The organism is Bradyrhizobium sp. 172, assembly GCF_023101065.1.
Classification (GTDB): domain Bacteria; phylum Pseudomonadota; class Alphaproteobacteria; order Rhizobiales; family Xanthobacteraceae; genus Bradyrhizobium; species Bradyrhizobium canariense_D.
On sequence record NZ_CP064701.1, the window covers coordinates 1813613 to 1870588 of the forward strand.

The 56976-nt window shown below is 64.3% G+C and carries 50 protein-coding genes and 2 pseudogenes (2 of these 52 only partly in view); 39 read left to right on the forward strand and 13 right to left on the reverse strand.

Features of this window, described 5'->3' with window-relative positions; all coding sequences use genetic code 11:
- The 5 genes from IVB07_RS08660 to IVB07_RS08680 all read left to right on the forward strand — a co-directional run.
- Positions 1-546 carry the 3' portion of a TRAP transporter small permease gene (locus IVB07_RS08660; RefSeq protein ID WP_247767606.1) on the forward strand. Its footprint begins 33 nt before the window's first position, so the window shows 546 of its 579 coding nt (coding positions 34-579); the start codon falls outside the window, past its left edge; it ends in the stop codon at positions 544-546.
- A gap of 4 nt (positions 547-550) precedes the next feature.
- On the forward strand, positions 551-1957 hold the full coding sequence (locus IVB07_RS08665; RefSeq protein ID WP_018454001.1) for a TRAP transporter large permease: 1407 nt from the start codon (positions 551-553) through the stop codon (positions 1955-1957).
- Positions 1954-3003: an L-idonate 5-dehydrogenase gene (locus IVB07_RS08670; RefSeq protein ID WP_085351940.1), complete on the forward strand. Its 1050-nt coding sequence runs from the start codon at positions 1954-1956 to the stop codon at positions 3001-3003. Before IVB07_RS08665 ends, IVB07_RS08670 begins: the two co-directional genes overlap by 4 nt.
- Before the next feature lie 15 nt (positions 3004-3018).
- Positions 3019-4209, forward strand: a complete 1191-nt coding sequence (gene uxuA / locus IVB07_RS08675) for a mannonate dehydratase (protein WP_247767607.1) — start codon at positions 3019-3021, stop codon at positions 4207-4209.
- A 263-nt stretch (positions 4210-4472) separates the two neighbouring features.
- Entirely contained in the window at positions 4473-5384 is a 912-nt protein-coding gene (locus IVB07_RS08680; protein WP_247370125.1) for a lipase family protein, read from the forward strand.
- Between the two features lie 57 nt (positions 5385-5441).
- Here the strand turns inward: IVB07_RS08680 and IVB07_RS08685 are convergent, their stop codons facing one another.
- The gene (locus IVB07_RS08685) at positions 5442-6380 is read right to left on the reverse strand and encodes a LysR family transcriptional regulator (protein ID WP_247767608.1); all 939 of its coding nucleotides are present in this window, start codon (positions 6378-6380) and stop codon (positions 5442-5444) included.
- 210 nt (positions 6381-6590) lie between these two features.
- Here IVB07_RS08685 and IVB07_RS08690 point away from each other — a divergent pair, with 210 nt between their 5' ends.
- From IVB07_RS08690 to IVB07_RS08715, 6 genes are read left to right on the forward strand one after another with little or no spacing between them, the layout of a single operon-like run.
- Entirely contained in the window at positions 6591-7673 is a 1083-nt protein-coding gene (locus IVB07_RS08690; RefSeq protein ID WP_018454006.1) for an ABC transporter ATP-binding protein, read from the forward strand.
- Between the two features lie 36 nt (positions 7674-7709).
- Complete coding sequence (locus tag IVB07_RS08695; protein WP_018454007.1) at positions 7710-8426, forward strand: HAD family hydrolase; 717 nt, start codon at positions 7710-7712, stop codon at positions 8424-8426.
- Positions 8427-8441: 15 nt separating this feature from the next.
- Positions 8442-9749, forward strand: coding sequence for an FAD-binding oxidoreductase (locus IVB07_RS08700; protein ID WP_085385419.1), 1308 nt, complete (start codon positions 8442-8444; stop codon positions 9747-9749).
- A 28-nt stretch (positions 9750-9777) separates the two neighbouring features.
- Positions 9778-10836 (forward strand): ABC transporter substrate-binding protein, encoded by a 1059-nt coding sequence (locus tag IVB07_RS08705; protein ID WP_247767609.1) that lies wholly within the window; start codon positions 9778-9780, stop codon positions 10834-10836.
- A 19-nt stretch (positions 10837-10855) separates the two neighbouring features.
- Positions 10856-11722, forward strand: coding sequence for an ABC transporter permease (locus IVB07_RS08710; RefSeq protein ID WP_026232651.1), 867 nt, complete (start codon positions 10856-10858; stop codon positions 11720-11722).
- Positions 11719-12504: an ABC transporter permease gene (locus tag IVB07_RS08715; protein ID WP_018454011.1), complete on the forward strand. Its 786-nt coding sequence runs from the start codon at positions 11719-11721 to the stop codon at positions 12502-12504. The genes IVB07_RS08710 and IVB07_RS08715 overlap by 4 nt, the downstream gene beginning before the upstream one ends.
- 83 nt (positions 12505-12587) lie before the next feature.
- Here the strand turns inward: IVB07_RS08715 and IVB07_RS40405 are convergent, their stop codons facing one another.
- Positions 12588-12713 carry a hypothetical protein gene (locus IVB07_RS40405; RefSeq protein WP_256464935.1) on the reverse strand — a complete coding sequence of 42 codons (126 nt, stop codon included), beginning with the start codon at positions 12711-12713 and terminating at the stop codon, positions 12588-12590.
- 204 nt (positions 12714-12917) lie between these two features.
- On the opposite strand from IVB07_RS40405, the gene IVB07_RS08720 reads away from it, so the two are divergent.
- From IVB07_RS08720 to IVB07_RS08745, 6 genes are all read left to right on the forward strand, one after another.
- A complete protein-coding gene (locus IVB07_RS08720; protein ID WP_247295055.1) occupies positions 12918-14579 on the forward strand; it encodes a thiamine pyrophosphate-binding protein in 1662 nt (553 codons plus the stop codon).
- A 3-nt stretch (positions 14580-14582) separates the two neighbouring features.
- On the forward strand, positions 14583-15848 hold the full coding sequence (locus tag IVB07_RS08725; protein WP_085351932.1) for an FAD-binding oxidoreductase: 1266 nt from the start codon (positions 14583-14585) through the stop codon (positions 15846-15848).
- Positions 15849-15857: 9 nt separating this feature from the next.
- A complete protein-coding gene (locus IVB07_RS08730) occupies positions 15858-16601 on the forward strand; it encodes an aspartate/glutamate racemase family protein (RefSeq protein WP_085351931.1) in 744 nt (247 codons plus the stop codon).
- 324 nt (positions 16602-16925) lie between these two features.
- Complete coding sequence (locus tag IVB07_RS08735) at positions 16926-17465, forward strand: thiamine pyrophosphate-binding protein (protein ID WP_085351930.1); 540 nt, start codon at positions 16926-16928, stop codon at positions 17463-17465.
- Positions 17465-18049, forward strand: a complete 585-nt coding sequence (locus tag IVB07_RS08740; RefSeq protein ID WP_026232652.1) for a thiamine pyrophosphate-dependent enzyme — start codon at positions 17465-17467, stop codon at positions 18047-18049. Before IVB07_RS08735 ends, IVB07_RS08740 begins: the two co-directional genes overlap by 1 nt.
- Positions 18050-18113: 64 nt before the next feature.
- Positions 18114-18887: an SDR family oxidoreductase gene (locus IVB07_RS08745; protein WP_018454017.1), complete on the forward strand. Its 774-nt coding sequence runs from the start codon at positions 18114-18116 to the stop codon at positions 18885-18887.
- A 1-nt stretch (position 18888) separates the two neighbouring features.
- On the opposite strand, the gene IVB07_RS08750 is transcribed toward IVB07_RS08745, so the two are convergent.
- Genes IVB07_RS08750 through IVB07_RS08760 form a run of 3 tightly spaced genes read right to left on the reverse strand, consistent with a single transcriptional unit; the run spans position 18889 to position 22650 of the window.
- Positions 18889-19683, reverse strand: a complete 795-nt coding sequence (locus tag IVB07_RS08750; protein WP_247767610.1) for an IclR family transcriptional regulator — start codon at positions 19681-19683, stop codon at positions 18889-18891.
- A 17-nt stretch (positions 19684-19700) separates the two neighbouring features.
- The gene (locus tag IVB07_RS08755) at positions 19701-21428 is read right to left on the reverse strand and encodes an FAD-dependent oxidoreductase (protein ID WP_247767611.1); all 1728 of its coding nucleotides are present in this window, start codon (positions 21426-21428) and stop codon (positions 19701-19703) included.
- Positions 21429-21435: 7 nt separating this feature from the next.
- Positions 21436-22650, reverse strand: a complete 1215-nt coding sequence (locus IVB07_RS08760) for an ABC transporter substrate-binding protein (protein ID WP_085351926.1) — start codon at positions 22648-22650, stop codon at positions 21436-21438.
- Between the two features lie 352 nt (positions 22651-23002).
- Here IVB07_RS08760 and IVB07_RS08765 point away from each other — a divergent pair, with 352 nt between their 5' ends.
- The 13 genes from IVB07_RS08765 (at position 23003) to IVB07_RS08820 (ending at position 36492) form a co-directional block, all read left to right on the forward strand.
- On the forward strand, positions 23003-24304 hold the full coding sequence (locus tag IVB07_RS08765) for an MFS transporter (RefSeq protein WP_247767612.1): 1302 nt from the start codon (positions 23003-23005) through the stop codon (positions 24302-24304).
- Between the two features lie 195 nt (positions 24305-24499).
- Positions 24500-25849: an extracellular solute-binding protein gene (locus IVB07_RS08770; protein WP_018454023.1), complete on the forward strand. Its 1350-nt coding sequence runs from the start codon at positions 24500-24502 to the stop codon at positions 25847-25849.
- 55 nt (positions 25850-25904) lie between these two features.
- A complete protein-coding gene (locus tag IVB07_RS08775; protein ID WP_018454024.1) occupies positions 25905-26822 on the forward strand; it encodes an ABC transporter permease in 918 nt (305 codons plus the stop codon).
- Positions 26819-27721: an ABC transporter permease gene (locus tag IVB07_RS08780; RefSeq protein ID WP_018454025.1), complete on the forward strand. Its 903-nt coding sequence runs from the start codon at positions 26819-26821 to the stop codon at positions 27719-27721. The genes IVB07_RS08775 and IVB07_RS08780 overlap by 4 nt, the downstream gene beginning before the upstream one ends.
- A gap of 8 nt (positions 27722-27729) precedes the next feature.
- Positions 27730-28836, forward strand: a complete 1107-nt coding sequence (locus IVB07_RS08785) for an ABC transporter ATP-binding protein (RefSeq protein ID WP_247371827.1) — start codon at positions 27730-27732, stop codon at positions 28834-28836.
- 21 nt (positions 28837-28857) lie between these two features.
- Entirely contained in the window at positions 28858-29349 is a 492-nt protein-coding gene (locus IVB07_RS08790) for a (2Fe-2S)-binding protein (protein WP_018454027.1), read from the forward strand.
- A 2-nt stretch (positions 29350-29351) separates the two neighbouring features.
- A complete protein-coding gene (locus tag IVB07_RS08795) occupies positions 29352-31739 on the forward strand; it encodes a xanthine dehydrogenase family protein molybdopterin-binding subunit (RefSeq protein ID WP_018454028.1) in 2388 nt (795 codons plus the stop codon).
- 11 nt (positions 31740-31750) lie between these two features.
- Complete coding sequence (locus IVB07_RS08800) at positions 31751-32548, forward strand: xanthine dehydrogenase family protein subunit M (RefSeq protein ID WP_085351922.1); 798 nt, start codon at positions 31751-31753, stop codon at positions 32546-32548.
- Positions 32549-32565: 17 nt separating this feature from the next.
- The gene (locus tag IVB07_RS08805; RefSeq protein ID WP_026232654.1) at positions 32566-34056 is read left to right on the forward strand and encodes an amidase family protein; all 1491 of its coding nucleotides are present in this window, start codon (positions 32566-32568) and stop codon (positions 34054-34056) included.
- 240 nt (positions 34057-34296) lie between these two features.
- Positions 34297-34758 (forward strand): Hsp20 family protein, encoded by a 462-nt coding sequence (locus IVB07_RS08810; RefSeq protein WP_018454031.1) that lies wholly within the window; start codon positions 34297-34299, stop codon positions 34756-34758.
- A gap of 133 nt (positions 34759-34891) precedes the next feature.
- Positions 34892-35227, forward strand: a complete 336-nt coding sequence (locus IVB07_RS08815) for a hypothetical protein (RefSeq protein WP_018454032.1) — start codon at positions 34892-34894, stop codon at positions 35225-35227.
- Positions 35227-35352 carry a hypothetical protein gene (locus tag IVB07_RS40410; RefSeq protein ID WP_018454033.1) on the forward strand — a complete coding sequence of 42 codons (126 nt, stop codon included), beginning with the start codon at positions 35227-35229 and terminating at the stop codon, positions 35350-35352. Before IVB07_RS08815 ends, IVB07_RS40410 begins: the two co-directional genes overlap by 1 nt.
- Positions 35353-35379: 27 nt before the next feature.
- Positions 35380-36492, forward strand: coding sequence for a trypsin-like peptidase domain-containing protein (locus IVB07_RS08820; RefSeq protein WP_018454034.1), 1113 nt, complete (start codon positions 35380-35382; stop codon positions 36490-36492).
- A gap of 105 nt (positions 36493-36597) precedes the next feature.
- Here the strand turns inward: IVB07_RS08820 and IVB07_RS08825 are convergent, their stop codons facing one another.
- Complete coding sequence (locus tag IVB07_RS08825) at positions 36598-37497, reverse strand: LysR substrate-binding domain-containing protein (protein ID WP_018454035.1); 900 nt, start codon at positions 37495-37497, stop codon at positions 36598-36600.
- A gap of 198 nt (positions 37498-37695) precedes the next feature.
- On the opposite strand from IVB07_RS08825, the pseudogene IVB07_RS08830 reads away from it, so the two are divergent.
- A pseudogene (locus IVB07_RS08830) lies at positions 37696-38494 on the forward strand (fumarylacetoacetate hydrolase family protein).
- 188 nt (positions 38495-38682) lie between these two features.
- On the opposite strand, the gene IVB07_RS08835 reads toward IVB07_RS08830, so the two are convergent.
- Complete coding sequence (locus tag IVB07_RS08835) at positions 38683-39534, reverse strand: CoA ester lyase (RefSeq protein ID WP_026232655.1); 852 nt, start codon at positions 39532-39534, stop codon at positions 38683-38685.
- Positions 39534-40037: a MaoC/PaaZ C-terminal domain-containing protein gene (locus tag IVB07_RS08840; RefSeq protein WP_018454038.1), complete on the reverse strand. Its 504-nt coding sequence runs from the start codon at positions 40035-40037 to the stop codon at positions 39534-39536. Before IVB07_RS08840 ends, IVB07_RS08835 begins: the two co-directional genes overlap by 1 nt.
- Before the next feature lie 179 nt (positions 40038-40216).
- Here IVB07_RS08840 and IVB07_RS08845 point away from each other — a divergent pair, with 179 nt between their 5' ends.
- Positions 40217-41383 carry an acyl-CoA dehydrogenase family protein gene (locus IVB07_RS08845; RefSeq protein WP_007613843.1) on the forward strand — a complete coding sequence of 389 codons (1167 nt, stop codon included), beginning with the start codon at positions 40217-40219 and terminating at the stop codon, positions 41381-41383.
- Between the two features lie 69 nt (positions 41384-41452).
- Here the strand turns inward: IVB07_RS08845 and IVB07_RS08850 are convergent, their stop codons facing one another.
- The 3 genes and pseudogenes from IVB07_RS08850 to IVB07_RS08860 all read right to left on the reverse strand — a co-directional run bounded on the left by IVB07_RS08850 (position 41453) and on the right by IVB07_RS08860 (position 44384).
- Positions 41453-43036: an AMP-binding protein gene (locus IVB07_RS08850; protein ID WP_247767613.1), complete on the reverse strand. Its 1584-nt coding sequence runs from the start codon at positions 43034-43036 to the stop codon at positions 41453-41455.
- Positions 43037-43069: 33 nt separating this feature from the next.
- Positions 43070-43705, reverse strand: a complete 636-nt coding sequence (gene upp, locus IVB07_RS08855; protein ID WP_018454040.1) for a uracil phosphoribosyltransferase — start codon at positions 43703-43705, stop codon at positions 43070-43072.
- A gap of 214 nt (positions 43706-43919) precedes the next feature.
- Positions 43920-44384: pseudogene (locus IVB07_RS08860) on the reverse strand (hypothetical protein).
- A 488-nt stretch (positions 44385-44872) separates the two neighbouring features.
- Between IVB07_RS08860 and IVB07_RS08865 the strand changes: the two are divergent.
- The 6 genes from IVB07_RS08865 to IVB07_RS08890 all read left to right on the forward strand — a co-directional run bounded on the left by IVB07_RS08865 (position 44873) and on the right by IVB07_RS08890 (position 53021).
- Positions 44873-44962 carry a K(+)-transporting ATPase subunit F gene (locus tag IVB07_RS08865; RefSeq protein ID WP_018454042.1) on the forward strand — a complete coding sequence of 30 codons (90 nt, stop codon included), beginning with the start codon at positions 44873-44875 and terminating at the stop codon, positions 44960-44962.
- Between the two features lie 31 nt (positions 44963-44993).
- Positions 44994-46697, forward strand: coding sequence for a potassium-transporting ATPase subunit KdpA (gene kdpA / locus IVB07_RS08870; protein ID WP_026232658.1), 1704 nt, complete (start codon positions 44994-44996; stop codon positions 46695-46697).
- A 49-nt stretch (positions 46698-46746) separates the two neighbouring features.
- On the forward strand, positions 46747-48861 hold the full coding sequence (gene kdpB / locus IVB07_RS08875; protein WP_247767614.1) for a potassium-transporting ATPase subunit KdpB: 2115 nt from the start codon (positions 46747-46749) through the stop codon (positions 48859-48861).
- Between the two features lie 110 nt (positions 48862-48971).
- Entirely contained in the window at positions 48972-49574 is a 603-nt protein-coding gene (locus tag IVB07_RS08880) for a K(+)-transporting ATPase subunit C (protein ID WP_018454045.1), read from the forward strand.
- A 37-nt stretch (positions 49575-49611) separates the two neighbouring features.
- A complete protein-coding gene (locus IVB07_RS08885; protein ID WP_247767615.1) occupies positions 49612-52335 on the forward strand; it encodes a sensor histidine kinase KdpD in 2724 nt (907 codons plus the stop codon).
- Positions 52332-53021, forward strand: coding sequence for a response regulator transcription factor (locus tag IVB07_RS08890; RefSeq protein WP_018454047.1), 690 nt, complete (start codon positions 52332-52334; stop codon positions 53019-53021). The genes IVB07_RS08885 and IVB07_RS08890 overlap by 4 nt, the downstream gene beginning before the upstream one ends.
- Before the next feature lie 144 nt (positions 53022-53165).
- On the opposite strand, the gene IVB07_RS08895 is transcribed toward IVB07_RS08890, so the two are convergent.
- Entirely contained in the window at positions 53166-54050 is an 885-nt protein-coding gene (locus tag IVB07_RS08895; protein WP_018454048.1) for a Ku protein, read from the reverse strand.
- A 116-nt stretch (positions 54051-54166) separates the two neighbouring features.
- Here IVB07_RS08895 and ligD point away from each other — a divergent pair, with 116 nt between their 5' ends.
- The gene (gene ligD / locus IVB07_RS08900) at positions 54167-56854 is read left to right on the forward strand and encodes a DNA ligase D (RefSeq protein ID WP_018454049.1); all 2688 of its coding nucleotides are present in this window, start codon (positions 54167-54169) and stop codon (positions 56852-56854) included.
- Positions 56855-56957: 103 nt separating this feature from the next.
- On the opposite strand, the gene IVB07_RS08905 is transcribed toward ligD, so the two are convergent.
- On the reverse strand, positions 56958-56976 hold the 3' end of the coding sequence (locus tag IVB07_RS08905) for a DUF3309 family protein (protein WP_018454050.1). Its footprint extends 146 nt past the window's final position; only the last 19 of its 165 coding nucleotides appear in the window; the start codon falls outside the window, past its right edge — the gene reads right to left on this strand; its stop codon occupies positions 56958-56960.

Sequence of the window (56976 nt, forward strand, 5' to 3'; positions counted from 1 at the left end):
GCGGACGAGATCGCCCACACCTTCGAGGAAGAGGCGACGCCCAAGGTCGATCTCGGCATCTACGCTTTTGAGGACTGGGTCGCGCTGGCGATCTTCTGGGTGATGGCGCTCGCCGTCTTCCTCCAGTTCTTCACCCGTTACGTCCTCAACGACAGCTACGCCTGGACCGAGGAGATCGCGACCTACTGCCTGATCGGCGTGGTCTTCATCGGCTCCTCGATGTGCGTGCGGCTGTCGCGGCACATCCAGGTCGACCTGCTCTATCGCTATCTTCCGCACCTTGTGGCGCGCGCATTCTCGACAGTGATCGATCTGATCCGGATCGTCTTCTTCGGTTACGCCATCAAGCTGGTCTGGGTCTACATCCAGATCATCGGCGACGAATCCATGACCACCATCAATCTTCCCAAGGACTACGTCTATTACGCCGTGCTGGCGGGCTTCGTGCTGATGTTCGTCCGCTCGGTGCAAGTGGCCATACAACATTTGCGGCAGGGCTACTCGATCCTCGAACGTCCCGGCGCCTACGACGGCTTTGAAGGGTAATTCCATGTTGCTGTTGCTTGGAGGCTTCCTCATCCTCATGCTGCTCGGCGTTCCCGTGGCCATCGCCATGGCGGCGTCGTCGCTGCTCTACATCCTGGTCAGCGGCGTGACGCCCGACGTCACGCTGGCGCAGCGCATGATCGCCGGTATCGAGAGCTTTCCGCTGCTCGCCGTGCCGTTCTTCATCCTGGCCGGCAATCTGATGAACATCGCCGGCGTCACCGGGCGCATCTATAAATTCGCCGTCGCGCTGGTCGGCTGGATGCGCGGCGGCCTCGGCCACGTCAATATCATTGGCTCGGTGATCTTCTCCGGCATGTCTGGCACCGCGATCGCGGATGCCGCCGGTCTCGGTACCATCGAGATCAAGGCGATGAAGGACCACGGCTACTCCACGGAATTCTCCGTGGGCGTCACCGCGGCCTCCGCCACGCTCGGGCCGATCATCCCGCCGTCGCTGCCTTTCGTGATCTACGGCATGATGGCCAACGTCTCGATCGGCGCGCTGTTTCTGGGGGGCGTCATTCCAGGCGTCGTGCTGACGCTCCTGATGATGGCCACCGTCACCTACTTCGCGCACAAGAACAAATGGGGCAGCGATACGCCGTTCTCCTGGCCGCAATTGGGATCGGCGGGGCTCGAGATCCTCGTCGTATTGAGCTTCCCGATGGCTGTCTGGCTTCTGACGGTCGCCGGTCTCTCCACCAATTGGGCAGTTGGTCTCGGCCTGTTCGCGCTGCTCGCGATCGACTGGTACTTCGACTTCTCCGCGGTGATGGCGCTGATGGCGCCGGTGATCCTGATCGGCGGCATGACGCTCGGCTGGTTCACCCCAACGGAAGCCGCGGTCGCCGCCGTGATCTGGTCGCTGTTCCTCGGCCTGGTACGCTACCGCACCATGACGATGAAAACGGTCGCGAAAGCGACTTTCGACACCATCGAGACCACGGCTTCGGTGCTGTTCATCGTCACGGCAGCCTCGATCTTCGCCTGGCTGCTGACGGTGTCGCAGGCAGCCCAGATGCTGTCGGACTGGATGCTCAGCATCACCCACAACAAATGGGTGTTCCTGGCGCTCGCCAACGTCCTGATCCTGTTCGTCGGCTGCTTCATCGACACCACGGCGGCGATCACCATTCTGGTGCCGATCCTGTTGCCGATCGTGCTCAAGCTCGGCATCGACCCGATCCATTTCGGTCTGATCATGACGCTGAACCTGATGATCGGTCTGCTGCATCCGCCGCTCGGCATGGTGTTGTTCGTGCTCGCGCGCGTCGCAAAGCTCTCGGTCGAGCGCACGACGGTGGCGATCCTGCCGTGGCTGGTGCCGCTGATGGTTGCGCTGATCGCAATCACCTACATCCCCGAACTGACCCTCTGGCTGCCGAAATACATGGGACTTTCCAAATGACTTCAACTGCTCTCGCCGCAACCCTGTTTGGCCCCGAAGATCTGCGCATGGTCGAGCATCCGCTCGACAAGCTCGCTGAAGGCATGGTGCGCCTCCGTTTCGGCGCCGGCGGCATTTGCGGCTCGGACATGCATTATTTCCGCCATGCCCGCACCGGCGATTTCGTCGTGAAATCGCCGCTGGTGCTCGGTCACGAGATCTCCGGCGAGGTCGTGGAGATCGCGGGCTCCGCGGCGAACCTGAAGCTCGGCGACCGTGTCGCCGTCAACCCGTCGCGCTGGTGCGGCCATTGCGTCGCTTGCCGCGAAGGCCGGCAAAACCTCTGCGAGAATATCTACTTCATGGGCTCGGCCTCGAAGACACCGCACATGCAGGGCGGCTTTGCCAACTATTTCGACGCGATCCCGGCACAGTGCGTGAAGATTCCCGATCATGTGTCCTATCAGGCCGCGGCGCTCGCCGAACCGCTCGCGGTCTGCCTGCACGCCGTCGCGCGTGCCGGCAACATCGATGGCAAGCGCGGCATCATCTTCGGCGCCGGTCCAATCGGGCTTCTGACCATGCTCGCCGCGCGCCGCGCCGGCATGACCGACATCACGGTGGCCGACATCGCGCCGGCGCCGCTGGCCTTTGCGACCCGGCTCGGCGCCTCTCACGTCGAGAATGTCGCAGCCGGCGAGGAAGGCCTGAAGGCGCAGGCCGCCTCGCGCCCCTACGATGTCGCTTTCGAAGTCTCGGGCACGGCTGCAGGCCTTGCCAGTGCGATCGGTATCGTCAGGCGCGGCGGCGTTGTGGTGCAGATCGGCAATTTGCCGGGTGGCCAGATTCCGGTGCCGGCCAATGCGGTGATGGCCAAGGAGATCGACCTGCGCGGCTCGTTCCGCTTCGGGCTCGAGTTCATGACGGCGGTGGAGCTGATCGCGGACGGCAGCGTCGACGTGCTGTCGCTGGTCACCGCCGAGCGGCCGCTGTCCACCGCGCCGGACGCGCTGCGGCTGGCGCTCGACCGCTCGCAGAGCGTGAAGGTCGTGCTGACCGCGAACTGATCCGGGAGAATTCCTATGATGCTCGAGGGATGGCGCTGGTATGGGCCGGACGATCCGGTCTCGCTGGATGATGTCAGGCAGGCCGGCGCGAGCGACATCGTCTCGGCGCTGCATCAGGTGCCGATCGGCGAAGCCTGGACACGCAAGGTGGTCGAGGAGCGCAAGAACTTCATCGAGAGCGGCCAACCCGGGCGCTCGCGGCTGACCTGGTCGGTGGTGGAATCGATTCCGATCCCCGACGACGTCAAGCGTCTCGGGGCTAAAGCGACGCGCTCGATCGAGACATGGATCGCCAGCCTGGAGGCGGTTGCCGCGGCCGGCATCAAGATCATCTGCTACAACTTCATGCCCGTCGTGGATTGGTGCCGCACCGATCTCGAATGGGAGCTGCCGAACGGCGCCCGCGCCATGCGCTTCGATCAAGACCGTTTCGCGGCCTTCGAGCTGCACATCCTGAAGCGTCCCGCCGCCGTCCAGGAATACTCGCCCGAGCAGCAGGCCCGCGCGAAAAAACTGTTCGAGCAGATGAGCCAGGCAGATATCGACTATCTCGTCATGGTCATCGCCAGCGCGCTGCCGGGCTCGACCACCGAGCCGATGACCATCCCGCAATTCCGCGATCGGCTCGAAACATATCGCGACGTCACGCCAAAAATCCTGCGGCAGCATCTCGCCGAGTTTTTGGGCCGCGTCACCCCCGTCGCCGAGCAGCTCGGGGTCTCATTGACGCTGCATCCGGACGACCCGCCGCGCCCGCTGTTCGGTCTGCCGCGCGTCGCGTCCAGCGCCGATGACTATCAGGCGTTGTTCGATGCGGTGCCGTCAAAGGCGAATGGTATCTGCCTGTGCACGGGGTCGCTTGGCGTGCGCGCCGAGAACAATCTTCCCGCGATGGCCGAACGCTTCGGCTCGCGCATTGCCTTTGCGCATCTGCGCGCGACCAAGCGCGAGGCGGATGGCCTGTCCTTCTACGAGTCCGATCATCTCGACGGTGACGTCGACATGGTCTCGGTGCTGAAGGCGCTGCTGAAGGAGAACGCGCGGCGTTCGCCCGGCCAGAAAATTGTGTTCCGGCCCGACCACGGCCATCGCATGCTCGACGATCTCGCGGCCACCAAGCGCACCAATCCGGGCTACACCGCGATTGGCCGCCTCCGCGGCCTGGCCGAGCTCCGCGGCGCGATCCGCGCGATCGAGCATCGATAGAGGCCAAAACTTTATCCATACCGTCATTGCGAGCGTAGCGAACCAAACCAGAATTCCTCCGCGGAAGGACTCTGGATTGCTTCGCGACGCTCGCAATGACGCGGAGGGAGAGGTGCCTCGTCTCAACCTTGTCCCCTTAGGCGCAAAGGCAGAATACGTCACGGGCACGCGCACAGATTGTCAAAATTCCAGCCATATGCGAAGGTAGCGTCATTCCGATTTCGATCGACGCATTGCAGCAATAAGCCATTTAGGAGCTTGATGTGAGCATTCTGGTCGAACTTCCTCCCGATCAATATGACCGACGGGCATTTGCAAAATTCAACGAGACATCAACCGGCTTTGATCTCGACATCGCTCGCGCGATGATGTGGATGTCGCAACTCGCCTACGAGACCCATGTGCCGGACACGATCAACAGGGTCTCTCCTTTCTGGGATCTGTCCGGCGTCAAGTTGCTGAGCCAGCCGGCGCATTCGACGCTGCCGCTGACCGACACGCGCGGGATCATCGCGAGCAAGGGCGACGCAACCATTGTCGCATTCGCCGGCACCGACCCGCTTCATCTCCTGAACTGGGTCAGCGATTTCACGCTTGGCCGACCGAAGGCGCCCGTGCACCAGGGGTTCGTCGATGCGGCGGCGGCCGTGTGGGACGACGTGAAGAGCGCACTGGCGGCAGCGCTGGCGCGCAAATCACCGATCTTCATCACTGGGCACAGCCTCGGCGCCGCGATCGCGGTGGCAACGGCGGACTTGGCGCGGGAGCAGCTCCAGCTCGCGGATGCGCAGATCTATCTTTACGGTTGTCCGCGCGTGGGCCGCGACGATTTCGTCGCCCTCTACAGCGGTACGCTCGGCAGGACGACCTATCGTCTCGTGCACGGCACCGACATCGTCCCGACCGTGCCTCCGCCCGGGCTTGGCTTTCATCACGTCGGCCGTTATCTCGCCTGTGCACGCGGCGCCAAATTCAGCGCCAGCCAGCTCATGACGAATGTTGGTTCGGATGAGCCAATGGCGAATGCTGGAATTGGTGAGCAGGTCCGCAATCTCCTCAGCGGCGTATCCGAGAACACGCGGACGGATGTCGTCGGCAGGCTCACGGTGCTGCTGCCGGCAGGGATCGGCGATCACCTGCCCGATCGTTACTGTGCCGCGCTGACACCCGCCTAGACTCCGGTTTTGATGCGTTTTCTTCACGTGAACCGGTCCACTTCGCCCGAAAAAGCTCTAGTAGCAAGCCGCCATCGCGCCGAGCTTCGGATAGAGCCGGTCGATCGCGGCGATCTCGCTTTTCATCTGCGCGGTGATCCAGTCGCGGATCTCGGCGGCGATGGGACGCATCGGCCGGTTGCGCGGTGGCAGGAATTCGCAGATGCGGCGTGTGGTGGTGAGCGTGTCGGAGGCCGGCACCAGCGCGCCGGTCAACAGCCAGTGCGAGGCGACCGTCAGCCAGCCGAGCGCGATGCCCTGGCCGAGCAGGGCGGCCTGCATCACGACGGCATAGTCCGTGAAGCTCAGCGCCTTTGCCACACCGCGGCGCCCGGTGAGAAGCGATGCGTAATCCGCGGCCCAGTCGCCCGGCGTCTCGGCGAGCCGAATGATGGTGTTGCCTTCGGCGGGATCGGTTTCGCCGAGATAGGCAGGGCTGCACATCGGCAGCATGACCTCCTTCATCACCAGCGTGCCGCCGGATGACGGCTCCTCGCGATCGCGGAAGCGCATGCCGAGGTCGACATTCTCCACCGGTCCGCGCAGCGCGCCGGAGATCAGCTGAAAGCGCAAATCGACCTGAGGAAATTGCTTCTGCAGCTTGTCGATGCGCGGCATCAGCCAATGCGTGGTGAAGGCGGAGGAGACCGACGGTGTCACCGTCTCGGTGCCCTTGCGGCGGCGCTCGATCTCGACCAGCCCGCTTTCGATGCTGCGAAAGCCTTCGAGCACGCGGCGATACAAGAGTTCGCCGTCCTCCGTGAGCACCGCGCGTCCCGCCTTGCGATCGAACAGGCGGACGCCGAGATAGTCCTCGAACTGACCCAGCATCCGGCTCACCGCAGGCTGGGTGACGTTCAGTTCGGCGGCCGCCGCCGTGAAGCTGCCATTGCGCGCCGCTGCGTCGAAGACGAACAGGGCGTTACTTGAGGGCAGCATCCGGCGCAGCTCTGGCATAACACCATGTTATGACCCAGGTGAGAATTTGGCAATTGCCGAGTTTTGCCAAGTCTGGTGTCATTGGCGTCATAGCCAAAAGACAGGGCCTGCGAGCGAAGATGTTGGTGCGGTGCACGCTTCGACCAGGAGTGCTCAAATTCCTGTCTATAAAGCAGGCTTATGGCGCGCAGTGAAGCACGCCGGCTCAGGAGATGGCGAGGTCGATCGTTGGACAAACGAGCGGAAAGCGTCGAGATCAGATCCGCGAGCAAGGCCTATGGTGCCGTTCGCGCCCTCGACGACGTGTCCCTCAATGTTGCCGCCGGCGAGTTCGTCTCCCTGCTCGGCCCCTCCGGCTCCGGCAAGACGACGTTGCTCGGCATCCTCGGCGGCTTCATCCTGCCATCGAGCGGAACGATCTTGTTCGGCGGCCGCGACGTCACCTGGATGCCGCCGCACAAGCGCGACATCGGCGTCGTGTTCCAGAACTACGCGCTGTTCCCGCATATGAGCGTCGGCGAGAATGTTGCCTTTCCCTTGCGCGCGCGACGGCTGCCGAAGGCGGCCTGGCCGGATAAGGTGCGCGCGGCGCTTTCGATGGTCGGTCTTGCCGGCTACGAAGAGCGCGGTATCGCGCAACTCTCCGGCGGCCAGCGCCAGCGCGTGGCGCTCGCACGCGCCATGATCTTCGAGCCGCGGCTGATCCTGATGGACGAACCGCTGTCCGCGCTCGACAAGCAACTGCGCGAATCCATGCAGATCGAGCTGCGCGCGCTGCACAAGCGCATCGGCGCCACCATCATCTACGTCACCCACGATCAGCGCGAAGCGCTGACCATGAGCGATCGCGTCGCCGTGATGAAGGACGGCAGGCTGATCCAGATCGACGCGCCCGAGCGCCTGCACGATCATCCCGCGGATTCCTTCGTCGCGAGTTTCATTGGCGAGGCCACGATGCTTCCCGTGCGACGCGTCGATGCCTCCGGCGTTGCGCTCGGCAATGTGCTTCTGCGCAGCGCCCGCGCCATTCCCGACGGGGACGCGCTGATGCTCGCCGTGCACAGCGAAAAACTGCTGATCGACGATGGTGCGCCGGACACCGCCTGCAATCGGCTCACCGGCACGGTCACCGACATCGTCTATCAGGGCGAGAGTCTGCGCATCTTCCTGGCGCTCGCCGATGGCATCGTGCTCAGCCTGCGCCAGGCGAGCTATCACCAGGCCTACAGCCGCATCCCGCCGCTGGGCGGCAGCCTTACCGTGACCCTTCACCCCGAGGACACCATCGTCGTGCCCAGGGTGAGGGACTGAACCCAAGCCTTGTCCAACCGAGAGAAGAAGCCAAAAATGTCGTCAGCAGCCTCGTTCAGCAATTTCAAGGTTCTCACCTTCGACGTCGTCGGCACCTTGATCGATTTCGAGACCGGCGTGCTCTCCGCGGTGCGCCGGATCTCGGGCAAGTCGCCGGCCGAGCTCAGCGACGACAAGATCTTCGAATCCTACAAGCGCGGTCGCGACAAGCACCACGAGCGTTCGAGCGAGGTGATGTTCCATGTCTATCGCTATCTTGCCAAGGAACTCGGGCTGCAGGCCGATGACGCCTCCTGCGACGTGTTTCAGCTCGCGGTGCTGCGCTGGGGACCGTTCCCAGACTCGGTCGAGGCTCTGAAGCGCCTGAGAACCAAATTCCGCCTGGTCGCGATGACCAATGCCGACCGCGTCGCGCTGTCCTGTTACGCGCACGCGCTCGGCAATCCCTTCGACGATACCGTTTGCGCCGACGAGACTGGCGTTGCGAAACCCGATCCGGAGTTTTTCGCCTACAACAAGGGCCGCCAGTCCGCTTTCGGCTACAAGCAGTCCGATATCCTTCACGTCGCGCAGAGCCAGTATCACGACATCGGGATTGCGCGGAAACTCGGCTACAAGGTGTGCTGGATCGAGCGCCGCCAGGGCATGGCCGGTTTCGGAGGCACACCGGCCGTGGAGACGCTGACCAAGCCGGACTTCCATTTTCCGACGTTGAAGGCGCTTGCCGATGCGGCCATCGGGCCGGCGGCGTAAGGCATGAGCGGTGGCATGACACGGGACTGGAACGCGCTGCCGTCGGCCAACTCGCTGTGGGCCGCCACGGCCGAGCCGGCGCGCGAGTTTCCGGTCGTGTCAGGCGAGCACCAGGCGGATGTGGTGATCATCGGTGCGGGCTACACGGGCCTGTCTGCTGCGCACCACATCGCCAAAAGCGGTTTGTCGCCGATCGTACTTGAGGCCAACCGCCCGGGCTGGGGCGCGAGTGGACGCAATGGCGGCGTGATCACCGCAAAGTTCCGCCTCTCGTTCCGCGAGATCGACGCCGTGCACGGCCGCGCCATGGCGCAGCGCATGTACGGGATCGCGCATGAATCCACTGATATCGTCGAGGAGCTGGTCTCCGAATTTGGCATCACCAGTGCCGCGTTGACGCGCACCGGCCAGGTCAAGGCCGCTCACAACGAGACGACCCTGAAGGCCGCGATCGACGAGGCCAACTGGATGAAGCGCGAGATGGGGGATGCGGAGGTCCGCATCCTCGACAAGGGGCAAGTGCGCGACGAGACTGGCTCCGACATCTTCGTCGGCGGCGTGCTCAATCCCGGCTCCGGCGGCATCCATCCGCTGAATTATCTGCGCGGCCTTGCCGATGGCGTGGCGCGCCGCGGCATCCCGATTTTCCAGGAGTCGCCGGTCGTAAGGCTCCGCCGCGACAACAGCGGCATCGTCGCTGAAACGCCGCAAGGCGCAGTGCGGGCAAAGCAGGCGATCATCGCCACCAACAGCTATTCCGACCTCACCGGCGCGACGACGAATATGCAGCGCACGCTGATCCCGTTCCGAAGCGCCATCATCGCGACCGACAGGCTGCCGCGCAACCTCGCGGGAAGCCTGATGCCGACCGGGCGCACCTACACCGAGACCAAGCGCATGATGCGCTGGTTCCGCATGGTCGACAATCGTGTGATTTTTGGCGGCCGCGGCGCGTTCGGCAAGCAGGATTCGGAAACCGCTTTCGACGCGCTGCGCAAGGCGATGGTCGGAATCTTTCCCGACCTTGCCGACGTCCCGCTCGCCTACAAATGGTCGGGCCTGGTCGGGATGACGTTGGACTCCGTGCCGCATATCGGCCGGCTCGACGACCGCACGCTGTTCTCGATGGGCTACAACGGCGCGGGCGTGGCGATGTCGAGCCTGATGGGCCGCTATCTCGCCGCTTTCGTGCGCGGCGAGACGCCAGAGGTCGGGCTGCTCGACGCGAGGCGATTGAAAGCCATCCCGTTCTATCCGTTGCGCGAGCCCGCCGTGCGCATGGTCGCCGGCTGGTACCAGTTTCTCGATGCGATCGGACAATGACATTTAATTAGTGACAGAGGAGGCGAGGATGACGACGAAACGAGATTTTCGATTTGGCTACGCTTTGTTGGGCGGATCGCTCGGAATTATCGCAACAACCGGCATCGCCGCCGCTGCCGAACAGATCACCTTCGTCTCGCAAGGCGGCGCCTACCAGCAGGCGCAGACGGTGGCGATTCTCGATCCCACCGCCAAGAAGCTCGGCATCACCGTCAACCAGGACTCCATTCCCGATGCCTGGCCCGCAATCAAAACGCAAGTCGGCAGCGGCAAGCCGATCTGGGATGTCGTCGATACTCCGACCGGCAACTGCCTGCGTGGCGGCGAGCAGGGGCTGATCGAGAAGCTCGACTTCTCGAAGATCCCGAATGGCGCCGCGATGCCGGAGTCCTATCGCAGCCCCTATTCGGTTTCCTACGAGTTCTATTCCAGCGTACTGGCTTACAGCCAGAAGACGTTTCCGAAGGACGCGCCGAACAGCTGGGCCGATTTCTGGGACGTCAAGAAATTTCCCGGGCGCCGCGCACTGCGTAACCACCCGTTCGCGACGCTCGAGGCGGCCCTGATGGCCGACGGCGTCGCGCCCGACAAGCTCTATCCGCTCGACGTCGAGCGCGCCTTCAAGAAGCTGGAAGAGATCAAGCCGCACATCACGGTGTGGTGGACCTCCGGTGCGCAGTCGGCACAGCTTCTCAATGACGGCGAGGTCGACATGGAGATGGCCTGGAACGGCCGCGTCAGCGCAGTCGCGAAGGAAGGCGCCAAGGTTGCCTTCACCTACAACCAGGGCGTTTTGCAGAGCACCTCGCTCTGCATTCTCAAGGGCGCGCCGAATCTCGAGACGGCAGTCAAATTCCTCAACGAGGCCGTCGATCCCGTGCACCAGGCCAATCTGCCGCTCAATATCGATTACGGCCCGGGCAATCCCAAGGCGTTCGATACCGGCGTGATCAAGCCGGAGCGCGCCGCGCAATTGCCAAGCGAGCCGGCCAATGCGGCCAAGCAGGCCCTGATGTCCTACGCCTGGTGGTCCTCGCCGGCGGGCGAAGCCACCGAGAAGCGTTGGGCGTCGTTCATGCAGAAGTAGGCGAAGCGAGGCCGCGTCGATGACATCCGTGCCGGATCCCTCCCAAAAGCATCAGCGTCGCGAACACGGCCTGATGCTGGCATTGGTGTCGCCGGCGCTGCTGGTGATCTTGGCTCTGATCGTGCTGCCGGTCGGCTGGCTCGCCTGGCAGTCGATCTACCATGACGGCTTCACGCTGGAGAATTATCGCCGCGTCTTCACCGAAGACATCTACTGGCGCAGCTTTGCGCTGACCTTCGAGATCAGCCTCGTGGTCACGGGAATCGCGCTGCTGCTTGGCTATCCCGTGGCCTACCTCGCCAACTCGGTGCCGAAAGGATGGAGCATTCTCATCCTGTCGCTGGTCGTGCTGCCATTCTGGACCAGCGTGCTGGTGCGGGCCTATGCCTGGCTGGCGCTGCTCCAGCGTACCGGCGTGATCAACCAGCTTTTGCGTTATCTCGAGGTGACGAGCGAACCGCTCGCGCTGGTGCACAACACCTTCGGCACGGTGGTTGCGACGGTACACATCCTCTTGCCGTTCATGGTGCTGCCGCTCTACGCCACCATGCAGAAGATCCCGTCCGACCTCATGCAGGCCGGCGCCAGCCTGGGAGCGAGCCCGTCGCTCACCTTCGTCCGCGTCTTCCTGCCGCTGTCTCTGCCGGGCGTGCTGGCAGGCTGCACCATGGTGTTCGTGCTCTGCCTCGGTTTTTACATCACGCCGGAACTGCTCGGCGGCGGCCGCACGGTGATGGTGTCGATGCTGGTGAGCCGCAATGTCGAGCTCTACAACCAGTTCGGCGCGGCGAGCGCAGTCGCCGTCGTGCTGCTCTTAAGCGTGCTCGCGATCTTCTTCGTCGTCAGCCGCTTCATCTCGCTCGATCGCATATTGGGGCAGAAATGACGCGATTGTCACCCGCCCGGATCGCCCTCTATGTGATCAGCGCGCTGGTGCTGGTCTACCTGATCCTGCCGGTGCTGATCATCGCGCCGATCTCCTTCTCCAGCGCGCGTTTTCTGACCTTTCCGCCACCGTCGTTCTCGCTGCGCTGGTATCAGCAGTATTTCTCCAACGCGGCCTGGATGCAGGCGACGCGGGTAACGCTGACGGTCGCGCTCCTTACCGTGCTTATCGCAACGCCGCTCGGCGTCTCCGCCGCCTATGCCATCAGCCAGTCGAAGCTGCGGATCATGCGGCTGATCCACATGATGCTGCTGTTGCCGCTGGTGGTGCCGATCATCATCACTGCGGTGGGGATCTTCTTCCTCTATGCCAAAATCGGCTTGGTCGCGACGCTGCCGGGCCTGGTGCTCGCCAATGTGATGCTGGGGCTGCCTTACGTGATCATTTCGGTGCTGGCGGGCTTGCAGAGTTTCGATCCGGCGCAGGAGATGGTCGCACGCAGCCTCGGCATGAATCGCCTGCGTAGCTTCTTCGCGGTGACCTTGCCGCAGATCAAGTCCAGCGTGGTCGCAGGCGGCATCTTCGCCTTCATCTCGGCGATGGACGAGACCATCGTCGCGCTTTTCATCTCCGGCGGCCAGTATCAGCCGCTGACCAAGCGCATGTTCACCGCCCTCCGCGACGAGATCGACCCGACCATCGCTGCCATCTCGACGCTGATGACGGCGGCCTCCTTCGTGCTGGTACTGCTGGCGAGCGCGCGGCAGAAAAAGGGCGGGTGATTTTTGTTCATCGTCCTGGCGAAAGCCAGGAGGTCCTGGCTTCGCCAGGACGACACCGAATGCTTGGCACGAACCTCGCCGTCTCACGCTTTCGCCGCCAGCCACGCCAAAATCATCTCCACGATCTGTGCCCTGCTGTTTGCCGGCACGTCGGCCTCGCTGAGGTCGCGGTCGAATAGGGCACCGATCTGGTTCGGCCAGGTCGTCAACGAAGGCGTCGAAGCTCGCCACCTCTCGTCCGGCAAGCGGCTGCGACATGGGCTGCAGTGCAACCAGCAGGGGCGGGCATGACGCCTGCGCAGGGTGCGAGGAGCCTTTCGATCTTGCGCGCCCTGTCGGCCTGTCCTACGCCAGCTCCGAGCAAAATTTCGCGAAGCTGCGAAACGCATCGCCAAAGCCTTGAGGGAGCCGTCATGACCATTCGCAACGCCCGCACCGGGGGCCAGATCCTGATCGATCAGCTCGTCGCCCAGGGCGTCGAGCGCGTCACCTGCGTGCCGGGCGAGAGCTATCTGGCGGCGCTGGACGCGCTGCACGACAGCCCGATCGACGTCATGATCTGCCGCGCCGAAGGCGGTGCGGCGATGATGGCGGAAGCCTATGGCAAGCTCACCGGGCGTCCCGGCATCTGCTTCGTCACCCGCGGCCCCGGCGCCACCAATGCGAGCCACGGCGTCCACATCGCGATGCAGGATTCCACGCCAATGATCCTGTTCGTCGGTCAGGTCGACACCGGCATGCGCGAGCGCGAGGCGTTTCAGGAACTCGACTACAAGGCGGTGTTCGGCACCATGGCGAAATGGGCGGTCGAGATCGATCGTCCCGACCGGATTCCGGAGTTGGTCGCGCGCGCTTTCCGCGTCGCCATGCAGGGCCGTCCCGGTCCCGTGGTGATCTCGCTGCCCGAGAACATGCTGACCGAGACCGCAGCCGTTGCGGACGCCATGCGCATCGAGCCGGCGGTGAGCTGGCCGGCGCCTGCCGATATCGAGCGCGTCGGCGCCATGCTTGCGAGCGCCAAGGCGCCGCTCGTCATTCTTGGCGGCTCGCGCTGGACGGATGAAGCGACCCGGAGCATCGCGCGCTTTGCCGAGCGGTTCGACCTGCCGGTCGCGACCTCCTTCCGCCGGGCCTCGCTGATCGACGCCGATCACTCGCATTATGCCGGCGATCTCGGCATCGGGCCGAGCCCGAGCCTGAAGGCGCGCCTCGACCACGCCGACGTCATTTTGCTGATCGGCGGCCGCATGTCGGAAATGCCGTCCTCATCCTACACGCTGCTCGACATTCCGACCCCGCGGCAGAAGCTGATCCACGTTCATCCCGGCTCGGAAGAGCTCGGCCGCATCTATCAGCCTGAGCTCGCGATCCAGGCCACGCCCGCCGCCTTCGCGGCCGCGGTCGAGACGCTGAAGCCGGCAGGCGCCGTTGCCTGGAAGGGCGAGGCCGCCAAGGCGCATGCCGACTATCTTGCCTGGACCGAAAAGGCGCGCGAGCTGCCGGGCACGTTCCAGTACGGCCAGGTCATGACCTGGCTGCGCGATCGCCTGCCCAAGGACGCGATCGTCTGCAACGGCGCCGGCAACTACGCCGGCTGGATCCATCGCCATCATCGCTTCCACAGCTTTGCCGCCCAGCTCGCGCCGACCTCGGGCTCGATGGGATATGGCGTGCCGGCGGCGGTGCTCGCGAAACGGCAATATCCGGATCGCACCGTTATCGCGTTCGCCGGCGACGGCTGCTTCCTGATGAACGGGCAGGAATTCGCGACTGCCGTGCAATACGATGCGCCGCTCGTCGTCATCATCGTCGACAATGCGCAATACGGCACCATCCGCATGCACCAGGAGCGCGACTATCCGGGACGCGTGGTCGGCACCCAGCTCAAGAACCCGGATTTTGCGATGTACGCAAAAGCGTTCGGCGGCCATGGCGAGCGCGTCGAGCGCACCGAAGAGTTCGCGCCGGCGTTCGAGCGTGCGCTCGCCTCGGGCAAGCCGTCGATCCTCCACTGCATCATCGATCCGCGCGCGATGTCGGTCGGCAAGGACTTCGCCCCTGCGGTGAAGGCTTAAGCGATGTCGGAGGGCCGCCACGTCGCCATCATCGGTGCCGGCGCGGTCGGCGTGATCAGCGCCATCGAGGCGCTGCGCGAGGGATATCGCGTCACGCTGATCGACGCCGGCGAGCCCGGTGGCGAACAGGCGGCGAGCTACGGCAATGCCGGCTGGCTCTCTTCGCATTCGGTAATCCCGCCGGCCGAGCCCGGTGTCTGGAAGAAGGTGCCGGGTTATCTGGTGGACCCGCTCGGGCCGCTCGCGATCCGCTGGTCTTATCTGCCGAAGGCGCTGCCCTGGCTGGTCAAATATCTGCTCTCGGGCTGGACCGAGGCGCGGGTCGAGACGACGGCCTTCGCGCTACGCGGCCTCCTGAAGGACGCGCCGCAGTTGCACAGGAAGCTCGCGGAGGAGGCGGGCGTCCCTGAATTGATCGAGCGTAACGGCGTGATGCATGTCTTCCCGTCACGCGGCAATTTCGACAACGATCTCGGTTGGCGCGTGCGCAAGCGCGTCGGCGTCGAATGGCTTGAGCTTTCGTCCGACGAGATGCGTCAACGCGAGCCGGATTTGCATCCGCGCTACACTTTTGGCGTGGTGGTGGAGGAGGCCGGGCGCTGCCGCGATCCCGGTGCCTATGTCGCGGCGCTCGCGCAACATGCCCTAGCAAGCGGCGCCAAGCTCGTGCGGGCCAAGGCAATTGGGCTGAAGCTATCCGGCAACAAGCTCGTGGCTGTCCTGACCGAGACCGGCGAGATTGCGTGCGATGCCGCGGTGATTGCCGCCGGTGCGCATTCGAAGCGGCTCACGGCGTCCATCGGCGATCCGCTGCCGCTTGAGACCGAGCGCGGCTATCACGTCATGATCGAGAATCCGGAATCGGGGCCGCGCAGCTCGATGATGGCCTCGGATGCGAAGATGGTGGTGAACTGGACCGACAAGGGTTTGCGCGCCGCCGGCACGGTCGAGATCGCCGGCCTCGAGGCCGCACCGAACTGGAAGCGCGCCGAGATCCTGCGCAACCATCTCGTCAGCATGTTCCCGAAACTGCCCACGGACATTCCGGCTTCGCGTATCAAGACCTGGTTCGGCCATCGGCCGAGCATGCCGGACGGACGTCCCTGCATCGGTTACGCGCGGGCCTCGCGTGACATCGTCTATGCCTTCGGCCACGGCCATATCGGCCTGGTCGGCTCGGCCCGCACCGGTCGTCTCGTCGCCCAGCTTCTGAGCGGCAAGCCGCCGGAAATTCCGCTTGCACCGTTTTCGCCCGATCGTTTTCTCTGAGATCGCATCATGACCGCTCCAGCCAACTCGTCCCCCCGAATAGCCCGCGGCGGCAAGGCCATCTATGGAGCGCCGCTCGGCATCCTGATGCTGGAGGCGCGCTTTCCCCGCATTCCCGGCGACATGGGCAACGGCACCACCTGGCCCTTCCCCGTGCTCTATCGTGTGGTGAGCGGGGCTTCGCCCGAGAAGGTGGTATTGAAGGGCGCCGCCGGTCTGCTGCCTGATTTCATCGACGCGGCAAAGGACCTGGTGCGGCTCGGGGCCGAGGCCATCACCACCAATTGCGGCTTCCTCTCGCTGTTCCAGAAGGAGATCGCGGCCGCGGTCGGCGTTCCCGTTGCGACCTCGTCACTGATGCAGGTGCCGTGGGTGCAGGCGACCTTGCCGCCGGGCAAGCGCGTTGGCCTCGTCACGGTATCCGGTTCGACCTTGACGCCGGCCCATCTCGCAGGCGCCGGCGTGCCGCTCGATACGCCGCTGGTCGGCACCGAGCATGGCAAGGAATTCTTCCGCGTCCTGATCAAAGCCGAGAAGGAGGACATGGACATTGCGCAGGCCGAACGTGATGTGGTCGAGGCCGGCAAGGAGCTGATCGCCAGGAACCCGGATGTCGGCGCGATCGTGCTGGAATGCACCAACATGCCGCCTTATGCAGCGGCGCTTCAGGCCGAGGTCGGATTGCCCGTCTACGATATCTATTCCATGATCACCTGGTTTCATGCCGGGCTGCGGCCGCGCCAGTTTGGCTAGAGGTCGAGAAGTTGTCTATGACTCCTCTTCCTTCTCCCCGTGCGGGAGAAGGTGGCGCGAAGCGCCGGATGAGGATATCTCTCCGCGCATATGGATGCGGATGAGTTCGCGGAGAGATACCCCTCACCCAAATGAGTTTGTATCTGTCAGCGGTGATGTCCTCTCCCGCAAGGGGAGAGGGCGCAGCCATGCGCATCGTGCGCTGTCCCACCGGCAGCGGAAGAGGCAGCTATACAATCCCTCGATACCTGATCGCGCCAGACGGTCAGAGCTTTGGCGCCTGAACATCGCTAGAGTGCCTCTCGAAATCCACGGAGACCAGCGGTGCACAGCCTTCAATCCAATCCCGACACGCGCGCAGACGATTGGCCGTCCGAGCTCTACCGCATCCTGAAAGCCGCCGACGTGCGGCAGATGTTCTACGTTCCCGATGCCGGTCACAGCCAGCTCATCCGCCTGTTCTCCGCCGACCGCGACGTCACCACCAACGTGCTGACGACGGAAGAGGAGGGCGTCGCCATCGCCGCAGGCGCCTGGCTCGGCGGCCAGCGTAGCGTGCTCTTGATGCAGTCGAGCGGGGTCGGCAATTGCATCAACATGCTGTCGCTGTCGGCGATCGGACGATTTCCACTGCTGATGCTGGTGACGATGCGCGGCGAATGGGCCGAGTTCAATCCCTGGCAGGTGCCGATGAGCCGTGCGACGCAGCCCTCGCTGGAAGCGATTGGTTTGAAGGTGATGCGCGCGGAGACGGCGGAGGATCTGGTCGAGACCGTGGAATCGGCCGCAGCGCTCGCCTACGATTCCGATCAGCAGATCGCGGTGCTGATCGGGCAACGCCTGATCGGCAAGAAGAAGTGGTGATGCCAATGCAAGCTCAGCTCGACCGCCGCGCCGCCGTCGCCGCGCTCCTGAAGAATCGCAAGGACACGCTGGTCGTGTCCGGCCTCGGCTCGCCGACCTATGATCTTCATTCGGTCGGCGACCATGACGGCAATTTCTATCTCTGGGGCGCCATGGGCGGCGCCGCGCTGATCGGGCTTGGCCTCGCGCAAGCCCAGCCGGGAAAGCGCGTCCTCGCTTTGACCGGGGATGGCGAGCAATTGATGGGCCTCGGCGGCATCGCCACCATCGGCGTCGCGCGCCCGCGCAATCTCGACATCGTCGTGATCGACAACCAGCATTTTGGCGAGACCGGTATGCAGGCCAGCCACACCGGGCGCGGCGTCGATCTCACTGCGATCGCTGTGGCCTGCGGCTTTGCCGCGACCGGGACCGTGCGGACGCTCGAGGAGGTGGAACGTCTGGCGACGCAGCTCGACGAGCCGGCCGATGGCCCGCGCCTTGTTGTCATCAAGGTTCTGGCCGAAAATCCGCCGCGCTCGCTACCCTCGCGCGATGCCGTCTTTATCAAGAATCGGTTCCGTGCTCATCTTAGCTTCGCGTAGGTCTGAGCCGGGTTTCTCGCCCGGCGACAGTCTGCTGTCGAAGCAGCTACTCTGGAGTGAGACCATGAAACTATCCGGCAAGGTCGCCGCCATCACCGGCGCGGCGCGCGGTATCGGCAAGGCTTGCGCAAAGCGATTCCTGGACGACGGCGTCAAGGTCGTCATCTCGGATGTCGATGCCGAGGGCTTGGCCGCGACGGCCGCCGAACTCGCGCGACCGGATGCCTTGCGCACTGTCGTCGGCAATGTCGCAAAGCGTGCCGATGTCGACCAGCTGGTCGCAACTGCCGCAAAAGAGTTCGGCCGGCTCGACATCATGGTCAACAATGCCGGCGTCGCTCGCAACCGGGACCTCCTGGAGATCTCCGAAGAAGAATTCGATGAGATCATCGGCATCAACCTGAAGGGCGCGTTCTTCGGCGTGCAGGCGGCGGCGAAGCAGATGATCGCGCAAGGCGGCGCCGGGGTCGTCATCAACATGTCCTCGGTCAATGCACTGCTGGCAATCCCGGCGCTTGCGACCTACGCCATGTCCAAGGGCGGCATGAAGCAGCTCACCTCGGTCGCTGCCGTCGCACTCGCTCCGCACAATATTCGTGTCGTCGCGGTCGGGCCGGGCACGATTCTGACCGACATGGTGGCATCGTCCATCTACACCTCGGAAGATGCCCGCAAGACCGTGATGTCACGCACGCCGGCCGGCCGTGGCGGCGAGCCGAGCGAAGTTGCCTCCGTCGTCGCGTTTCTTGCGAGTGACGATGCGTCCTACATCACGGGGCAGACGATCTATCCAGATGGTGGGCGGTTGATTCTGAATTACACGGTGCCGGTGAAGTAGATCACTCCGCCGCAGCCGTCATCCCGTGACCCAGTCGTTTCGAAATGCCGCCCGCGCAATCGCGTAGCGCATGGGCGATCGGGCTGTCCCAGCGCGCGTCAAAAGTGCCTTCCGGCCCCATCGCGGTGATTACCAGCGCGACATGGCCGGAATGGTCGAACACCGGCGCAGAGAATGCGTTGACGCCGGGCAGGGGGTCGCCGAGCGCGCGGGCGAGGCCGTGCTTGCGGACCTCTGTGAGCATCTCAGTGACCTTCGCGCCTTTCACAGCGCGCTTCGGATTATAGCCGACGCCGTAACGATCGAGGCCGCTTTCGAGTGCGGCGTTGATCGTCTTTTCCGGCAGGAAGGCCGCAAAGGCCCGGCCCGTGGCCGTCTCCAGCAGCGCCATCACCGAACCGGCGCGCATCACGATGTGAACGGGCTGGCCGGGTTCTTCGAGCTGCACCACGGTGGGGCCGTGCGTGCCCCAGACCGCGAGCGAGACCGCATGCCCGATCTGGGTTGCGAGCGCCGCGATCTTCGGTCCTGCGATGCGTACGCCGGATAGTCGGCGCAGGCTGATCAGGCCGAGCTCCAGCGCCAGCGCGCCGATCTCGTAACGGCCGGTGGTCTCGTCCTGCTCGATCAGGCCGATGCGGGAGAAGCTGGCGAGATAGGGATGCGCTTTGGCCGGCGTCATGCCGGCCTCGCGCGCGAGATCGCGCAGCATCATCGGCTCGCCGCATCTTGCAAGCGCGCGGAGCAATTCTCCGCCGACCTCGATCGACTGGATGCCGCGGCTCTCTCTTTTCATGCGCCTCCTGGCGTGGCTTACGCCGCGTTGCGCTTGGCGGCGCTGTCGGCGAGATGACGGCCGGCAATGTAGCCGAAGGTCAGCGCCGGCCCAAGCGTGATGCCGGCGCCCGGATAATTGCCGCCCATGATGCTCGCCATGTCGTTGCCGGCGGCATAGAGCCCGGGAATCACCCGTCCCTCCGCATCGAGCGCCCGCGCGTTCTCGTCGGTGACGATGCCGGCATAGGTGCCGAGATCGCCGACCACCATCTTGATGGCGTAGAACGGGCCGTTCTCGATCGGCGCGACGCAGGGGTTCGGGCCGTGCAGCGCATCGCCCTGGTAGCGGTTATAGGCCTTTGAGCCCTTGCCGAAGGCGGCGTCGTGTCCCTGTGGTGCGGTCGCATTGAACTGCTTGACGGTCTCGGTAAACGCGCTGGCATCGATACCCGCTTTTGCCGCGAGTGCCTCCAGTGTCTCGCCGCGCATGAGATATCCCGTCTTGAGGTGATGACCCAGCGGCATCGGGAACGGCGGCACGCAGCCGAGGCCGTATTTGCGCAGGGTCTGGTGATCGCAGACCAGGTACGCCGCGATCTCCTCGCCGGGTTTCGCCGCCTTGACCATGGCCTGGACGAAGTCGTGATAGGAATTGCCCTCGTTGGCAAAGCGCTTGCCGTCACGCATCACCGCGATCACACCGGGTTTGGCGCGGTCGATGAAATGCGGCATCACGCCGTGTGAGCCGTCCTTGCGCTTGGTGACCGAGACCGGGACCCAGGCTGCCGCGTTCGGCAGCCTGTCCTCGACATGTCCGCCGGCGCGTTCTGCGAGCCGCAGCCCATCGCCGGTGTTGCCGGTCGGTCCCGGCGAAAAATGCTCGTTCCCGGTCGGCGCGTGCGGGAACATCTTCTTGCGCCGTTCGACATCATGCGGGAAACCGCCGCAGGCGAGCACGACGCCTTGTCTCGCACGAATGCGGACGTCGCGTCCGTCGCGGGCGACAATGGCGCCCGTGACAGTGCCGTTCTCGACAGTGAGCTCGCGCACCGGCGAGGACAGCCACATCGGTATCTTCAGGTCCTGGGCCGATTTTGCCAGGCGCCCGGCGAGCGCATTGCCGTTGGTCAGCGTCATGCCGCGGCCATAGCGCAGTACGTCCATCAGATGCCGCGACAGGCGCTTTGCGACATAGACCGCCGAGGTTAGGGACTTCGTCGCGCGCATGAAATGGACGATGTCTTTGCCGGATCCGAGCATCATGCCGAATACGGTCAGCTCGGGCAGGGGCATGCCGAGGGTCTTGATCTGGTCGCCGAGTTCGCGGCCGTCGAACGGGCGCGCCACCATCGAACGACCACCCTGGGCGCCGCCGGGCGCCTCGGCGTGGTAGTCCGGGAACACCAGCGGCATGTCGAAACGGAGCGCCGTCTTGCTGGTGAAAAAATCGATCGCCTCGGGCCCGGCGCTCAGGAATGCATCGACGCGCGCGGCTTCAAAGTTGTTGCCGGCTTCGTGCCGCAGGTAAGTCCGCGCCTGCTCCGGTGTCTCCTCGATGCCGTAGGCCTTGGCCAGCGAGGTACCGGGAATCCAGAGCCAGCCGCCGGAGCGGGCGGTGGTGCCTCCGAAGCGCGGCTCCTTCTCGACGATCAGCACGTCGAGGCCGCGATAGCGCGCGGTGATGGCGGCCGACATGCCGGAGCAGCCCGATCCGGCCACGAGCACATCGCACTCGTAAGTCTCGTTGCGCTCGTTGCCGGTCATGCAGGCCTCACTTCTTGAGCAACGGACATTTCGACTCGGAGACCGGGCGGAAGGCGTCCTCGCCCTTCACCGTCTTGATGATCTCCAAATAATCCCACGGTTCCTTGGACTGCTCGGGTGTTTTCACCTTGGCGAGATACATGTCGCGAATGACGCGGCCGTCCTCGCGCAAGCGTCCGCCATGAACGAATGTATCCTCGATCGGCAGCTCGCGCATCTTGGCCATCGCCTTGGCGGGATCATCGGTGCCGGCGGCCTTGATGGCCTTGAGATAATGCAGCACCGAGCCGTAGACGCCGGTCTGAATCATGGTCGGCATCACCTTGGTGCGCTCGTAGAATTTCCGCGACCATGCGCGGGTCGCCTCGTCCATGTTCCAGTACGAGGCCGTGGTCATGTAGGTACCCTGCGCGGATTTGAGGCCGATCGCGTGGACATCGGTGTCGAACATCAGGAGGCCGACCAGCTTCTGGCCACCCTGCACCAGGCCGAACTCGCCGGACTGCTTGATGGCATTGTCGGTGTCCTGGCCCGCATTGGCGAAAGCGACGACGTCCGATTTCGAGCTTTGCGCCTGGAGTGCAAAGGACGAGAAATCGGCCGTATTGGTGGGGTGCTTCACGCCGCCCAAAACCTTGCCGCCCATCTCGTTGATGAAGCGCGTGGCATCCTTCTCGAGCTGCTGCCCGAAGGCGTAGTCGGCGGTGATGAAGTACCAGGATTTTCCGCCTTCCTTGATCACGGCGGAGGCCGTCACCTTCGACAGCGCGTAGGTATCGTAGGTGAAGTGCACGGTGTTCGGGCTGCAAAGCTCGTCGGTCAGCGAACTCGCGCCGGGCCCGGAGAGCAGCGCAATCTTGTTGCGCTCGCGCACCATATTGTGGACGGCGATCGCGATGCCGGAATTGGGGATGTCGACGACGGCATCGACCTTGCCGTTGTCGAACCAGCCGCGCACAATCTGCACGCCAACATCGGTCTTCATCTGGTGATCGGCGCTGATGATCTCGATCGGCTTGCCGAGCACGGTGGGCCCGAATTCCTCCAAGGCCATTTTCGCGGCCTCCACGGAGCCCGGCCCGCTGTTGTCGCGGCCCCAGCTCGACAGATCCGTCAGCACGCCGATCCGCACGGCGTCGTCGGAGATTTGCGCGTTCGCAACGGTGGTCATGGCAGCCGAAGTCATGGCCGCGAGCATGGCGCAGGCCAAAAACCCTCTCATCGTCGTTCCCTCTCGTTTATGGGCGCGCTTGGCGCGGCCGGTTATTGTGGCAGCAAGTTAGATATTAGCAAATAAGTTTGTCAATGGAGAATAAAGGCTCCGCGTCGTCTTGGCGAAGGCCGGGACCCATACCGCGTGATCTCTCGAAGTCGGGCGGTCGCAGTACCGGGGCGCCGGTCTTTGCCAAACTCCTCCCTGTGATTATGGGTCCCGGCCTTCGCCGGGACGACAGTGAGGAGGCAGTGGCGCGAAAATCTCGCATTCTGATCTTGGGAGAACTAACACTCCCGCAAGTTGCAACCGCCACAACGATTGGCCATCATGTCGCCCAGGAATCTTGGGGCGGATGGCAATGACGGCAGCATCGGGAGTCTCCACTGCGGCGGAGAAATCGACGACGGCGCATGTGGTGTGGGCAGCCGCGCTCGGCACCGCGATCGAGTGGTACGACTTCCTGATCTACGGCACGGCGGCGGCGCTCGTGCTGAACAAGCTGTTCTTCCCGAGTTTCGATCCCATGGTCGGCACGCTGGCGGCGTTCTCGACCTATGCGGTCGGCTTTGTCGCGCGGCCGATCGGCGGTGCGATCATCGGGCATTACGGCGACCGGCTCGGCCGCAAGAAGATGCTGGTCGCGACCATGTTCGCGATGGGACTGGGCACGTTCCTGATCGGTTGCCTGCCGACCTACAGCCAGATCGGCGTCTGGGCGCCAATCTTCCTCGTCATTTTGCGCTTCGTCCAGGGCATCGGGCTCGGTGGGGAGTGGAGCGGCGCGGTGGTCATGGTGGCCGAGCACGCCGGCAACCGCCGCGGCTTTTACGGCAGTCTGGTGCAGATCGGCTTCCCCGTCGGCGTCGCCGCGTCCACCGGCATTTTCGGTCTGATGACGCAGCTGCCCGAAGCGGACTTCCTGAGCTGGGGCTGGCGCGTGCCGTTTCTGATCAGCATCCTGCTCGTCGGTGTCGGCTTCATCGTGCGGCTGAAACTCGCGGAGACGCCGCACTTCAAGGAGGTGCTCGAGCGCAAGGAGGTGCTGGCGCAGCCGGTGCTGGAAGTCCTGCGCCGCGACTGGCGCAGCTTCCTGCTGGCGATCGGCATCACGGTGTCCGAAGTCGGGCTCGCTTATCTCCTCACTGTTTTCACCGTGGTCTATGCCACGACGCAGCTCGGCCTTCCGCGGCAGGTGATCCTCAACGCGGTGGTCTATGCCGCGCTCGTCGAGCTCGCGACGCTGCCCCTCGCAGGCTGGCTGTCCGACATCTTCGGCCGCAAAGCGCTGTATCTCGCCGGCGGCGTGTTCTCGGTGGCGCTGGCGTTTCCGTTGTTCTGGTTCCTCGACACCAGGGAGCCTGCGCTGATCACGCTCGCGCTCGTCGTGACGATGACACTGACGCATGCGCTGTTGTTCGGGCCGAAGGCGGCCTTCATGCCGGAGCTGTTCCGTACCCAGGTGCGCTATAGCGGCTCATCGCTGGGAGCCAACGTTGCCGCCGCGCTCAGTGGCGGCTTCTCGCCGCTGATTGCGACGGCACTGCTTGCATGGGCCGCCTCGTACCGGCCGGTGTCGGTGTATATCATCGCACTGTCGGTCATCACCATCATCGCAACGTTGATAGCGCCGGAGACCGCGCGGGACTCGCTCAGGTCCTGAGGGCCGCCTTCATCTTATGCGCGTTGCCAAAAGCCGGTGCAGCGGGGCGAATCATTAGCCGCGTTTATGCAGCGAATTTTTACTTCCAATTTTACTTCACGACCTCCCGCCCATAGCCTCCCTCGCAATTGATCACATCCGCAGCCGGTCAATGGCGACCGGTGCGCACGTTCATTGTAGCCAACGAGGGTTGCCATGCTTGACAGGGACAAGGGGACATCCACTGCCAATCCGGCGGGGACGAGCGACAAGTCTGCGAAAAAGCTGAGCAGGCGCACGCTGTTGAAGGGCGCCGCGGCGGTGGCCGGCGCGGCTGCAGGATCGGACGCGATCCGCGGATTCCCAACCATCTGGGCGCAGGAGATCAAGGACATCGAGCTGCGCCATGTCGGCGTGTCCTATTCGGTGGTGAAGGCGATCGGCGACCAGGCGGCCAAGGATCTCGGCTTCAAGGTGACGATGCAGAACCTCGACACTTCCGCCGCCATCAACCGCTTCATAAGCCAGCCAAATACGGTCGATATCGCCGATCTCGAGGGCTGGCAGGCCAAGCTCGCTGCCAAGCGCGGCGTGATCCAGGGCATCGAGGTCAAGAAGGTCAAGGAGTTCGACAACATCCTGCCGATCTTTACCAAGGGCGAGATCGACGGTCACAAGATCCCGCGCCAGGGCATCTCGCCCTACGAGGCCATGTATATCGCCAAGCCCGATTCGACCGATTTGAGCGACGGCGTGACCGAATGGGCGACCTTCCTGCCGCAGGTCTACAACGCCGACTCCATCGGCTATCGCCCCGACCTCGTCGGCCATGAAGTCACGGAATGGAAGGATCTGATCGATCCGAAATTCAAAGGCAAGGCCGCGATCCTCGACGTGCCCGCAATCGGCATCATGGACGCCGCGCTCTGCTTCGAAAGCGCCGGGCTGATCAAGTACGGAAACAAAGGCAACATGACCAAGGAGGAGATCGACTTCACCTGCAACAAGCTGATCGAGCTCAAGAAGCAGGGCCAGTTCCGCGCGACCTGGACCACCTTCGACCAGTCGGTGCAGCTGATGGCGGCGGGCGAAGTGGTCATCCAGTCGATGTGGTCGCCGGCGGTTGCCGCGGTACGCGTGAAGGAAATCCCCTGCGTCTACGCGCCGGTCAACATCAAGAACGGAAAGGAAGGCTATCGCGGCTGGTGCAACGGCATGGGCCTGATGAAACATCTCTCCGGCAAGAAGCTGGACGCGGCCTACGAATATCTCAACTGGTATCTGTCGGGCTGGCAGGGCGGTTTCGTCGCGCGCTACGGCTATTACAGCCCGGTCCCCTCGACTGCGAAGAAATTCCTCACGGCGGCCGAATGGGCGTTCTGGTACGAGGGCCAGCCCGCGCCCGAGGTGGTCAACGACCCCTATGGCGTGCCGATGGAGAAGAGCGGCACCAAGCGTGACGGCGGCTCGTTCCTCGACCGCGTCAAGAACATCTCCTGCTGGAACACGCTGATGGACGAAGCCGCCTACATGAACAAGCGCTGGAACGACTTCAAGGTGGCCTGAAACCTGCTTTCCCTGACGTGAACGAAGCGCCGGCGCGGCGATGCGCCGGTGCCAAATGACCGACTTCGAGGCGTTTGCCGACATGAAGCCAAGTCTTAGTCCAGCTCAAACCCCACCACGCGCAAATCTCGCCGGCTGGCTCTACGTGTCGCCGCTCGTGCTGGTGCTTGTACCGTTCTTCGTGGCGCCGATCCTGGTCGTGCTGGCCGCGAGCTTCTTCGCCACCGACGGCTTCGGCGGGCTGACGCCGGGCTTCACGCTCGCAAGCTATGTCGAGGTGCTGCATTCGGCGCTGACGCTGAAGCTGTATCTGGCGACGATCAAGTTCACGTTGCTGACCTGGATCCTCACGCTGATCATCGGCTTCTTCGTCGCATACTTCCTGGTTTTCCACGTCCGCAACCAACTACTGGCGATTGGCCTGTTCCTGCTCTGCACGGTGCCGTTCTGGACCTCGAACATCATCCGGATGATTTCCTGGATTCCGCTGCTCGGCAAGGAAGGCCTGATCAACCAGGCGCTGCTGGGACTCGGTGTGATCCGCCAGCCGGTTGAGGTGCTGCTGTTCTCCGACCTTGCGGTGGTCATCGCCTATGTCCATCAGCTCACCATTTTCATGATCGTGCCGATCTTCAATTCCATGGCACGGATCGACAAGAAGCTGATCGAGGCCGCGATCGATGCCGGCGCCAGTCGTTTCGACATCATGCGGCTGATCGTGGTGCCGATGTCCAAGAGCGGCATCGCCCTCGGCACCATCTTCGTCGTCTCGATCGTGATGGGCGATTTCTTCGTGGTCAAGGTGATGTCCGGCGGCGGCTCGGCCTCTGTGGTCAGCGCCTTCTACGAGGATGTCGGCGTGCTGCAATATCCGACCGCGGCGGCGAGCGCAGTATTGCTGACGCTGGTGCTGGTCGCGATCGTCTCGCTGATCCTGCGCACGGTCGACATCAGGCAGGAGATCACGCGATGAGTGCGGTTCTCGCCGACATGCCCAAGGCTGATGTGTCAAAGGCGATCGCGCCGGTGACAAAGGCGATTGCGCCGAGCAAGGGCGGTCGGCCGTGGACGTTCTATGTTCTGGCGACACTGTTCGCGTTCTATGTGATTGCGCTGTACGGCCCGATGTTCTGTATCTACGTCCTGTCGTTCCAGGACATCCGTGGCGGCCTCGTGTTCCCGATGAAGGGCACTTCGCTGCACTGGTTCGTCGATCTCTTCACCCAAGTGCGGACCGGCGACGTCAAGGGCTCGTTCGATCGTTCGATCAAGCTCGCGATCATCGTCACTATCATCACGGTGGTGGTGTCGTTCCTGGCCGGGCTCGGTTTTCGCAAGCGCTTTCGCGGCGACACCGTCGTGTTCTACATGATGATCGGCAGCCTGGTCGCACCGGGACTCGTGCTCGGCCTCGGTACCGGTCTGTTGTTCCAGGCCCTCGGCCTCAATGCGAGCTGGTACACCTCGGCGCTCGGCGCGCAACTGTCATGGACGCTGCCGTTCGGCGTGCTCGTGATGTTCGCGGTGATGTCGCGCTTCAACCACGTCTGGGAGGAGGCGGCCTACGACCTCGGCGCCAGCCGTTGGCAGTCGATCCGGCTGGTGATGATCCCGGTGCTGGCACCCGGCCTGGTGGCGGTCGCGCTGTTCGGCTTCACGCTCTCCTACGACGAGTTCGCCCGCAGCCTCCAGACCGCGGGCTCGCTCAACACGCTGCCGCTGGAGATCTGGAGCATGACGCTGAACGTCACCTCGCCTTCGCTCTATGCGCTCGGCACCGTGACCACCATCGTCTCCTTCATTGTCATCGGCGCGAGCCTGGGCAGCATCGTGCTGATCCAGAAGAAGCGCGGCAGCAGCACAAAGGGTTGAGCTGGGAAATGAAGAGCGATCGCGGCGATATCGAACTGGCTGGCGTCTGCAAGAGCTTTGACGGAGTCGGCAATGTGGTCGACGGCGTCAACCTCAAGATCGCCGACGGCGCCTATTGCTGCTTCATCGGCCCCTCCGGCTGCGGCAAGACCACGATACTGCGCATGATCGCCGGCCACGAGGACCCGACCGCCGGCGAGATCGTGATCGGCGGCCAGAACGTCGTCGGGCTCGCGCCGGTGCAGCGGCGCACCGCGATGATGTTTCAGTCCTACGCGTTGTTCCCGCATCTCACCGTGCGCGAGAACATCGCCTTTGCGCTCCGCGTGCGCGGCATGTCGAAGGCCGATCGCCTCCGCGCAGCCGATGCCATGATCGAGAAGGTGCATCTGACGCAATTCGCCGACCGCCTTCCAGCGCAGCTCTCCGGCGGCCAGCAGCAGCGCGTGGCGCTGGCGCGTGCCGCGATCACCGAGCCGAGGGTCCTGTTGCTCGACGAGCCGCTGTCCGCCCTCGACGAGCAGCTCCGCGTGCAGATGCGCCAGGAGCTCAGGCGGATGCAGCAGGAGCTCGGCATCACCTTCATCCACGTCACCCACACCCAGCTCGAGGCGATCGCGCTCGCCGATCTCGTGGTGGTGATGGAGCAGGGCAGAATCAAGCAGGCGGGCGCGGGGCGCGACGTCTATGCCCATCCGCACGATCGTTACGTCGCCGAGTTCATGGGCGGGCAGAACGTGCTGTCGGGGCGGGTCGAGAAGGTCAACGGTTCGACCTTTACGCTCGCGCAGGCCGCGCCTGACGGCATCGAGGTCCCGCTTCAGGCGCGGCCCACGGTCAGCGTCGGCGACAAGATCGACATCGCCGTGCGCCGCGACGATGTCGCGCTGGTCCGGCCGGGCAGGGAGCTGCCGCCGGGCTGCTCCACCTCGCTGCCGAGTCGCGTGCTCGCGATCGAATACCAGGGCTATTTCGTCAAGGTCATGCTCGACACCGTGCCGGACGACGCGTTCGTGGCCTACGTGCCGGAAAAGACTTTCTTCGCGGATCCCTTCACCGTCGGCGATGTCGTGATGGCCACATGGGCCACCGGCAGCGCGCTTCCACTCGCCTAAAGACCCGTCGCGCACAGGAGTATGATCGTGCAGATATCCTTCACACTCAACGGACGGCCGACAACTGTGGATGTCGAACCGGCGACGCTGGTCGCCGAGCTGCTGCGCGAGCGGCTCAACCTCACCGGCACCCATATCGGCTGTGACACCAGCCAGTGCGGCGCCTGTGTCGTGCACCTCGACGGCCTGCCGGTGAAGAGCTGTACGCTGCTTGCGCCCGCGCTCGACGGTGCGACGCTGCTCACCATCGAGGGCCTGCAAGGTGCGCCGGGTTCGAACCGGCTGCATCCGATGCAAGAGGCATTTCGCGAGCATCACGGTCTGCAATGCGGCTTTTGCACACCCGGCATGCTGATGACGGCGGTGGCGCTCGCGGCCGAGAAGCCGAACCTGACGGAGGCCGACGTCCGTCACGGCCTCGAAGGCAATATCTGCCGCTGCACCGGCTATCAGAACATCGTCATCTCGGTCATGGCAGGCGCCGCCGCCATGAACGCGGCCAAGGGAGAGTGACCATGGGCCATGTGATCGGGATCGGCGCTTCACCTAAACGGAAAGAGGACCAGCGCTTCCTCACCGGACGCGGCAGTTACGTCTCCGACATCAAGCGTCCGGGCATGACGGCGGGTGTGTTCGTGCGCTCGCCGCACGGACACGCGATCCTGCGCGGCATCGACAAGAGTGCGGCCCTGGCATCGCCCGGCGTCATCGCGGTGCTGACCGGCGAGGATGCCGCCGCCGACAAGCTGGGCTCGCTGCCCTGCGGCTGGGGTATCTCGGATGCCAAGGGCGTGCCGATGAAGGAGCCGCCGTTCCCGATGCTGGCGCAGGGCAAGGTGCGCTTCGTCGGCGACATGGTGGCCTTCGTCGTCGCGGAGACGCCGGCGCAGGCCGGCGCGGCAGCCGAGCTGCTGACAGTCGATTACGAGGTGCTGCCCTCGGTGGTCGGCGTGCTCGAAGCCGTGCGGCCCGGCGCGCCGCAACTGTTCGACGACGTTCCGAACAACATCTGTTGCGATTGGGAGCTCGGCGACAAGGCCGCGGTCGAGACCGCCTTCCGGAAGGCGGCCCATGTCGCAAAGCTCAGCCTCGTCAACAACCGGCTGATCGGCAACCCGATGGAGCCGCGCGCGGCGATCGCCGAATACGAGCCCGGCACGGATCGCTTCACGCTTTGGACCACCAGCCAGTTCCCGCATGTCGTGCGCTTCCTGATGGGCGCGCTGGTGCTGAACATTCCGCAGCACAAGCTGCGCGTGGTCGCGCCCGATGTCGGCGGCGGCTTTGGCGTCAAGCAGTTCCACTACGGCGAAGAGGCCGTGATTACCTGGGCCGCCAAGCGCGTGATGCGGCCGATCAAATGGGTCGCGAGCCGGTCGGAAGGCTACGTCTCCGATCGCCACGGCCGCGATCACGTCACCGAGGCCGAACTCGCACTGGACGAGACCGGAAAGTTTCTGGCCTTCCGTGTCAACACGCTCGCCAATATGGGCGGCTATCTCTCGACCTTCGGACCGAACATCCCGACCAATCTCTACGGACCGTTGCTCGGCGGCGTCTACACCACGCCGGCAATCTACTGCAACGTGAAGGTGGTGTTCACCAACACCGTTCCGGTCGACGCCTATCGCGGCGCAGGCCGGCCCGAGGCGACCTTCGTGCTGGAGCGCATCGTCGACGTCGCAGCCAGCGAGATGGGCATCGACCGCGTCGAGATCCGCCGACGCAACATGATCCCAAAGGAGGCTTATCCGTACCAGACGCCGGTGCTGGTGCAGTACGATTCCGGCGATCCGATGGGGTGTCTCGACGGCGCTCTTGTCGCGGCCGACGTCAAGAATTTCGGTATCCGCAAGGCGGAGTCGGCGCGCAGGGGCAAATTCCGCGGGCTCGGCTACTCGACCTATGTCGAGGCCTGCGGCCTCGCGCCGTCGCGCTTCGCGGGACGATTGGGCGCGCGTGGCGGGCTTTATGAGAGTGCCACGGTGCGGGTGCATCCGACCGGCCAGGTCACGGTGATGATCGGCACGCATAATCACGGCCAGGGCCACGAGACGACGTTCGCGCAGATCGTCTCGGAAAAACTCGGCGTCGCTTTTGACAATGTCGACATCGTGTTCGGCGATACCGATCGCGTGCAGTTTGGCATGGGTACCTATGGCTCGCGATCGCTGGTGGTCGGCGGCGCGGCGCTGTCGAAGGCGACGGACAAGGTGGTCGCGAAAGGCAAGAAGATCGCGGCGCATCTGCTTGAAGCGGCCGAAGTGGATATCCAGTTCGAGGCCGGAAAATTCTCGGTCGCGGGCACCGACCGCATGAGGACGTTCGAGGAGATCGCGGGCGCCGCCTACGTGCCGCACGACTATCCGCTCGAAGTGCTGGAGCCGGGGCTCGAAGAGCAGGCTTATTATGATCCCGTCAACTTCACCTATCCCGGCGGCTGCCACATTGCCGAGGTCGAGATCGACCCGGAGACCGGCACGGTGACGCTGGTCAATTACACCGCGGTGGACGACGTCGGCACTGTCATCAACCCGATGATCGTGGAGGGCCAGTTGCACGGCGGCATCGTGCAGGGCGTCGGTCAGGCGCTGTACGAGAACGCGGTCTATGACGAGGGCTCGGGCCAGCTGCTATCGGGCTCGCTGATGGACTATTGCATGCCGCGCGCCGACCACATGCCGATGATGAACGTCGCGACCCATTCGACGCTGTGTACGCACACGCCGATGGGCGTGAAGGGCTGCGGCGAGGTCGGCACCATCGGTTCGCCGGCCGCCGTCATCAACGCGGTGGTCGATGCGCTGTCGCATCTCGGCGTCACCCATGTCGACATGCCGGCAACGCCGAACCGGATCTGGCGCCTGCTGCAGAACGCGTCGCTGCCGGTCGCTGCGGAATAGGGAGGATGACAATGAAGCCGTTTGCCTATCACCAGCCGGACCGGATTCCCGACGCTGCCAAACTGCTGACCTCGATCGAAGACAGCAAGCTCCTCGCCGGCGGCATGACGCTGATCCCGACGCTGAAGCAGCGGCTCGCCAGTCCGCCAGCCCTAGTCGACCTGTCGAGGCTCGGAGATCTGAAGGGCATCACCAACGACGGCGGCACCATCACCATCGGTGCAATGACGCCACATGCCATGGTGACAGCCTCGAAGCTGGTGCAGACGAAGATCCCGGGTCTCGCCGCGCTGGCCTCGATGATCGGCGATCCCGCCGTACGCATCCGCGGCACTATCGGTGGCTCCGTCGCGAACAACGATCCGTCGGCCGATTATCCGGCAGGTGTGCTCGGATTGGGCGCGACCGTCGTCACCAGCACGCGCGAGATCGCGGCCGACGGGTTCTTCCGTGGTCTGTTCGAGACCGCGCTTGAACCTGGCGAGATCATCACGGCGATCCGCTTTCCCGTGCCGCTCAGGGCGGGCTACGCCAAGTTCAAGGCGCCGGCGTCGCGCTATGCGCTGGTCGGCGTGTTCGTCGCGAAATTCGCCGATGGTGTTCGCGTGGCCGTGACCGGCGCGGGCTCCGGCGTATTCCGCGTTCCCCCGATGGAAGAAGCACTGTCGCGAAATTTCGATCCGTCCGCGATCGCGGCGATCAGGATCGACACCGACGGTCTCACCTCCGATATCCACGCCGAAGCCGACTACCGTGCACATCTCGTCACGGTCATGGCCAAGCGCGCCGTCGACGCGGCGCTCAGCTAGCTCTTTTAGGGTTGATGATGACTGATGGTTCCGGCCGAACGGCCTTCCCGCCGGTGCCGACTGGCCTTGGCTCGCTTTCCGCAACCGAGATCCTGGCCGGCTACCGGCGCAAGGCGTTCACTCCGCGCGATGTCGTCGACGACACCATTGCCGCACTGGAGGCGACGAACGAGGCCTGCAACGCGGTGGTGACGCCGATGTACGGGCAGGCGAGGGCGGAGGCCGACCGTCTCACCAGGGAGATGCGCGCCGGCGAGACCAAGGGAGCGCTCGCCGGTGTCCCCGTCACGATCAAGGACCTGGTCTTTGTCGCGGGCGTGCCGGCCTATGGCGGCTCACCGATGAACAAGGCGTTCGTGCCCGATGTCGACGCGGCGGTTGTCTCAGCGCTGAAGGAAGCGGGTGCGATCGTCACCTGCAAGACCACGACCTGCGAGTCCGGTTACAAGTTGACGGCGGACAGCCCGGTCACCGGCACCACGCGCAATCCCTGGAACCCGGGTCGCACCAGTGGCGGATCGAGCGGCGGCGCGGCGGCGGGCGTTGCCGCCGGCTGCGGTCCGATCGCGATCGGAACCGATGGGGTCGGCTCGATCCGCGTGCCCTCGTCCTTCTGCGGTGTGTTTGGCCTGAAGCCGACCTTTGGCCTGGTGCCCCGTTCGCCCGGCTTCTCGCCACCGTCCTGGGGCTCGCTCGCGCATACCGGGCCGATTACGCGCACGGTCGCGGATGCCGCGCTGACGCTGGAGATCATCGCTGCTTACGATCTGCGCGATCCCGCAAGCCTGCCGGTGACGGCGCGTCGGTTCGATACGAAGGCCGCGCCGTTGAACGGCATTCGCATCGGCGCCAGCGTCGATCTCGGCTACGCCGCGGTCAGCCCCGATGTGCGCGCGGCGTTCGGCAAGGGGCTGGCCATTCTCGATGCCTGCGGCGCGCAGGTCACCATGGATGGTCCGGGCCTCGATCCCGGGATCCTGGAGCACACGCTGAAGCCGATCGCCTTTACCGAACAGGCGGGCGCGGTCTCGAGCAAGACCACGGCCGATCTCGCCAGCTCCGAAGCAGATTATCTTGACGTCATCAGTGCCGGCAGGCGCTACAGCGGCACGGACTATATCGAAGCAGGGTATCGCCGCGCCCAGGCTCGCAGCAGCTTCCTGAAGCTGTTCGAGCGAGTCGATGCGCTGGTGACGCCGACCGTCGCGGTGACCGCGTTCGAGGCCGGCCGCCTCGGCGTCGACACGATCGACGGCGGCAAGGTCGATCCGCATCTCGGCTGGTCGCCCTTCACCTGGCCGATCAATCTCGCCGGCCTTCCGGCCGCGACGCTGCCCTGCGGCTTCGATCGCGATGGGCTGCCGATCGGCTTGCAGATCGTCGCTCCCTGGCTCGACGAGCCCATGATCTTCCGCATCGCCGCTGCGTTCGAAGCGGCCCAGCCATGGGCGGCGTTCTGGCCACAGCTGGCGTTGCGCGAACCGGATCGTGCCCGCGCGAAGGCGTGAGCCGAACCCGGCCTGGAGCGGGCCGGCCGCGTCCTGCCGGTCGGCCTCTGCGCCCGAAAAATTTTTCGAGGGGCCCTCTTGAAGTCGACTTGCGTTCTTCTAAATCATTTTCGCCGCGAGAGCGGTGTGCCGGGTGCCCGCGAGGGGCCCGGAGCGGGCGCCGGGTCGGTGTCTTTGGACCCGTCTAAAACCCTGTCCTGCGCTCCTTCGTATCCATCTTGCTCTTTGGAGGACTTGGTTATGAGGACCACGTTTGACTTCGCGCCCCTGTGGCGCTCCACCGTCGGCTTCGATCATCTGGCCGGTCTCGTCGACAGCGCGCTGCGCCAGGCGAGCGAAGACAACTATCCCCCCTATAACATCGAACGCTCCGGCGAAGATCACTACCGGATCAGCCTCGCAGTGGCGGGCTTTGGCGTCAACGATATCACGGTGACGGCCGAACAGAATGCGCTGACCGTCGAGGGCAAGAAGCCCGAAGGTGCGACGGGCGAATATCTGTACCAGGGTATCGCCGCACGGCCGTTCCGGCGCGTGTTCAACCTGGCCGATTATGTCCAGGTGAAGCAGGCGTCCTTCCAGGACGGCCTCTTGATCATCGACCTCGTCCGTGAGGTTCCGGAAGCGATGAAGCCGCGCCGGATCCAGATCGCGGGCGCGGCCTCTCCTGCAACTCAGATCGAGCAGAAGAAAGCAGCCTAAGCGCTCGATCGAGGGGAATGGTGGAACGCGGCGCTCAGATATGCGCGCCGCGCTCCCACATGCATGAGAGAACGGCCATTCGATCATCAGCACATCCATCCCTTCGAAAGGAGCGTCAGGGGAGGCCCAACCGATGACAAACGTGAATACGAATTCCGGAAATCTCAACCCGCTGTTTCATCCCGCGGTTCACTACGGTTCGCCCGCGGATGTCCTGAATGCAAAGGAGCTCTCCACGCCGGAGAAGCGGATCATTCTGTCGTCATGGGCGTCCGACATGTACGCCGTCGAATCCTGTCCCGCTTTGCGTGAAATTCCCGGCATGAACCGTACGATTCGGCTCGCCGATATTCTCGCGGCCCTGCGCCGGCTCGACGGCGACAATGACGACGACGACCCGCCGCGCGGCGGCGGCGTCCCGATGCGCTTGCGGCGGCCTTGGGCCGCCGCAGAACGGCGAGGCGCGTGATGCTCACGCAGGCCGTTCTTGCTCTGGTGCTGGTCGGCCAGGTCTCCGCGGCCTGGGCCATTCCATTTCTAGCCTTGCAAGGCTGGCTCGACGTGCCGCCAGACAAACGTGAAGCGGCTCTCTGATTTCAATCTCAGACGATGCGACTGGTCATGAAGACGATTGCTATGCGTTCGTTCTCGCTTGCGTTGCTGGTGCTGATACTGACGGCGTCACATCCCGCCGCAGGCCAGATCCCCGATCTGAAGCCGGGCGGCTCGGTGCCGACTTTGGCGCCTCTGGTTCGGCAGGTGACGCCGGCGGTGGTCAACATCTCGGTGCACGGCCGGGTACGCGAGGACAATCCGCTCTATCGTGACCCGCTGTTCCGCGAATTCTTCGACGTTCCGAGGCAGATCGAGAAGGAAGTCAGCGCGACCGGCTCCGGCGTGATCGTCGATGCCCGGAGCGGCTACGTGCTGACCAACAACCACGTGGTCGAAGGCACCTCCGCCCTCCAGATCACGACCAAGGACGGCCGGCAGTTTTCCGCAAAGGTCGTCGGCCGCGACTCGCCGACGGACGTCGCCGTGCTCCAGATCCAGAATCCGACCGGACTGAAGGCGCTTCCCCTCGGTGACAGCGACGCACTGGAAGTCGGGGACTTCGTGCTCGCGATCGGCAATCCCTTCGGCCTCGGCCAGACGGTGACGTCGGGCCTCGTCAGCGCCCTAGGCCGAACCGGCCTCGGCAAGCAGGGTTATGAAGACTTCATTCAGACCGACGCCGCTATCAATCCCGGCAATTCCGGCGGCGCGCTGGTCAGCCTGCAGGGCGAACTGGTCGGCATAAATTCGGCCATCATCTCGCCCGCTGGCGGCAATGTCGGTATTGGCTTTGCCATTCCCGTCAACATGGCGCGCAAGGTGATGGAGCAGATCATCGCCACCGGCAGGGTCGAGCGCGGTCGCATCGGCATTTCGCTGAAGGACCTCCACCCGTCCGTCAACAAGGGACGCACCGAAGGCGCGCTCATCGCCGAAGTTGCCGCGGATTCGCCGGCCGAGAAGGCTGGCCTGCACAAGGGCGACATTGTCACCACGGCGGAGGGCCGCCCGATCCGCACCGCCGCGCAGCTGCGCAATACCATTGGTCTTGCGCGGGTCGGCGACGAGGTGAAGCTCGCTCTGCTGCGCAACGGCACACCGCTCACGGTCCTCGTCCGAGTGGCTCCAGCAACCGAGCCGCGCAATGCCAATGCAGGAAGCAACCGCCTCGTTCGCTAGGCCAATCAAAGAGGATATCACCGCAGCAAGCCGGTCGCTCTTTGTCTGCGATCGTGGACCCGGGACGCAGTTTGGGACGACCACTGCGCGAACGTCCGGATGGCTTTATCCCAGCTCGATCGGCTCGCCGCGGCCGCTGAGCTCCTCGTCGAGGCGCAGATAGTGCGCGAGATAGTCGTGCAAGGCGGTCGCCGCCTTCGAGGTCGCGCCGCTCGACTTGTAAAGCAGCAGCTCGATCTTCGGCAGCGGCGGCAGGCCCTCGTTCGGGCCGATCTCGCGCATCGCCGGCACCAGCGCGCTGCGGCCGAGTACGGTCACGGCCATGCCGGCGAAGGCCGCCGCCTGGAGGCCGCCGACGCTTTCGCTGACGCAGGCGATGCGCCAGCGCAGATTCGCACGTTCCAGCGTGTCAATCGCGTAGTCGCGATAGATGTTGCCGGGCGGCAGCAACGCCAGCGGGATAGGCCGTTCCTGGTGCGCGGAGGACTGCTCGCCGGTCATCCAGACCAGTTGCTCGCGCCGTACCACCTGGCCGCCCGTAAAATCGTTCATGCGGGTGACGAGCGCGATGTCGACATCGCCGCGCTTGACGAGGCCCACCAGCGGCGTCGAGAGCGCGCAATTGAGCTCGACCTGGACGCGCGGGAATGATTTTCGGAACACGCTGAGGATCTGCGGCAGCATGAAGGCGGCATAGAGGTCGGGCGTGCCGAGCACGACCTGACCCTCGATCTCCTGTGACGCCAGCTGCGAAATCAATTCGTCATGCAACCTCAGGATGGATTTGGCGTAGGTGAGAACCGTGGTGCCGTCCTCGCTCAGCGTGAGCCGGCGCCCGACATGCTCGAACAATTGCTTGCCGGTGAGCTCCTCCAGCCGCTGCAATTGCAGAGTGATCGCCGGCTGAGTGCGGCCCAGCCGCCGCGCGGTCTCGGTGATGCTGCCGGTCTCGACCACGGAGATCAGCGACCGGAGCATGCGGATATCGAGGCTGATGAGGTTCATGCGGCGTCCATGTCGCCCAGAATTTATGCAAGTTCCATGCTAGGGCGAAAGGGAGCGGGTTTCGGAAGGCTCGGCTGCAGCCGGCCTGTTCTCAATTAGACGACCTGCCGGTCCAGCATTGCTGGCATACTGAATATTGATTATCAGGCGGCTCGGCGCGCATGATGCGCCCAACGAACATAAAAAGGGAGCACAACCATGAAAGAGACATCAGCAACGCGACGGGAACTGCTCGCAATTGCCGCGGCGGCAAGTGCTGCCTCAATCGCGGAAGTTGCGCCGGCCGCGGCGCAGGCAGGGCCGAAGCCGATCTTTCCGGTGCCGATGGTCACCATCCCGATCGTCGGCGAAACCCAGGTCGTTCCAGGTCCGCCGCATCTACTGCATCGGGCGCAACTATGCGGCGCACGCGATCGAGCGCGGCTCGGACCCGAACCGCGAGCCGCCGTTCTTCTTCCAGAAGCCGACCGACGCGATCCAGAACGTCGCTGTGGGCGAGGTCGCCGATCATCCCTATCCGTCGCTGACCAAGAACTATCACCACGAGGTCGAACTGGTCGCCGCGTTGAAATCCGGCGGCAGCAACATCCCGGCCGAGAAGGCGCTCGACCATGTCTATGGTTATGCGCTCGGCCTCGACATGACCCGGCGCGATCTCCAGAACGGCATGGCCGCGGAGAAGAAGCCGTGGGAGATCGGCAAGAGCTTTGACCACGCCGCGGTGATCGGTCCGATCCACCCGGCCAGCAAGACCGGGCATTTCGACAAGGGCGCCATCTCGCTGGCGATCAACGGGACGGTGAAGCAGAACTCGGATCTCAGCAAGATGATCTGGAGCGTGGCCGAGCAGATCGCAAAACTGTCGGAAGCGTTCGAGCTCAAGGCCGGCGACATCATCTATTCCGGCACGCCGGAGAATGTCGGCCCGGTCGTGAAGGGCGACGTGCTGTTGTGCAAGCTCGACGGCTTGCCGGATATGTCGATCAAGATCGTCTAACGCTCCCCTCTCCCCGCCTGCGGAAAGTGAGGGGCCGGACGTTTTCGCTTCGTCATGCCCGGGCTTGTCCCGGGCATCCACGTTTTGGGTGCCGGTTGCGTGGAAGCCCGTGGATCGCCGGGACAAGCCCGGCCACGACGACGCTGAGAGTGGCTTCGATCCCATCTGTCGCAGCGCGGCGTCCTGATCTAACTCTGGCCGAGGATCTTCTTTGCGGCGCGAAGATGCGGCTTGTCGATCATCTGGCCGTCGAGGCGCAGCGTGCCGGAGTTCGGATTGCTCGCGAACGCCGCGATCACCTTCTCGGCCCAATTGCGCTCGGCCTCGGTCGGCTCGAACGCCGCGTTGACCACGTCGACGTGCTTGGGATGGATCAGCGCTTTCGCCGAAAAACCGTCACGCCGCGCCGCGCGCGTTTCCTGTTCGAGTCCGGTGAGATTGTCGATGTCGGTAAAGACGGTGTCGATCGGCGCGACCTCGGCCGCGGCGGCCGCCATCAGGCAGAGATCGCGGGCCAGACGATAAGGGCTGTGGAACACGCCGCCCGCCGCTTTCTCAGTCGCGCCGAGCGAGGCCGAGAGATCTTCCGCGCCCCACATCAGGCCCGCGAGGCGAGGAGAGCAGCCCTTGTAGCTGCCGAGCCCGAAGATCGAAGCTGCGGTTTCGGTCGCGACGCAGACGATGCGTGTTGAGCCAATGGCGATACCAGCCGCAGCTTCCAAAGCTTCCAGCCAGGTCGCGACCTGTCGCACGTCGTCGCCGCCCTGCGATTTCGGCAGCACGATGCCGTCGGGCTGGCCCGGAATCACCGCGGCAAGGTCGGCGAGCGTCATGCCGGTGTCGAGCGCGTTGACGCGGACATAGAGCTGGTGGGGCTTGTTGCGGCCCTTCAGCATCGTCAGCGTCAACCCGCGCGCCTCCGGCTTCTTGTCGGTGACGACGGAATCTTCGAGATCGATGATCAGCGCGTCGGCGTTGCCTTCGCTGGCCTTCTCGAATTTGCGCGGGGAGTCGCCCGGCACGAACAGCATCGAACGCATCAGACCGGCCTCTTGTGCATCATCGCCATGCGGCGGCATTTGCCGACGATCTCGTCGTTCTGGTTGAGAGCGTGGTGCTCGAACTCGACGATGCCCGCCTTGGGGCGCGATTTGGATTCCCGCAACGAAAGCACCTTTGTCGTCGCCCGCAGCGTATCGCCATGGAAGACCGGTTTCGGAAAAGTGACGTCCGTCATGCCGAGATTGGCAACGGTGGTCCCCATGGTCGTATCATAGACCGTCATGCCGATCATGATGCCGAGGGTGTAAAGGCTGTTGAAAATGCGCTGGCCGAACTCGGTCTGGGCCGAAAAATGTGCGTCGATGTGCAGCGGCTGCGGATTGAGCGTCAGCAGGCTGAACAGGGTGTTATCCATCTCCGTGACGGTCCGCGTCAGGGGATGCCTGAACTCCTGGCCCACCGAAAACTCCTCGAAATAAAGTCCGGCCATCGCGGTTTCCTCCCTGCGAAATAACGGCGCGCTCGCATCCTCGCGCCGCATGACCCTATGCATGCTACACACAGTTGATAGGGAAATTCACGTATCTGTACCCTGCTTTTCAAGTTAAAGAACGCAAGCGAAGGCACGTTCGGGCGCACCAATCCGCCACGGCCTTCGCGTGGGGAACGCGACGAGGGGGAGATTGCGCGTTCGCTTCTCCCAAGAAGGAGATCAAGAATATGGATTTCGCGCTCACCGCTCAGCAGGAAGCCATTCGCGACGCCGTCGCAAAGGTTTGCGAAGACTTTCCCGACGCCTATTGGCTGAAGAAGGACCACGACGGCGGCTTCCCGCACGACTTTCACAAGGCCATGGCGGACGCCGGCTGGCTCGGCATCTGCGTGCCGGAGGAATATGGCGGCTCCGGCCTCGGCATCACCGAAGCCGCGATCATGATGCGCGCCATCGCGGAATCCGGCGCCGGCATGTCCGGCGCCTCCGCGGTGCACATCAACGTGTTCGGTCTCAATCCCGTGGTCGTGTTCGGCACCGAGGAACAGCGCAAGCGCATGCTGCCGCCGATGGTCGAGGGCCGCGAGAAGGCGTGCTTTGCCGTGACCGAGCCCAACACCGGCCTCAACACCACACAGCTCAAGACCCGAGCGGTGGCCAAGAACGACCGCTATATCGTCAACGGCCAGAAGGTGTGGATCTCCACCGCGCAGGTCGCGCACAAGATCCTGCTGCTGGCGCGCACCACGCCGCTGGAGGACGTGCGCTCGCCGACGCATGGGCTGAGCCTGTTCTATACGGACTTCGACCGCAACAGGATCAAGGTCCACGAGATCGAGAAGATGGGCCGCAAAGTCGTCGATTCCAACGAGCTGTTCTTCGAGGACTTTGAAATCCCGATGGAGGATCGCATCGGCGAAGAGGGCAAAGGCTTCCAGTACATTCTCGAAGGCATGAACCCCGAGCGCATTCTCATCGCCGCGGAAGCCGTCGGCCTCGGCAAGCTCGCGCTGTCGCGCGCGACCGAATACGCCAAGACCCGCGTGGTGTTCAACCGGCCGATCGGCAAGAACCAGGGCATTCAGCATCCGCTGGCTGTAAACTGGGTCGAGCTCGAGGCGGCCTGGTTGATGGTGATGTCGGCGGCCTGGCAATACGACAAGGGCATGCCTTGCGGTGGCGCCGCCAATGCCGCGAAATACATTGCGGGTGAGGCCGGATATCACGCCTGCGAGCAGGCGGTGATGACCCATGGCGGTTTTGGCTATGCCAAGGAGTTTCACGTCGAGCGTTACTTGCGTGAAGTTCTGATCCCGCGCATCGCGCCGGTCAGCCCGCAGCTTGCGCTGAGCTTCATCGCGGAAAAGGTGCTTGGACTGGCCAAGTCATACTAAGCTCGAACACGTACCATTGCCGGGCGCCGCGATATTCGCGCCCGATCACCGCGACGCGCTACGGCAGAGCTATTCGGCCGCGATCCGCTCCATCGCCATGGCCCGAAGTCGGGCGCGCTGGATCTTGACGCCGTTGGCGCTGTCGGTGACGGGGAAGGCCTCCACGACATAGATCCGCGCCGGGACCTTGTAGCCGGCGAGCCGCTCGCGCAGGCGGGCGATCAACGCGTCCTGCCGCGGCGGCTCGTGGGGTTGCTGGGCGGGGATCACGAAGGCAACGCAGCGGGCGTTTCCCTTCAGATCGACCGCGACGACCTGGGCGTCGGCCACGCCAGCGCACGATTTGAGTTCGTCCTCGATCTCGCCGGGCGCAACCAGGAAGCCGCCGAGCCGCATGGCGTCGCCCGCGCGGGTTTCGTAGACGAAGGAGCCGTCGCCGCGCAGCTGGCCGATATCGCCGGTGCGGAAGAAGCCGTCCGCGGTGAAGGCGTCGCGCGTCGCGTCGGGATTGTTGTAGTAGCCGAGAAAGAGTGATGGCGCACGGATCTCGATCTCGCCGGAGACGCCGCGAGGGGCGAGTTCGCCGGTCTCGGTGTCGCGCACCCGGACCTTGGCCTCCGGCGACATCGGCCAGCCGCCGCCCTCGATGCGATCGGCGAAGCCATCACTCGAGCGTGCGATCGAGAACAGCGCCTGCACCTCGCTCGAACCGTAGAGGCCGTGCAACCGCATGCCGCGCGCTTCGGCCTCCGCCGCAAGCTCGCGCCAGCCGGGCTGGAACGCGGCAAAGCCGCATGCCTCGAGATGCGGAAATGGATGCGGCGCGTCGGTGAGGGCGAGGATGCGGCGGAACATCTCGTCGGAACCAAAGGCGTGCGTGATCCCGCACTTGCGGAGAATCTTTAGCGCCGGCGCGGCCTCGAAGGCGTCGAGCGCATGGACGGCCGCGCCCGCTGCGACGAAGCCGAGCAAGCTCGTCATGCCAAAAGTGCCGCAGAACGGCAGCATCGCCAGCAGCGCATGGCGCTGCGGCGAGAGTTTGAGCGCCTTGGCAACGGCGGCGGCGTGCGTGGCCAATGTTCGCTGTGAATGCGCGACAAGCTTCGGTCCCTTGGTGGTGCCCGACGTCGTGTAGAGCAGCAGAGGCAGATCGACGTCCTCCTCCTCCGGCGTAGCCGGCGGATAAGGCTTGTCGAAGGCGTCGAAACGTACGCATGGCCATTGGGCGGGAATCTCATCCGCGCCGACCACCGCGAGTTCTCGCAGCGCGGGCACCTCGTCCTTGGCGACGTCGGCGAGAATAGCGGCAAAGTCGATCGAGCGGAACGCGGCTTCGATCACCATCACACGGGCGCCGGACAGCTTCAGGAGATGCGCGACCTCCGCGCTGCGGTAGCGTGTATTGACGGCGGCGACGATTGCCCCACGCCGGGCGGCGGCGAACAGCAGTGCGATCCATTCGATTCGGTTGACCAGCCAGACCGCAACGACGTCGCCCTTGCCGATACCCTGCGCGGCAAGCCAAGCGGCGGTCTGCTCGATCTTTTCCGAGAACTCCGCGCGCGAGACCGGCGTGCCGTCGAACACGAAGGCGGGATCGGCGGCGGCCTCGGCCCGGATCAGCGATTGCTGCGAAAATTCGTTGGCGCCCATGGCAATCGAACTAACCCGATCGCGCGCACCTGTCTACTTGGTGCCGAACATCCGGTCGCCGGCGTCGCCCAGCCCCGGCACGATGTAGCCGTGGTCGTTGAGCCGCTCGTCGATCGCGGCGGTCCAGACCGGCACGTCCGGATGCTCGCTCTGGAACTGCGCGATGCCCTCAGGCGCGGCCAGAAGGCAGACGAAGCGGATGTCGCGGGCGCCGCGCGCCTTCAGCAGCGATGCGCCGGCACAGGCCGAATTGCCGGTCGCCAGCATGGGGTCCATCAGGATCACGGTGCGATCCGACAGGTCCTGCGGCGCCTTGAAGTAATACTCCACGGCCTGCAACGTATCAGGATCGCGGTAGAGCCCGATATGAGCGATGCGCGCCGAGGGCATCAACGCCAGCATGCCGTCGAGGAAGCCGACGCCGGCGCGCAGGATCGGCGCCAGCGTGAGCTTCTTGCCGGCGATCTTGGGCGCCCGCATCGGCGCAATCGGCGTCTCGATCTCGACCAGCTCCAGCGGCAGGTCGCGCGTCACCTCGTAGCCGAGCAGCATCCCGATCTCGTTCAGGATTTCGCGAAAGCTCTTGGTCGAGCGGTCCTTCTCCCGCATCAGGGAGAGCTTGTGCTGGACCAGGGGATGGGCGACCACGTTGACGTTGCTGATGCTCATGAAACCGATCTACACGGTTCCGTGAAACTGCGCCAGATCGGCCGAGTGTTTTTGGTGCGGGAGACGTGCCCTCAGCCGGGCGTCGCGACCGCGCTGCGGAGCCGGTTGCTCGCCCCGTAGGCAGCCATGGTCAATTCGCGGTCGATGGGCGTGACGGTTTATGCTCCGAGCCCGCGCGCCACGAGTGTGATGACGAGCGTCAGGACCGCGCCCACTAGCCGAAATTTTCGCAGCCTACCGGCTCGTAGAGCGGGTCAGGCGCGGGGCGAACAGCGGGAACACTCGGACGCGAAACTTCCAGGGCCAATGCCCGACCCTCGATGAAAGCCGACAGCAGTGCGAGCGCGAGAGGAGTAGCGCGCCTCGACCGCGGCGTCGAGCCAGTCCGGCAATTCGCGCTCGCGCGAGAGAGCGCAATGCCATTCACCCTCGTCATAGGCGATGCGGCGGACTTGCCAGAGCGGCAGCTCCAGCTCCATCAGTGCGCGGCATCGGCCCAGGCCTCTGCTTCGATCAGGCGCGTGACGCGCGCGGTGGGCTCGATCTGTCCGAGCGAAGGGAAGTGCCGACACGCCTTGTCGATGATCTCGAGCATCAACGGTTGCGTCATCACCTGCGCATTGCGCAAGCGGTTGCCAAGTGACGGTGGATCGTAGTGTCGGAGAGCGGCGGTGGTCATGTCAGGCCTCCTGGAGGTGGCGTCGGTCAGTCGGCGGGCCTCTCCAAGATGGCCAAAACGGCATTTGAAAACGAGATGGGGGCGGGGCGGGAGATATAGGGATTTCATAAGTGCGGGATGGGGGCGGTCGCGCGCCATTCTCCGCCTTCGCCGGGACGACGATGTGATGTGCCTCGCGAGCGTTGTCCGACCAGGCCAGCCTCGGCCTTTTATGAGATTCCTATAACTTCGCCACGGCCCTCGTCTCGAAAACCTATGCCTGGGGTGGCACTTCAGCACGGTCAAAGGTCCCGGTGGGCGCGGTGGAAATGCACTGGCATTTCCTTTCACGCGCCGACCGGGTCTCCCGAGAAACGGTTGCGTCCAAATCAATGGCGCAACGAGGAGTATCTCCATCATGGACATTCTGATGCTGGCGCTGGGCTTCGGCTTCTTCGCCCTTGCGATTGGCTACACCTACGCCTGCGAACGGCTTTGAAGGAGCGGCCATGATCTTCGATTATTCGCTCGCCGGCGCCGTTTCGCTCGGCCTCCTGTTCTACCTCACTTACGCGCTGCTGCGGCCCGAGCGGTTCTGACCGTGCTCACGAAGCCTGAAGGGTTGATATCATGACTATGATCGGTTGGCTCCAGATCATTCTCTTTTGCGTCATTACCGTCGCGCTCACAAAACCGCTCGGCTGGTACATGACGCGCGTGTTCAACGGCGAGCGGACCTTCCTGTCTCCGGTGCTGCGTCCGATCGAGGCCGGCATCTACCGGTTCTCCGGCGTCGACGAGAAGCGCGAGCAGCATTGGCTGACCTATACGGTCGCCATGCTGTTGTTCCATGTCGGCGGCTTCCTCATCATCTACGGCGTGATGCGGTTGCAGGCCGTCCTGCCGTTCAATCCGGCCGGCCAAAGCGCTGTCGCCGCGGATCTCTCCTTCAACACCGCGATCTCCTTCATCACCAACACCAACTGGCAGAATTACGGTGGAGAGAGCACGCTGTCCTATCTCGTGCAGATGCTCGGCTTGACGCACCAGAACTTCTTGTCGGCGGCAACCGGCATCGCGCTGGCGGTCGCCCTGATCCGCGGCTTCTCGCGCGCGTCGGCGCGCACCGTCGGAAATTTTTGGGTCGACGTCACCCGCTGCAGCCTCTATGTGCTGTTGCCAATCGGTATTGTCTATACGCTGTTCCTGGTCTGGCAGGGCATCCCGCAGACGCTCGGTGACTATGTCGAGGCCACCACGCTCGAGGGTGCCAAGCAAACCATCGCGGTCGGCCCGGTCGCCTCCCAGGTCGCGATCAAGATGCTCGGCACCAATGGCGGCGGCTTCTTCAACGCCAATGCGGCGCATCCGTTCGAAAATCCAACCGCGCTGTCGAACTTCGTGCAGATGCTGTCGATCTTCGTGCTAGGTGCGGCGCTGACCAACGTGTTCGGTCGCATGGTCGGCAACGAGCGCCAGGGCTGGTCGATCCTGTCCGTGATGGGCGTGCTGTTCGTCGCCGGTGTCGTCATCACCTATTGGGCGGAGGCCAACGGTACTTCGACCCTGCACGCGCTCGGCCTGACCGGCGGCAACATGGAAGGCAAGGAGGTTCGCTTCGGCATCATCGCGTCCTCCCTGTTCGCCGTGATCACGACGGCCGCCTCCTGTGGCGCGGTCAACGCCATGCATGACAGCTTCACGGCGCTCGGCGGCATGATTCCCCTGATCAATATGCAGCTCGGCGAAATCATCGTCGGCGGCGTCGGCGCCGGCCTTTATGGCATGCTGCTGTTCGTCGTGCTCGCGATCTTCGTGGCAGGCCTGATGGTCGGCCGCACGCCGGAGTATGTCGGCAAGAAGATCGAGGCGCGCGAAGTGAAGATGGCGATGCTCGCGATCCTGGTGCTGCCGCTGATGTATCTGGGATGGACCGCGGTCGGCGTGGTCTATCCGGCGGCGGTCGCCTCGATGGCGAATGCCGGGCCGCATGGCTTCACCGAGGTGCTCTATGCCTTCACCTCGGCGACCGGCAACAACGGCTCGGCATTCGCGGGCCTTACCGGCAACACCTTCTTCTACAATCTCACGCTCGCAAGCGCGATGTTCGTCGGCCGCTTCTTCATGATCATCCCGGCGATGGCGATCGCGGGTTCGCTGGCCGCCAAGAAATCGATCCCGCCGTCCGCGGGCACCCTCCCGACCACGGGCGGGCTGTTCGTCGGCCTCGTCGTCGGCGTGATCCTGATCATCGGCGGCCTCACCTTCTTCCCGGCCCTCGCCCTCGGCCCCATCGTCGAGCATCTCGCGATGAACGCCGGCCAGGTGTTCTGAACGACTAGTGTTCTGATCGACCGCCTTCTGATTGTTTGGAGGGACCTCCATGGATACCACGAAACTGCAAAAACGCGCGTCCGTCTCGGCGATGCTCGATCCCAAGATCGTCGTGCATGCGATCCGCGCGTCCTTCATCAAGCTCGATCCGCGCTTGATGATCAAGAATCCGGTGATGTTTGTGGTCGAGATCGTGGCCGCGCTCACCACTGTGATCTTCCTGCGCGATCTCCTCACCGCCGGTGAGAATCTCGGCTTCACCTTCCAGATCATCGTCTGGCTCTGGTTCACGGTGCTGTTTGCCAACTTCGCCGAAGCGGTGGCCGAAGGCCGCGGCAAGGCGCAGGCGGAATCGCTGCGCAAGACCCGCACCGAGAGCCAGGCCAAGCTACTGACCGGCTCTGACCGCACCTTCAAGTTGGTGCCCGGCACCAGCCTCAAGGTCGGCGACATCGTGCTGGTCGAGGCCGGCGATACCATTCCCTCCGATGGCGAGGTGATCGAGGGCGTCGCGTCCGTCAACGAGGCCGCCATCACCGGCGAGTCCGCACCCGTGATCCGCGAATCCGGTGGCGACCGTTCGGCGGTGACCGGCGGCACCCAGGTGCTGTCCGACTGGTTTCGCGTGCGGATCACGGCAGCGCAGGGCTCGACCTTCGTCGACCGTATGATCAAGCTGGTCGAGGGCGCCGAGCGGGCGAAGACTCCGAACGAGATCGCGCTCAACATCCTGCTGGCGGGCCTCACCATCATCTTCGTGTTCGCCACCGTCACCATCCCGAGCTACGCGGCCTATGCCGGCGGCTCGATCTCGGTGGTTGTGCTGGTCGCGCTGTTCGTGACGCTGATCCCGACCACGATCGGCGCACTGCTGTCGGCGATCGGCATCGCCGGCATGGACCGTCTGGTCCGCTTCAACGTGCTGGCGATGTCCGGCCGTGCGGTCGAGGCCGCCGGAGACGTCGACACGCTACTGCTCGACAAGACCGGAACGATCACGCTCGGCAACCGCCAGGCGACCTCCTTTCGCCCGGTGCGCGGGGTCACCGAGCAGGAGCTGGCGGACGCGGCCCAGCTCGCCTCGCTCGCCGACGAGACCCCGGAGGGCCGTTCGATCGTGGTGCTGGCCAAGGAAAAATACAGTATCCGTGGCCGCGACATGGCCGAGTTGGGAGCCACCTTCATCCCGTTCACGGCGCTGACCCGCATGAGCGGCGTCGACGCCGGCGGCTCGTCGGTGCGTAAGGGCGCGGTCGATGCGATCCTCAACTATGTCGGTGGCGGTAGACCGCTGGTGGTCGCCTCCGGCAACACGGCTCGTTCCATCCAGCCCGCCGGGCTCTCGGACATCGGCCGCGAGATTCAGACCATCGCCGACGACATATCGAAGGCCGGCGGCACGCCGCTGGCGGTCGCCCGGGACGGCAAGCTGCTCGGCATCATCCAGCTCAAGGACATCGTCAAGGGCGGTATCCGCGAGCGCTTTGCCGAGCTGCGACGCATGGGCATCCGCACCGTCATGATTACCGGCGACAATCCCATGACGGCGGCCGCGATTGCAGCGGAAGCCGGCGTCGACGACTTCCTGGCGCAGGCAACTCCCGAGGACAAGCTCAAGCTGATCCGCGACGAGCAGGCCAAGGGTAAGTTGGTGGCGATGTGCGGCGACGGCACCAACGATGCGCCGGCGCTCGCGCAGGCAGATGTCGGTGTCGCCATGAACACGGGCACCCAGGCGGCTCGCGAGGCCGGCAACATGGTCGACCTCGACTCCAATCCGACCAAGCTGATCGAGGTGGTCGAGATCGGCAAGCAGCTCCTGATGACGCGCGGCGCGCTGACTACATTCTCGATCGCCAACGACGTCGCGAAATATTTCGCGATAATCCCGGCGATGTTCCTGGCGTTCTACCCCCAGCTCAATGTGCTCAACATCATGAATCTGTCGAGCCCGCAGAGCGCCATCCTGTCGGCGATCATCTTCAACGCGCTTGTTATCATCGCGCTGATCCCGCTGGCGCTGAAGGGCGTCGCCTATCGCGCGGTCGGGGCCGGCGCACTGCTCCGGCGCAACCTGCTGATCTACGGCCTCGGCGGAATCGTCATTCCCTTCATCGGCATCAAGGCGATCGACCTCGTGGTGACCGCTTTGCATTTGGCCTAACCCCGTCATTGCGAGCGAAGCGAAGCAATCCAGAATTCTTGCCGCGGCTGAGAGACTGGATTGCTTCGTCGCTTCGCCCCTCGCAATGACGAAAGAAATAGGAGAAACACATGCTCAGAGAAATCCGCCCCGCCATCGTCCTGCTGCTGGTGCTCACCGCCATCACTGGCTTAGCCTATCCGCTCGCGATGACCGCTATTGCCGGCGCGATCTTCCCCGCGCAGGCGCAGGGCAGCCTGATCGAGCGCGACGGCAAGGTGGTCGGCTCCGCCCTGATCGGGCAGGAGTTCAAGGACGACAAATATTTCCACGGCCGTCCCTCGGCGACGGTGGCGCCGAATCCGAACGATTCGACCAAGACGGTACCGGCGCCCTACAACGCCGCGAATTCGGGTGGCTCAAATCTCGGCCCGACCAGCAAGGCGCTGGCCGACCGGCTGCAGGAAGACGTGGACAAGCTCAGGGGCGAGAATCCGAATGCCGCCGTGCCGGTCGACCTCGTGACGACCTCAGCCAGTGGCCTCGATCCGGATATCTCGCCGGAAGCGGCGCAATTCCAGGTGCCGCGCGTCGCGAAGGCGCGAAACGTGCCGGAGGATCAGGTCAAGCAACTGGTGGCTTCCAACACCCAGGGCCGCCTGCTCGGCCTGATCGGCGAGCCCCGGGTCAACGTGCTGACTCTGAATCTCGCGCTCGATCGTGCCACGAAGTAGTCTAGGCTGGGTCCGCGCGGATGATTATATTGATCTGATGGTCCGAGAGCGCCGCGATCCCGAACAACGTCCTTCGCCCGAGGCGCTGCTGGAGGCCGCGCGCCGGGAGGAGGGCGTGAGCGGCAAGCTGAAAATCTTCGTCGGCGCCGCTCCCGGCGTCGGCAAGACCTACGAGATGCTGCAAAGCGCCCACGCCAAGCGCAAGGCCGGCATCGACCTCGTGGTCGGCTTCGTCGAGACCCATGGCCGGGCCGAGACAGAGGCGCTGGTGCGTGGGCTGGAAGTGATCCCGCGCAAGAAGCTCGACTACCGCGGCCAGATTGTCGAAGAAATGGATCTCGACGCCGTGATCGCGCGCCGCCCGAAAATCGCGCTGGTCGACGAGCTCGCCCACACCAATGCTCCCCTTTGTCGCCATCCAAAACGCCATCTCGATGTCGAGGAGCTGCTGTCCCACGGCATCGACGTCTACACCGCCGTCAATATCCAGCACATCGAGAGCCTGAACGACGTTGTCGCGCAGATCACCCATGTGCGGGTGCGCGAGACCGTGCCGGATTCGGTGTTCGACCGCGCAGACGCCATCGAGCTGATCGACCTCACGCCCGACGACCTGATCCAGCGCCTGAAGGAAGGCAAGGTCTATGTCCCCAGGCAGGCCGAGCGGGCGCTGGAGCATTATTTCTCGCCGGGCAACCTGACCGCGCTGCGTGAACTCGCGCTGCGGCGCACGGCCGAACGGGTCGACGAGCAGCTACTCAGCCACATGCAGGCGAACGCGATCGCCGGTCCCTGGGCCGCAGGCGAGCGCATCCTCGTCTGCATCAGCGAAGATCCGCGCGCGGCCAGCCTCGTGCGTTACACCAAGCGGCTGGCCGATCGGCTGCACGCGCCGTTTATCGCGGTGTCGATCGAGACGCGGCGGTCCCTGCAAATGTCCGATGAGGAGCGCGACCGGCTCGCCGATACGCTGCGGCTCGCGGAATCGCTCGGCGGCGAGGCACTGACGATTCCGGGCGTCGGCCGCCGCCTCGCCGACGACGTGGTCAACTTCGCGCAGGGCAACAACGTCACCCAGATCGTGATCGGAAAGTCCACGCGCTCGCTCTGGTTCGAGATGACGCGCGGCTCCGTCGTGCGCGATCTGGTGCGCCGCGCCGGTAACATCAGCGTGCATGTCATCCCTGGCGACGAATTCACGAACGAGCCGCCGCCGAAGACGGCGGTACAGACCGCAACGCGATCGGACCCGTTCGATGGGCGGCCCTATCTGAAGGCGGTCGGGATCACCGCGCTTGGCCTCGCTGCCGCCGTGGCGATCAAGCCGTATTTCGGCATTGAGAACGTCGACCTGATGTTTCTGACCGCCGTGGTGACGGTTGCCGTGCGCTACGGATTGTGGCCGTCGTTGCTTGCGAGTGTCGCGGCGTCCCTCGCCTACAATTTCTTCTTCCTGCCGCCGGTCTATACCTTCACCATTGCCGATCCGACCAATGTCGCGGCGTTCTTTTTCTTCATGCTGATTGCGTTCGTGGTGTCGAATGTGGCGGGGCGGGTCCGCACCCAGGCTGATGCTGCGATCGGCCGCATCCGGACCACCGAGCAGCTCTATGCTTTCAGCCGCAAGCTCGCCGGCACCGGCACGCTCGACGACGTGCTGTGGGCGACCGCCTACCAGATCGCGCTGATGCTGAAAGTCCGCGTGGTGCTGCTGTTGCCGGACGAAGGGCTGCTCACGGTGCAGTCGGGCTATCCGCCCGAGGACGATCTCGATCAGGCCGACCTTGCGGCCGCCAACTGGGCCTGGAGCAATGACCGGCCTGCAGGCCGCGGCTCGGACACGCTGCCTGGTGCAAAACGGCTATTCCTGCCGATGCGCACCGGGCGCGGCCCGATCGGGGTCATCGGAATCGACAACGACCGCACCGGTCCCTTGCTGACGCCGGACCAGCGCCGGCTGCTCGACGCGCTGGTCGACCAGGGCGCGCTGGCGATCGAACGCGTGCTGCTGGTCGAGGACGTCGATCGCGTCAAGCGCTCCGTCGAATCCGAGCGGCTGCGTTCCGCATTGTTGACCTCGATTTCACACGACCTGAAGACGCCGCTCGCATCCGTGCTGGGTGCGGCCTCGACCATGCGCGATCTCGCCAGCGCGCTCTCCGACACCGAGAATCGCGACCTGCTCGCGACGGTCATCGACGAATCCGAACGGCTCAACCGCTTCATCGCCAATCTGCTCGACATGACCAAGCTCGAATCCGGCGCCATCGTGCCCAACGCTGCGTTGCACGATCTCGGAGAGATCGTCGGCAGCGCGCTCCGGCGGGCAGCCAAGATCCTCACCGCCCACAAGGTGGAGCTGGAGTTGGCCGCAGACCTTCCTATGCTCCAGCTCGATGCGGTGCTGTTCGAGCAGGTGCTGTTCAACCTGCTCGACAACGCCGCCAAATATTCGCAGCCCCACGCGACGGTCTCGATCCGCAGCCGGCGCGACAGCGATCATGTGGTGCTCCAGATTGCCGACGAGGGCGACGGCATTCCGTCTGAGGAGCTCGAGAGGGTGTTCGACAAGTTTTATCGCGTGCAGAAGGGCGACCATGTCCGTCCCGGCACCGGGCTCGGGCTCGCCATCTCCCGCGGCTTCGTCGAGGCGATGCGTGGCACGATCTCGGCGGCGAATCGCAGCGACCGGAGCGGCGCGGTTCTGACCATCCGTCTGCCCATTCCCGCCCGGACCCGTGCATTGGATACCGCCGCATGAGCGCCGCCCCGATCAAAGTGCTGGTCATCGACGACGAGCCGCCGATCCGCAAATTGCTGCGGATGGGGCTCTCGACGCAAGGCTATGAGATCCTGGAGGCGTCGAACGGCAAGACCGCGCTGGAGAAGCTCAGCGAGGATCCCGCGCTGATCATCCTCGATCTCGGCCTGCCCGACATCCAGGGCCATGAGCTGTTGCGTACCATCCGCGCCCGCAACGAAGCTGTGCCGATCGTGGTGCTGTCGAGCCGTGGCGATGAGGCCGGCAAGGTGCAGGCGCTGGATCTGGGTGCCGACGATTACCTGACGAAGCCGTTCGGCATGGACGAGCTGCTGGCGCGCCTGCGCGCCGCGCTGCGCCACCAGCTTCAGATCCAGGGCGAACGGCCGGTGTTTCGTGCCGGCGATCTCTCGGTCGATCTGGTGCGCCGGGTCGTCAGGGTCGGCGAGCGCGACGTCAAACTGTCGCCGAAGGAATATGACCTCCTGCGTGTGCTGGTGCAGCACGCCGGCAAGGTGCTCACCCACCGCTTCCTGCTGAGGGAGTTATGGGACGAGCTGACCGACGCGCAATATCTCCGCGTCTATGTCCGCCAGCTCCGGCAAAAGATCGAAGCGGATCCGGAACGGCCGCAACATGTGCTGACGGAGACGGGGATCGGCTATCGGCTGAAGGCGGGGGATTGACGCTGCATCCCTCATCCTGAGGAGCGCGGAACGCGCGTCTCGAAGGATGAAGGTCCCGACTGTTGCAGCGAGGCCTGCATGGTTCGAGACGGCGCTTCGCGCCTCCTCACCTTGAGGGAAGAGAGTGAGGTGCGCGGTGGAGAGCTAACCCGCCTTCCTCTGCCGCGCTGTCGACCGATGCGTCTTCTTCGCGGCGCCCGTTCGCCCCGACGCCCGGCGCGCATGGGACTTCGCCGCCGTCTTCTTCCCGCCGCGTCCCTTCAAGCTCTGCTTCAGCGCATCCATCAGGCTGACCACATTGCTCGGCTTCTCCTCGGGCTCCGGCAGTTCGATTGTCTTGCCGCTGGCCTTGCGCTTCACCAGGGCCTTCAGCGCGGTCTCGTAGTCGTCCTTGAACTTGCTGGGATCGAAATGGGAGGTCTTGGTCTGGAGGATATGGCCGGCGAGCTCAACCATGTCCTTGGTGATCTTCGGGCTCTTGATGTCGTCGAAGAACTGGTCCTCGTCGCGCAGTTCGTAGGGGAAGCGCAGCGTGGTGCCGAGCAGGCCCTTGCCGAGCGGCTCGATCGCGATGATGTGCTCGCGATTGGTGAGCACGATCTTGGCGAGCGCGACGCGATCCTGGTCCTTCATGGCGTCGCGGATCACGGCAAAAGCATCGACCGCGGCCTTGCCGTCGGGCGCGATGTAGTAGGGGTGGTTGAGATAGCGCTGGTCGATCTCGTCGCTCGGCACAAAGCTCTCGATGTCGATGGTGTGGTTGCTCTCGATCTGGACCGCTTCGAGCTCCTCCGGCTCGATCTCGACATATTTGCCCTTGCGCAGCTCGTAGCCGCGCCCCTTCTGGTCGCTCTCGACGACGTCGCCGGTCTCGGCGTCGATCATCTGCTGCTTCAACCGGTTGCCGGTCTCCCGGTTGATCATGTGAAACCGCGTCTTCTCGGCCGCGGTGGTCGCCGGATAAAGCACAACGGGGCAACTGACCAGCGAGAGCTTCAACGTTCCCTTCCAATAGGCGCGCGGTGCCATTCCGTTCTCCAGCGTCTGCGAGTCATTTTGGAACCCCAACCGTCCCGCGGGGTTTTGGTTCCGGGTGGGATGCGGGCCGTGATAGGCTTCACGCCAAAGAGAATCCGGGACCAGTCGTGCTGCAAAAGCTCTCCAAGTATCGACAGAAACGTGATTTCGAGAAGACGCCCGAGCCATCGGGCAAGACCGCGGTGGCGCCGTCGAAGCAGCGCCGCTTCGTGATTCAGAAGCATGACGCTTCGCGGCTGCACTACGATCTGCGGCTCGAGTTCGATGGCGTCTTCAAGTCCTGGGCGGTGACAAAAGGGCCCTCGCTCGATCCGCACGACAAGCGGCTGGCCGTCGAGGTCGAGGACCATCCGCTCGACTATGGCGACTTCGAAGGCACGATTCCGGAAGGCCAGTACGGCGGCGGCACGGTCATGCTGTGGGATCGCGGCACCTGGGAATCCGATGATCCCGAACGCGGTTTCAAGAAGGGCGATCTGAAGTTCACGCTGCACGGCGAGAAGCTGCACGGCAGCTGGGTCCTGGTGCGCATGCGCAACGACCGCACCGGCGGCAAACGGACCAATTGGCTCCTGATCAAGCATCGCGACGAATATGTTCGCGAGGGCGCAGACAACGACATTCTCGAGGAGGACAAATCGGTCGCCTCCGGCCGCGCGATGGATCAGATCGCCGAAGGCAAGGGCCGTGCGCCAAAACCGTTCATGCTGGCGAAGGGCACCAAGGCCAAGGCCGACGCGGTCTGGCAGTCCAACCGGGCGGACGAGGCGAAAGAGCGCACGGTCAAGCCGGCGCCCCGCGCGGCGTTGAAAACCGGCAAAACAGTCAAGAAGAAAGCGACGACCGCGACGACCGCGAACAAGGCGGCGGAGATGCCGGATTTCGTGGCGCCGCAGCTCTGTACGTCGGTCGAGCGCCCGCCGGGCGGCGACGGCTGGTGCCACGAGATCAAGTTCGACGGCTACCGCGTGCAGCTGCGGGTCGAGGGCGGCAAGGCGACGTTGAAGACGCGCAAAGGCCTCGACTGGACCGAAAAATTCGCAACTATCGCGAAGGAGGCGGGCGCGCTGCCGGATATGATGGTCGACGGCGAGATCGTCGCGCTCGACCACAATGGAGCACCCAATTTTTCGTCGCTCCAGGCGGCGCTGTCGGACGGCAAGACCGAGGAGCTCATCTTCTTTGCGTTCGACCTGCTGTTTGCGGAAGGCCTCGATTATCGCCGGCTGCCGCTCGGCGAGCGCAAGGCGCGGTTGAAGGAGCTGCTGGAAGCGCGTAAGCGCAAATCGAGCCAGATTCGCTATGTCGAGCATTTCGAAAGCGGCGGCGACGCCGTGCTGCAATCCGCCTGCAAGCTCGAGCTCGAGGGCGTGGTGTCGAAGAAGCTGGACGCGCCCTATCGTTCGGGGCGGACAGAAAGCTGGACCAAAGCAAAATGCCGCGCCGGCCATGAGGTCGTGATCGGCGGTTACAAGACCACCAATGGCAAATTCCGTTCGCTGATGGCCGGCGTGCACCGCGGTGATCATCTCGCCTTCGTCGGCATGGTCGGCACCGGCTTCGGCGCGGACAAGGTCAAGCGCATCATGCCGTCCTTGAAGGCTATGGAGGCGAAGCAAAGCCCCTTCGGCGGCAAGAACGCACCGAAAAAGACGCGCGAGGTGCACTGGCTGAAGCCGGAGCTCGTGGCGGAGATCGAGTTCGCCGGCTTCACTGCCGACGGCAATATCCGCCAGGCCGCCTTCAAGGGTCTGCGGCAGGACAAGCCGGCGGAGGAGGTCGAGGCCGAGACACCGGTCGATACCGAGCTTGCCGAGCCCTCGACGAAGCAGCGCGCGAAGCCGCGCGCGCAAGCGAAGACCGGTGCACGAACAGCGCAAGCCGGCACTGCCGAAGTGATGGGTGTCGTGCTCTCGAAGCCGGACAAGGCGCTGTGGCCGGACGACGGCAATGGCGATCCCGTTACCAAGCTGGATCTCGCGCGCTACCTCGAAGCCGTCGGCGAATGGATGATCGTGCATCTCAAGGGCCGGCCGTGCTCGCTGATCCGCGCCCCTGACGGCATCAAGGGCGAATGCTTCTTCCAGCGCCACGCCATGCAGGGCACCTCGAACCTTCTGGAGCTCGCGCGGGTCTCCGGCGACCGCAAGCCCTATTTGCAGATCGACCGCATCGAAGGGCTCGCGGCCGTGGCGCAGATCGGCGGCGTCGAGCTGCATCCCTGGAATTGCGCGCCCTACGCCTACGATACCCCGGGCCGGCTGGTGTTCGATCTCGATCCCGCGCCCGACGTCGTCTTCGCCGAGGTCGTTGAGGCCGCCAAGGAGATGCGGCAGCGGCTGACCGACATCGGCATGGAAAGCTTCTGCAAGACCACCGGCGGCAAAGGTCTGCACGTCGTGGTCCCGCTGCGTCACGGCGCGCGCGACCAGGTGAGCTGGAAGGAGGCCAAGGCCTTCGCGCAAGGCGTCTGCCAGTGGATGGCGGACGACGCTCCCGAGCGCTATCTGCTCAACATGTCGAAGAAGCTGCGCAACGGAAAGATCTTCCTGGACTATCTGCGCAACGATCGGATGTCGACGGCGGTGGCGCCGCTGTCGCCGCGTGCGCGAGATGGTGCGACTGTGTCGATGCCGGTCACGTGGGCGCAGGTGAAGAGCGACCTCGATCCGAAGCGGTACACGGTGCGGACGGTGCCCGGCTTGCTGGCGCGATCGAAGGCGTGGGATGGTTATGACGATGCAGCCGCGTCGATCAAGGCGGCGATCAAGAAGCTCGCCGGGAAAACGAAGTAGGGTGGGTAAAGTGAAGCGTGCCCACCATCTTCTCTCAGCCGAGCAAAAAGGTGGGCACGGCGCATTGCGCCTTTGCCCACCCTACTAGATCTTCGTTTGGTGGCTAGATCCGTCCCAGCAGG

What these genes read in the sequence shown, in the direction of transcription:
- IVB07_RS08665 (WP_018454001.1), top strand. Translation starts at nt 551, where the DNA reads ATGTTGCTGTTGCTTGGAGGCTTCCTCATCCTCATGCTGCTCGGCGTT.
- IVB07_RS08670 (WP_085351940.1), top strand. Translation starts at nt 1,954, where the DNA reads ATGACTTCAACTGCTCTCGCCGCAACCCTGTTTGGCCCCGAAGATCTG.
- uxuA (WP_247767607.1), top strand. Translation starts at nt 3,019, where the DNA reads ATGATGCTCGAGGGATGGCGCTGGTATGGGCCGGACGATCCGGTCTCG.
- IVB07_RS08685 (WP_247767608.1), bottom strand. Translation starts at nt 6,380, where the DNA reads ATGCCAGAGCTGCGCCGGATGCTGCCCTCAAGTAACGCCCTGTTCGTC.
- IVB07_RS08695 (WP_018454007.1), top strand. Translation starts at nt 7,710, where the DNA reads ATGTCGTCAGCAGCCTCGTTCAGCAATTTCAAGGTTCTCACCTTCGAC.
- IVB07_RS08700 (WP_085385419.1), top strand. Translation starts at nt 8,442, where the DNA reads ATGACACGGGACTGGAACGCGCTGCCGTCGGCCAACTCGCTGTGGGCC.
- IVB07_RS08705 (WP_247767609.1), top strand. Translation starts at nt 9,778, where the DNA reads ATGACGACGAAACGAGATTTTCGATTTGGCTACGCTTTGTTGGGCGGA.
- IVB07_RS08710 (WP_026232651.1), top strand. Translation starts at nt 10,856, where the DNA reads ATGACATCCGTGCCGGATCCCTCCCAAAAGCATCAGCGTCGCGAACAC.
- IVB07_RS08715 (WP_018454011.1), top strand. Translation starts at nt 11,719, where the DNA reads ATGACGCGATTGTCACCCGCCCGGATCGCCCTCTATGTGATCAGCGCG.
- IVB07_RS08720 (WP_247295055.1), top strand. Translation starts at nt 12,918, where the DNA reads ATGACCATTCGCAACGCCCGCACCGGGGGCCAGATCCTGATCGATCAG.
- IVB07_RS08725 (WP_085351932.1), top strand. Translation starts at nt 14,583, where the DNA reads ATGTCGGAGGGCCGCCACGTCGCCATCATCGGTGCCGGCGCGGTCGGC.
- IVB07_RS08730 (WP_085351931.1), top strand. Translation starts at nt 15,858, where the DNA reads ATGACCGCTCCAGCCAACTCGTCCCCCCGAATAGCCCGCGGCGGCAAG.
- IVB07_RS08740 (WP_026232652.1), top strand. Translation starts at nt 17,465, where the DNA reads ATGCCAATGCAAGCTCAGCTCGACCGCCGCGCCGCCGTCGCCGCGCTC.
- IVB07_RS08745 (WP_018454017.1), top strand. Translation starts at nt 18,114, where the DNA reads ATGAAACTATCCGGCAAGGTCGCCGCCATCACCGGCGCGGCGCGCGGT.
- IVB07_RS08750 (WP_247767610.1), bottom strand. Translation starts at nt 19,683, where the DNA reads ATGAAAAGAGAGAGCCGCGGCATCCAGTCGATCGAGGTCGGCGGAGAA.
- IVB07_RS08755 (WP_247767611.1), bottom strand. Translation starts at nt 21,428, where the DNA reads ATGACCGGCAACGAGCGCAACGAGACTTACGAGTGCGATGTGCTCGTG.
- IVB07_RS08760 (WP_085351926.1), bottom strand. Translation starts at nt 22,650, where the DNA reads ATGAGAGGGTTTTTGGCCTGCGCCATGCTCGCGGCCATGACTTCGGCT.
- IVB07_RS08765 (WP_247767612.1), top strand. Translation starts at nt 23,003, where the DNA reads ATGACGGCAGCATCGGGAGTCTCCACTGCGGCGGAGAAATCGACGACG.
- IVB07_RS08770 (WP_018454023.1), top strand. Translation starts at nt 24,500, where the DNA reads ATGCTTGACAGGGACAAGGGGACATCCACTGCCAATCCGGCGGGGACG.
- IVB07_RS08775 (WP_018454024.1), top strand. Translation starts at nt 25,905, where the DNA reads ATGACCGACTTCGAGGCGTTTGCCGACATGAAGCCAAGTCTTAGTCCA.
- IVB07_RS08780 (WP_018454025.1), top strand. Translation starts at nt 26,819, where the DNA reads ATGAGTGCGGTTCTCGCCGACATGCCCAAGGCTGATGTGTCAAAGGCG.
- IVB07_RS08785 (WP_247371827.1), top strand. Translation starts at nt 27,730, where the DNA reads ATGAAGAGCGATCGCGGCGATATCGAACTGGCTGGCGTCTGCAAGAGC.
- IVB07_RS08790 (WP_018454027.1), top strand. Translation starts at nt 28,858, where the DNA reads ATGATCGTGCAGATATCCTTCACACTCAACGGACGGCCGACAACTGTG.
- IVB07_RS08795 (WP_018454028.1), top strand. Translation starts at nt 29,352, where the DNA reads ATGGGCCATGTGATCGGGATCGGCGCTTCACCTAAACGGAAAGAGGAC.
- IVB07_RS08800 (WP_085351922.1), top strand. Translation starts at nt 31,751, where the DNA reads ATGAAGCCGTTTGCCTATCACCAGCCGGACCGGATTCCCGACGCTGCC.
- IVB07_RS08805 (WP_026232654.1), top strand. Translation starts at nt 32,566, where the DNA reads ATGACTGATGGTTCCGGCCGAACGGCCTTCCCGCCGGTGCCGACTGGC.
- IVB07_RS08810 (WP_018454031.1), top strand. Translation starts at nt 34,297, where the DNA reads ATGAGGACCACGTTTGACTTCGCGCCCCTGTGGCGCTCCACCGTCGGC.
- IVB07_RS08815 (WP_018454032.1), top strand. Translation starts at nt 34,892, where the DNA reads ATGACAAACGTGAATACGAATTCCGGAAATCTCAACCCGCTGTTTCAT.
- IVB07_RS40410 (WP_018454033.1), top strand. Translation starts at nt 35,227, where the DNA reads ATGCTCACGCAGGCCGTTCTTGCTCTGGTGCTGGTCGGCCAGGTCTCC.
- IVB07_RS08820 (WP_018454034.1), top strand. Translation starts at nt 35,380, where the DNA reads ATGAAGACGATTGCTATGCGTTCGTTCTCGCTTGCGTTGCTGGTGCTG.
- IVB07_RS08825 (WP_018454035.1), bottom strand. Translation starts at nt 37,497, where the DNA reads ATGAACCTCATCAGCCTCGATATCCGCATGCTCCGGTCGCTGATCTCC.
- IVB07_RS08835 (WP_026232655.1), bottom strand. Translation starts at nt 39,534, where the DNA reads ATGCGTTCGATGCTGTTCGTGCCGGGCGACTCCCCGCGCAAATTCGAG.
- IVB07_RS08840 (WP_018454038.1), bottom strand. Translation starts at nt 40,037, where the DNA reads ATGCGGCGCGAGGATGCGAGCGCGCCGTTATTTCGCAGGGAGGAAACC.
- IVB07_RS08845 (WP_007613843.1), top strand. Translation starts at nt 40,217, where the DNA reads ATGGATTTCGCGCTCACCGCTCAGCAGGAAGCCATTCGCGACGCCGTC.
- IVB07_RS08850 (WP_247767613.1), bottom strand. Translation starts at nt 43,036, where the DNA reads ATGGGCGCCAACGAATTTTCGCAGCAATCGCTGATCCGGGCCGAGGCC.
- upp (WP_018454040.1), bottom strand. Translation starts at nt 43,705, where the DNA reads ATGAGCATCAGCAACGTCAACGTGGTCGCCCATCCCCTGGTCCAGCAC.
- IVB07_RS08865 (WP_018454042.1), top strand. Translation starts at nt 44,873, where the DNA reads ATGATCTTCGATTATTCGCTCGCCGGCGCCGTTTCGCTCGGCCTCCTG.
- kdpA (WP_026232658.1), top strand. Translation starts at nt 44,994, where the DNA reads ATGACTATGATCGGTTGGCTCCAGATCATTCTCTTTTGCGTCATTACC.
- kdpB (WP_247767614.1), top strand. Translation starts at nt 46,747, where the DNA reads ATGGATACCACGAAACTGCAAAAACGCGCGTCCGTCTCGGCGATGCTC.
- IVB07_RS08880 (WP_018454045.1), top strand. Translation starts at nt 48,972, where the DNA reads ATGCTCAGAGAAATCCGCCCCGCCATCGTCCTGCTGCTGGTGCTCACC.
- IVB07_RS08885 (WP_247767615.1), top strand. Translation starts at nt 49,612, where the DNA reads ATGGTCCGAGAGCGCCGCGATCCCGAACAACGTCCTTCGCCCGAGGCG.
- IVB07_RS08890 (WP_018454047.1), top strand. Translation starts at nt 52,332, where the DNA reads ATGAGCGCCGCCCCGATCAAAGTGCTGGTCATCGACGACGAGCCGCCG.
- IVB07_RS08895 (WP_018454048.1), bottom strand. Translation starts at nt 54,050, where the DNA reads ATGGCACCGCGCGCCTATTGGAAGGGAACGTTGAAGCTCTCGCTGGTC.